This window comes from bacterium (genome assembly GCA_041649255.1).
GTDB lineage: Bacteria > Hydrothermota > UBA3073 > JACQXS01 > JAQTXJ01 > JAQTXJ01.
In genome coordinates this window covers 1-57671 of sequence record JBAZNK010000005.1, presented here as the reverse complement: position 1 = coordinate 57671, position 57671 = coordinate 1, and the positions used below count along the sequence as shown (strand labels likewise).

General features: G+C 38.5%; 53 protein-coding genes (1 of these 53 running past the window's edge). 38 read left to right on the top strand and 15 right to left on the bottom strand.

Going from position 1 to position 57671, the window contains the following annotated elements; genetic code table 11:
• Positions 1–1972: the 5' portion of a phosphoribosylformylglycinamidine synthase subunit PurL gene (gene purL / locus WC614_04980; GenBank protein ID MFA5032357.1), read on the bottom strand. It extends 1664 nt beyond the left edge of the window; the window shows 1972 of its 3636 coding nt (coding positions 1–1972); its start codon is at positions 1970–1972; its stop codon lies off the left edge, out of view.
• Between the two features lie 488 nt (positions 1973–2460).
• On the opposite strand from purL, the gene WC614_04975 reads away from it, so the two are divergent.
• On the top strand, positions 2461–3189 hold the full coding sequence (locus WC614_04975) for an RsmE family RNA methyltransferase (protein MFA5032356.1): 729 nt from the start codon (positions 2461–2463) through the stop codon (positions 3187–3189).
• Positions 3186–5144, top strand: coding sequence for a primosomal protein N' (gene priA / locus WC614_04970; protein MFA5032355.1), 1959 nt, complete (start codon positions 3186–3188; stop codon positions 5142–5144). The genes WC614_04975 and priA overlap by 4 nt, the downstream gene beginning before the upstream one ends.
• A 67-nt stretch (positions 5145–5211) precedes the next feature.
• On the opposite strand, the gene WC614_04965 is transcribed toward priA, so the two are convergent.
• Positions 5212–5445, bottom strand: coding sequence for an Lrp/AsnC ligand binding domain-containing protein (locus WC614_04965; GenBank protein ID MFA5032354.1), 234 nt, complete (start codon positions 5443–5445; stop codon positions 5212–5214).
• Between the two features lie 169 nt (positions 5446–5614).
• Between WC614_04965 and WC614_04960 the strand changes: the two genes are divergently transcribed.
• From WC614_04960 to WC614_04830, 27 genes are all read left to right on the top strand, one after another.
• Positions 5615–6754 (top strand): deoxyguanosinetriphosphate triphosphohydrolase, encoded by a 1140-nt coding sequence (locus tag WC614_04960; GenBank protein ID MFA5032353.1) that lies wholly within the window; start codon positions 5615–5617, stop codon positions 6752–6754.
• A 92-nt stretch (positions 6755–6846) separates the two neighbouring features.
• Complete coding sequence (locus WC614_04955) at positions 6847–7128, top strand: hypothetical protein (protein MFA5032352.1); 282 nt, start codon at positions 6847–6849, stop codon at positions 7126–7128.
• A 34-nt stretch (positions 7129–7162) separates the two neighbouring features.
• A complete protein-coding gene (locus WC614_04950; GenBank protein MFA5032351.1) occupies positions 7163–9121 on the top strand; it encodes a DUF3857 domain-containing protein in 1959 nt (652 codons plus the stop codon).
• Positions 9122–9124: 3 nt separating this feature from the next.
• Entirely contained in the window at positions 9125–11254 is a 2130-nt protein-coding gene (locus WC614_04945) for a DUF362 domain-containing protein (protein ID MFA5032350.1), read from the top strand.
• Positions 11255–11288: 34 nt separating this feature from the next.
• Entirely contained in the window at positions 11289–12128 is an 840-nt protein-coding gene (locus tag WC614_04940) for a DUF6263 family protein (protein ID MFA5032349.1), read from the top strand.
• Between the two features lie 171 nt (positions 12129–12299).
• A complete protein-coding gene (locus WC614_04935) occupies positions 12300–13049 on the top strand; it encodes a WbqC family protein (protein MFA5032348.1) in 750 nt (249 codons plus the stop codon).
• Positions 13046–13420: a glycerol-3-phosphate acyltransferase gene (locus WC614_04930; protein MFA5032347.1), complete on the top strand. Its 375-nt coding sequence runs from the start codon at positions 13046–13048 to the stop codon at positions 13418–13420. The genes WC614_04935 and WC614_04930 overlap by 4 nt, the downstream gene beginning before the upstream one ends.
• Positions 13408–13668: a hypothetical protein gene (locus WC614_04925; protein MFA5032346.1), complete on the top strand. Its 261-nt coding sequence runs from the start codon at positions 13408–13410 to the stop codon at positions 13666–13668. The genes WC614_04930 and WC614_04925 overlap by 13 nt, the downstream gene beginning before the upstream one ends.
• Positions 13669–13760: 92 nt before the next feature.
• Complete coding sequence (locus tag WC614_04920) at positions 13761–14387, top strand: MotA/TolQ/ExbB proton channel family protein (protein MFA5032345.1); 627 nt, start codon at positions 13761–13763, stop codon at positions 14385–14387.
• A gap of 51 nt (positions 14388–14438) precedes the next feature.
• Positions 14439–14855, top strand: a complete 417-nt coding sequence (locus WC614_04915; protein ID MFA5032344.1) for a biopolymer transporter ExbD — start codon at positions 14439–14441, stop codon at positions 14853–14855.
• Positions 14856–14865: 10 nt separating this feature from the next.
• Positions 14866–15273 carry a biopolymer transporter ExbD gene (locus WC614_04910; GenBank protein ID MFA5032343.1) on the top strand — a complete coding sequence of 136 codons (408 nt, stop codon included), beginning with the start codon at positions 14866–14868 and terminating at the stop codon, positions 15271–15273.
• Positions 15274–15338: 65 nt separating this feature from the next.
• On the top strand, positions 15339–15938 hold the full coding sequence (locus WC614_04905) for a TonB family protein (GenBank protein ID MFA5032342.1): 600 nt from the start codon (positions 15339–15341) through the stop codon (positions 15936–15938).
• Positions 15939–15995: 57 nt separating this feature from the next.
• Positions 15996–19193 (top strand): TonB-dependent receptor, encoded by a 3198-nt coding sequence (locus tag WC614_04900; GenBank protein MFA5032341.1) that lies wholly within the window; start codon positions 15996–15998, stop codon positions 19191–19193.
• Between the two features lie 89 nt (positions 19194–19282).
• Complete coding sequence (locus WC614_04895) at positions 19283–22702, top strand: hypothetical protein (protein ID MFA5032340.1); 3420 nt, start codon at positions 19283–19285, stop codon at positions 22700–22702.
• Positions 22703–22822: 120 nt separating this feature from the next.
• Positions 22823–24637, top strand: a complete 1815-nt coding sequence (locus WC614_04890) for a 6-bladed beta-propeller (protein MFA5032339.1) — start codon at positions 22823–22825, stop codon at positions 24635–24637.
• Positions 24638–24769: 132 nt separating this feature from the next.
• Positions 24770–25885 carry a PorV/PorQ family protein gene (locus WC614_04885; protein ID MFA5032338.1) on the top strand — a complete coding sequence of 372 codons (1116 nt, stop codon included), beginning with the start codon at positions 24770–24772 and terminating at the stop codon, positions 25883–25885.
• A 175-nt stretch (positions 25886–26060) separates the two neighbouring features.
• Positions 26061–28316, top strand: a complete 2256-nt coding sequence (locus WC614_04880) for a T9SS type A sorting domain-containing protein (protein MFA5032337.1) — start codon at positions 26061–26063, stop codon at positions 28314–28316.
• A gap of 60 nt (positions 28317–28376) precedes the next feature.
• The gene (locus WC614_04875) at positions 28377–28904 is read left to right on the top strand and encodes a hypothetical protein (GenBank protein MFA5032336.1); all 528 of its coding nucleotides are present in this window, start codon (positions 28377–28379) and stop codon (positions 28902–28904) included.
• Positions 28905–29034: 130 nt separating this feature from the next.
• Complete coding sequence (locus WC614_04870) at positions 29035–29376, top strand: MTH938/NDUFAF3 family protein (protein MFA5032335.1); 342 nt, start codon at positions 29035–29037, stop codon at positions 29374–29376.
• Between the two features lie 199 nt (positions 29377–29575).
• Entirely contained in the window at positions 29576–30004 is a 429-nt protein-coding gene (locus WC614_04865) for a divergent PAP2 family protein (GenBank protein ID MFA5032334.1), read from the top strand.
• A gap of 96 nt (positions 30005–30100) precedes the next feature.
• Positions 30101–31393 carry a histidine--tRNA ligase gene (gene hisS, locus WC614_04860; protein MFA5032333.1) on the top strand — a complete coding sequence of 431 codons (1293 nt, stop codon included), beginning with the start codon at positions 30101–30103 and terminating at the stop codon, positions 31391–31393.
• 44 nt (positions 31394–31437) lie between these two features.
• Positions 31438–32967 (top strand): histidine ammonia-lyase, encoded by a 1530-nt coding sequence (gene hutH, locus WC614_04855; protein ID MFA5032332.1) that lies wholly within the window; start codon positions 31438–31440, stop codon positions 32965–32967.
• A gap of 42 nt (positions 32968–33009) precedes the next feature.
• Positions 33010–33327 carry an HPF/RaiA family ribosome-associated protein gene (locus WC614_04850; protein ID MFA5032331.1) on the top strand — a complete coding sequence of 106 codons (318 nt, stop codon included), beginning with the start codon at positions 33010–33012 and terminating at the stop codon, positions 33325–33327.
• Between the two features lie 175 nt (positions 33328–33502).
• Entirely contained in the window at positions 33503–34159 is a 657-nt protein-coding gene (locus WC614_04845) for a sigma-70 family RNA polymerase sigma factor (GenBank protein MFA5032330.1), read from the top strand.
• A 20-nt stretch (positions 34160–34179) separates the two neighbouring features.
• Positions 34180–34716: an Hsp20 family protein gene (locus WC614_04840; protein MFA5032329.1), complete on the top strand. Its 537-nt coding sequence runs from the start codon at positions 34180–34182 to the stop codon at positions 34714–34716.
• Positions 34717–36567 (top strand): 1-deoxy-D-xylulose-5-phosphate synthase, encoded by a 1851-nt coding sequence (dxs, locus tag WC614_04835; GenBank protein MFA5032328.1) that lies wholly within the window; start codon positions 34717–34719, stop codon positions 36565–36567.
• A gap of 7 nt (positions 36568–36574) precedes the next feature.
• Positions 36575–36895: a hypothetical protein gene (locus WC614_04830; protein ID MFA5032327.1), complete on the top strand. Its 321-nt coding sequence runs from the start codon at positions 36575–36577 to the stop codon at positions 36893–36895.
• A gap of 32 nt (positions 36896–36927) precedes the next feature.
• Here WC614_04830 and WC614_04825 read toward each other — a convergent pair whose 3' ends face one another.
• From WC614_04825 to WC614_04780, 10 genes are all read right to left on the bottom strand, one after another.
• On the bottom strand, positions 36928–37332 hold the full coding sequence (locus tag WC614_04825; protein MFA5032326.1) for a F0F1 ATP synthase subunit epsilon: 405 nt from the start codon (positions 37330–37332) through the stop codon (positions 36928–36930).
• A gap of 9 nt (positions 37333–37341) precedes the next feature.
• Positions 37342–38751 (bottom strand): F0F1 ATP synthase subunit beta, encoded by a 1410-nt coding sequence (gene atpD / locus WC614_04820; protein MFA5032325.1) that lies wholly within the window; start codon positions 38749–38751, stop codon positions 37342–37344.
• 13 nt (positions 38752–38764) lie between these two features.
• Positions 38765–39577: a T9SS type A sorting domain-containing protein gene (locus WC614_04815; protein ID MFA5032324.1), complete on the bottom strand. Its 813-nt coding sequence runs from the start codon at positions 39575–39577 to the stop codon at positions 38765–38767.
• A gap of 1 nt (position 39578) precedes the next feature.
• On the bottom strand, positions 39579–40439 hold the full coding sequence (gene atpG / locus WC614_04810; GenBank protein ID MFA5032323.1) for an ATP synthase F1 subunit gamma: 861 nt from the start codon (positions 40437–40439) through the stop codon (positions 39579–39581).
• Between the two features lies 1 nt (position 40440).
• Entirely contained in the window at positions 40441–41949 is a 1509-nt protein-coding gene (gene atpA / locus WC614_04805; GenBank protein MFA5032322.1) for a F0F1 ATP synthase subunit alpha, read from the bottom strand.
• Positions 41939–42523 (bottom strand): ATP synthase F1 subunit delta, encoded by a 585-nt coding sequence (gene atpH / locus WC614_04800; protein MFA5032321.1) that lies wholly within the window; start codon positions 42521–42523, stop codon positions 41939–41941. Before atpH ends, atpA begins: the two co-directional genes overlap by 11 nt.
• 6 nt (positions 42524–42529) lie before the next feature.
• Positions 42530–43030: a F0F1 ATP synthase subunit B gene (gene atpF / locus WC614_04795; GenBank protein ID MFA5032320.1), complete on the bottom strand. Its 501-nt coding sequence runs from the start codon at positions 43028–43030 to the stop codon at positions 42530–42532.
• Between the two features lie 100 nt (positions 43031–43130).
• Positions 43131–43364 carry an ATP synthase F0 subunit C gene (locus WC614_04790; protein MFA5032319.1) on the bottom strand — a complete coding sequence of 78 codons (234 nt, stop codon included), beginning with the start codon at positions 43362–43364 and terminating at the stop codon, positions 43131–43133.
• Between the two features lie 74 nt (positions 43365–43438).
• Complete coding sequence (locus tag WC614_04785; GenBank protein ID MFA5032318.1) at positions 43439–44380, bottom strand: F0F1 ATP synthase subunit A; 942 nt, start codon at positions 44378–44380, stop codon at positions 43439–43441.
• Positions 44381–44456: 76 nt separating this feature from the next.
• Positions 44457–44678: an AtpZ/AtpI family protein gene (locus WC614_04780; protein MFA5032317.1), complete on the bottom strand. Its 222-nt coding sequence runs from the start codon at positions 44676–44678 to the stop codon at positions 44457–44459.
• A 597-nt stretch (positions 44679–45275) separates the two neighbouring features.
• On the opposite strand from WC614_04780, the gene rnhC reads away from it, so the two are divergent.
• The 7 genes from rnhC to WC614_04745 all read left to right on the top strand — a co-directional run bounded on the left by rnhC (position 45276) and on the right by WC614_04745 (position 53538).
• Complete coding sequence (gene rnhC, locus WC614_04775; protein MFA5032316.1) at positions 45276–46529, top strand: ribonuclease HIII; 1254 nt, start codon at positions 45276–45278, stop codon at positions 46527–46529.
• A 6-nt stretch (positions 46530–46535) separates the two neighbouring features.
• The gene (locus WC614_04770) at positions 46536–48035 is read left to right on the top strand and encodes a T9SS type A sorting domain-containing protein (protein MFA5032315.1); all 1500 of its coding nucleotides are present in this window, start codon (positions 46536–46538) and stop codon (positions 48033–48035) included.
• Positions 48036–48183: 148 nt separating this feature from the next.
• Positions 48184–48726 carry a flavin reductase gene (locus WC614_04765; protein MFA5032314.1) on the top strand — a complete coding sequence of 181 codons (543 nt, stop codon included), beginning with the start codon at positions 48184–48186 and terminating at the stop codon, positions 48724–48726.
• 347 nt (positions 48727–49073) lie between these two features.
• Entirely contained in the window at positions 49074–49487 is a 414-nt protein-coding gene (locus tag WC614_04760) for a hypothetical protein (GenBank protein MFA5032313.1), read from the top strand.
• Between the two features lie 93 nt (positions 49488–49580).
• On the top strand, positions 49581–51830 hold the full coding sequence (locus WC614_04755) for a C25 family cysteine peptidase (GenBank protein MFA5032312.1): 2250 nt from the start codon (positions 49581–49583) through the stop codon (positions 51828–51830).
• A gap of 58 nt (positions 51831–51888) precedes the next feature.
• Positions 51889–52767 (top strand): hypothetical protein, encoded by an 879-nt coding sequence (locus WC614_04750; protein MFA5032311.1) that lies wholly within the window; start codon positions 51889–51891, stop codon positions 52765–52767.
• Between the two features lie 141 nt (positions 52768–52908).
• Positions 52909–53538 carry an NYN domain-containing protein gene (locus WC614_04745; GenBank protein MFA5032310.1) on the top strand — a complete coding sequence of 210 codons (630 nt, stop codon included), beginning with the start codon at positions 52909–52911 and terminating at the stop codon, positions 53536–53538.
• A 435-nt stretch (positions 53539–53973) separates the two neighbouring features.
• Here WC614_04745 and dnaK read toward each other — a convergent pair whose 3' ends face one another.
• The gene (dnaK, locus tag WC614_04740) at positions 53974–55989 is read right to left on the bottom strand and encodes a molecular chaperone DnaK (GenBank protein ID MFA5032309.1); all 2016 of its coding nucleotides are present in this window, start codon (positions 55987–55989) and stop codon (positions 53974–53976) included.
• Positions 55990–56010: 21 nt separating this feature from the next.
• A complete protein-coding gene (locus tag WC614_04735; protein MFA5032308.1) occupies positions 56011–56646 on the bottom strand; it encodes a nucleotide exchange factor GrpE in 636 nt (211 codons plus the stop codon).
• 162 nt (positions 56647–56808) lie between these two features.
• Here WC614_04735 and WC614_04730 point away from each other — a divergent pair, with 162 nt between their 5' ends.
• Positions 56809–57291 carry a hypothetical protein gene (locus WC614_04730; protein ID MFA5032307.1) on the top strand — a complete coding sequence of 161 codons (483 nt, stop codon included), beginning with the start codon at positions 56809–56811 and terminating at the stop codon, positions 57289–57291.
• On the top strand, positions 57230–57493 hold the full coding sequence (locus WC614_04725) for a hypothetical protein (protein ID MFA5032306.1): 264 nt from the start codon (positions 57230–57232) through the stop codon (positions 57491–57493). Before WC614_04730 ends, WC614_04725 begins: the two co-directional genes overlap by 62 nt.
• Before the next feature lie 32 nt (positions 57494–57525).
• On the opposite strand, the gene WC614_04720 is transcribed toward WC614_04725, so the two are convergent.
• Positions 57526–57671 (bottom strand): mechanosensitive ion channel family protein (locus tag WC614_04720; protein MFA5032305.1); only part of this gene is annotated, 146 nt, incomplete at its 5' end.

The following is a 57671-nucleotide window of genomic DNA, read 5'->3' as shown; positions in this document are numbered from 1 at the left end:
CGGTTCCTTTTTCCGAATTTAATAAAGGTCTTATAACGGAGGCATCCGTCGGAGCTCCGTTACCCATTATTGATTTGCAAACCGTTCCCCCTTGGACTTCGTGGTCGTACTGGCGAATAATCCATTCTTTACTGCAAACATTCCACATTGAAAGCAAAGCGCACAATTGAGAAGATAAGTCTGCGCGTTCTCTTATTTTTGGCTCGTTAAAATTAACTCCTTTTGGGGCTGTCCATTTGGCAGATTTTGTATTTAACGGGACTCCTTTGTGAAGGAATTCCATATTTATGTCGGCTACAGTATTGCCTAAATATTTAAGCAACAGGGAATTATCATTCGTAACTTTGCCAATTACAGTTGCTTCTAACGATTCGGAAAAACATAGTTTTAATAAGCTGTTTATTTTTGAACGTGGAACGAAAATGACCATCCTTTCCTGTGCTTCGGATATCCATATTTCACGATAAGACAAACCCGAATACTTTAAAGGTATTTTATCCAGGTCTACTTCTGCGCCGTGTTTTTTTGCCATTTCTCCTATCGCAGAAGACAATCCTCCTCCTCCGCAATCCGTAATGTCGCGGTACAAGTCAAGATCTCTTGCTTTTAGCAGTACGTCAGTTACTTTCTTTTCGGTTATCGGGTTTCCGATTTGCACTGCGCCGGAAGAAAGTTCTTCGGACTTTTCGGTCAGTTCAACCGAAGCAAACGTCACGCCGTGTATGCCGTCCCTGCCGGTTTTTCCGCCCAGGAGTACGATTAAATCGCCGGGCACGGTAGTTTTTTTGCATTTGTCTTTTGGTATTAAACCAACCGTTCCGCAATATACCAAAGGATTTCCCAGGTAACGGTTATCAAATAAAACGGCTCCGTTTGTAGTCGGAATTCCCATTCTATTGCCGTAGTCACGGACACCGGAAATTACGCCTTTCATGGTTTTTGACGGGTGTAGAGTGCCTTGAGGTAAATGTTCCGAAGGAAAGTCGGGTTCGGCAAAGCAGAAGATATCCGTATTCATAATGGGTTTTGCGCCAAGTCCCGTGCCAAGAATATCTCTTATGACTCCGCCGGTTCCTGTTCCTGCTCCACCGTAAGGTTCAATTGCAGAAGGATGATTGTGGGTTTCTACTTTGAAACACAGGTTGTATTTATCGTTAAATTTTATTATCCCGGCGTTATCTTCAAAAACCGATACGCACCAGTCAGGAGATAGATTTTCTGTTACCTCTTTGATAAGAGTGAAAAGTGGTTTGACGGGATTATCGTTTAAGGAAATATTTGATTTAAATGTTTTGTGAATGCAGTGTTCCGACCATGTTTGTGAAATAGTTTCAAGTTCTATGTCCGTGGGGTTACGCCCAAGGGACTGGAAATGTTTTTGTATCGCATAAATTTCGGCAAGCGTAAACGTGTATTGAGCGCTGATTCTGGCGAGCCTATCAGGGGTTGCGTTTACGAGTTCTATTTCAACAAGGCTGAAATTGTAAGTAGGACTGGGGACTTCCAAATCTTTCATAGACGTTATGGTGCGTTGGATGGTGTGATTAAGAAGCAATTTGTTCGTTATAAGGGTTAATTCTTTGGGTGTAAGGTTCCCGTGGAGTATGTATTTTTTGCCTGTCTGGACGCTTGATACGCTCATAATGCCGATATCCCTGATGGCTTTTATTGTGCTTTCCGTTACGGGGTCCATAACACCGGGCTTATATGCAACTTCTATGCTGTGGCACGTTTTGTCAGGATTGGGTGGCTGTGGAGTGTCGGAAGATATTATTTCGTAATATTCAACTATATTATCCGCAAGCAGATTTTTGGCTATTTTTTCTACAGTAGGAGCTAAAATATTACCCGAAACATAATAAATATAACTAGTCTCACAGTCTTTGATTTTAATTCCATACTCAGAAATGGATTTTTTAAGCGCTTCGTTTTCTGTTGTATCTTTCTTCTTCTTAATTTCTATTTTCCACATTTGACCTCCAAAATATCAAGTAACTTATTTAGACTTATAAAATATTATTAGAAAAAGTCAATTTTTTTGTTAAAAACAACAAAGAATATGCTACAAATCCTAATGTAACCATCGAGCGCACAGAGAAAATAACAAAAAATAGAATTTTTGGACGCAGATTTTCGCGGATAAATTAGGATTAAAAACACAGATAACAGAAATTTTCACGCAAAGATGCAAAGAAGAGAGTTAATACAAACCTGCTGACAATGAAAAAAAATTGTAGGACAAAGCGGAATTTATCCCGCTATGGCTTTAATCTGTCTTTTGTTGTTAATCCTACACCTTTTCCCTCTGGGTTGATTTTTTGTATTCCGTTCTTTGCGAACTTTGCGTTCGGTCCGCCTCAGGCGGATTACCCCGCATACTTTGCGGGGCGGTGAACCATTTTTTGGTACAAAATTCTTTAAAACCTTGACGAAAAATAATAACTAAAATATATTATATTTATGCAACTTTTTTATACTCCACCTGAGCGTATCTCTGAAAACAGACTTGAAATAATCGGGGAAGAAGTAGTTCATATAACAAAATCGTTGAGACATAAAGTGGGAGATACGATAAAAGTCGTGGATGGAAAAGGAACGGAATATACCGTAATAATAAAAGAACACAGGAGAGACAATCTGGTTTGCGAGATAATTGAAAAACACAGCGGATTGATTAACAATAAACGAGAACTTACGTTGTTTCAGGCGATTCCAAAACAGGGAAAGATGGATTTTGTTATTGAAAAAGCAACGGAATTAGGAGTAAAGAGAATCGTGCCGATTATTACAAAATATTCCGTTTGTGTGCCCGGCAACGAAGAAAATAAACTAAGACACTGGAATAATATAGCCGTAAGCGCAATGAAACAATCTATGGGTGTGATTGTTCCGAAAATAGCCGGGTTAATAAACTTCAATGTTGCCGTAGAAGAGATTAAAGATTTTGAGCTGTCGATTATTGCGCATAATGACAGCAATTCCAGATACATAAAAGATATATTACCCGACTGCCGTCAGGCAAGTAAGGATGTCAGGACCAGCTCTTTATTCATTGGCCCGGAGGGTGGGTTTAGCGAAGAAGAAGTAAAACTTGCCATAGAAAAAGGCGCAATTCCTGCGTCTTTTGGAGTTAAAAGACTGCGCAGCGAAACTGCCGCAATAGCAGGGTGCGTGCTGTTACTTATATGAATCCTTACGAACCAAATTTTGTTCCGGATGTGTCCAAAACCACAAAGAAAGAGTATGTTCCACGCTCTCTTCCGGACTGTGTAGACGTGGCATTGCCGGCGGGTGTTTTTACTTATGAAGTGCCGGAACAATTGCGTTCCGTAATAAAAATAGGAATGCTTGTCGAAATCCCGTTTAATAATAAAAAGACATGCGGATGGGTAGTTGGCATAAAAGAAAAAAAAGAACTGTCCCACATTAAGAATATAAAAGAGTTGTTGAGACTATGTTCTCCCGAATCTTTGATTTCCGTTGAGTTGATGGAGCTTGCAAAATGGATGTGCACTTATTACCAGTCTAACGTAGGTGCAGTTTTGAATCTTATGGTGCCTCCGTTTACGGAATCAATGCCGATTTTTTCTTCCGAAACAAAACCGAAACTTAACCTTTCAAAGGAAAAAGCTCCCTTTATAATTAATGAGGCGTTAGAGGCAAAAAAATTTAAAGTTGTATTACTGCAGGGATTAAACAGGGAAGCTATTTATATCAAGACAATAAATGAGGCATTAAGTTATAATAGAGACGTAATATTTCTTGTCCCGGGAATAGATTTGACTGCAAAAGTAGGCGTTTCCTTAGAAGAACAATTTGGCAAAACGGTTGCTTTTTTACATTCAGGGTTAAAGAAAAAGGAGAGGTGGCTTGAGTGGTCGCGCATAAAAAAAGGAGATGCGAAAATAGTCGTAGGGACAATGAGCGCAGTTTTTGCTCCCGTCAATAAACTGGGAGTCATAATTCTGGATGAAGAAAACAATTTAAGAAGTTATAAAAGCGATAAACATCCTCATTATTCCGCTCAGACGGTATCCGTAATGAGAGCAAAAATAGAATCCTGTTTATATGTAGCAGGCAGTACAATGCCAAGCGTAGAAGCATTTTATAATACCGAGCAAAAGAAAAGCGCTCTTTTTAAGTTAACGTCTATAAACAGAACGCCAAGAGTGTCCATAGTTGATATGAGAGAAGAAGCGGACAGGCTTTTATCCCAGAAATTAAAAGCGGGATTAAAAAGATATGTAGATAATAAAGAGAGAATTCTTTTGTTTTTAAATCGCAAGGGATTTTCGTCTTTTGTAATGTGCGAAGATTGCGGGTATATTCCGGAATGTCCGAAGTGCAGTATTCCGCTTACTTATTATAAAGCGGATGCGGACAGCACAAGGTCCCATTTTCTTAAATGTCATTACTGTGGATATGCAATGGAAGCAATAGGATATTGTCCCAAATGCAAGGGAATACATTTGACTCGCAAGGGAATAGGAACGACACAGGTAGAAAGAAGATTGAAAAATCTTTTCCCGGGGGTAAATGTTTTCAGGTTAGATTCGGATAATGTTTCCGGTGGGTATATAACTCATATCTTTAAGGCTTTTGAGACGGGGAAGATTCAGGTTTTAATCGGAACGCAGCTAATCGCAAAGCCTTCGGAATTACCTGATATAGGTTTATTTGGGTTAATCTCTGCGGATACGTTTTTGAATTTCCCGGATTTTCGCGCTCCTGAAAGGGCATATCTGATGTTTGGAGAACTGATAATGAAGTCAAAAGAAGCCATTATTCAAACGTATAATCCCGGACACAGGGTGTTACAACATTTACGTTCGAGTAATTATGCTGGTTTTTATAATGAGGAGAAGAATATAAGGAAAGAACTTAATTATCCGCCATATTCACACCTTATAAAAATAACTGTCGAGGGGCAAAAGGATGATATATTGCAATCCAAAGCAGAGCTTATTGCGAACAAATTAACGGAACTGAATTTAAATTTTATAGGACCATCTTTTGCCGCTGAAACAAAAACTCGCAAGGCAAGTTTCCTTATCAAAATATCCAATCCCGCAACAATATCCTTAACGGAAAAATTACCGACAGGGGTAAAAATAGATATAGACCCAATAGAATTTACTGTTTGAGTGTAGCCGTTAAAGCTACCCAGCATAACTGGATATCAATCCCTAATCACTATCGTTCAAGGGCTTGTTATGCAACTACGATACAAGTGACAGTAGAGCTGACACCGTCTATTTCATGTATTCTTTCAGCTACCAATTCTCCAAGTACTTTCAAATCTGCAGCTTCTACGTAAAGAATTACATCATAGATTCCCGTTACCATATGGGCTCTTTGAACTTCTGTCATTGTGCGGACAGATTTTAATACTTCTTCTGCTAAGCCAGCCTTTAGCTTTATAAGAACATAAGCTCCGATTTTCACTATGCCTCCTTTACCAAAAACAATATTATTATTTTAGAAATTTAAAGACAAACTCCTTTATTGTCAAGAAAATTCATTTCAAGAGTTTTAACATATAGAAATCTTAAATTGGTTGTCGTTGTTTTTTTGATTGACATATATTTATTAATTCTTATCTTTTAATAAGTATATGAATAATCACAGGGAACATCTTGAGGAGTTGGAAACCCAAACGCTTGCTTCTTTTGCAATGCATTCGAAAGATTCCAGGGGTAGGCGATACGATGAACCGCAGGACGAATACCGCACCTGTTATCAAAGAGACCGCGACAGGATAATTCACAGTCCGGCGTTCCGCAGGCTTGAATACAAAACGCAGGTTTTTGTTAATCACGAAGGAGATTATTACAGAACAAGATTAACCCATACGATAGAAGTAAACCAACTTGCAAGAACGGTAGCAAGAACGATGAGATTGAATGAGGATTTGGTAGATGCAATATCGCTTGCGCACGATATCGGACATACTCCTTTCGGACATACAGGGGAAGAAGTTTTGAACGAATTGATGAAAAAAAATGGCGGGTTTTTTGAGCATAATCACCAGGGGTTAAAAGTTGTGGATGAATTTGGTGGGAGATACCCTGATTTCAAAGGCATTAATTTAACTTTTGAAACCCGTGAGGGAATAATAAAACATAAAAGCTTATACGACAAAGCGCCGGAAATAAAAGAATTTCACCCCGGGCTTGCGCCGACGCTTGAAACGCAAGTTGTAAACGTGGTGGATGAAATAGCGTATAACTCTCACGACCTTGATGATGGACTTAAGTCAGGGTATATTAGCATAAAACAATTAGAAAAAGTTAAACTCTGGAATAATATATATAATAGTGTGGGAATAGAAGATGAACGACTTCGTAAATATAAAACCATACGCGAATTAATAAATACTCAAATAAAAGACGTTATCGGTAATACTGAAAAACAAATAGAAAAACATAACATAAAAACAGTAGAAGATGTAAGACAACATAAAACCCCTATTATGAAATTTAGTTCGGAACATCAAATTTTACAGAAAGAATTGCAGGATTTTTTGTATGAAAATCTTTATAAACATAAGAACACCGTAAGTTTAAACGAAAAAGCCAAATTATATATTACAGAATTGTTTAATGCGTATGTTAATGGCGACAGACAATTACCTGTTTATTTTGGAGAGCTTGCCCAAAAAGATAAATATAGCGCAGTATGTGATTATATAGCAGGAATGACGGATAGATTTGCACAGCAGGAATATGAACGGTTAGGTGTAAAAAAAGGGTAGATTGGGGCAACCGCCCCAATCTGATGAGAGCAGAAGCTCTCATCTAGCCCTGGATAAAGAAAATCCAGAAAATAAAAAATCAGGAGGAGAAAATGGGGAATGATAAAAAAATAGGGAAAAAAGAAATAATAAGAGCGTATATAACAGTACTCCTTATTGCGGTGTTGTCTGTTTTTATGTTTGATAAACCGGAAACGATACGACTTATTGTGTTATGCGCGATATTTTCTTTAGGCGTGTATCCAATTTGTTGGATACTCTGGAACAAGTATTCTAACCATAAAAGAAGAAAAGAAATAAGAATATTATTAGTTGTTTTTTCCGGCATATGTATGCTTGTTCTACATTTTGCTACTAAGTTATTAATAAAGTAAGTATTAAGAATTAATTTTTAAGAGGAGGAGAAAAATGTATTTATTATTAAGCTTATTTATTGCAGGGGTTACTTCTGCTGCTACTCCCGAAGAACTAATTAAAAACAGTCCTACAAAAGCGCAATACCCTAATGCTGGAGCAGTAGTGCTTCTGGACAGGCAAGTGTTAAAAATAAACGAGGACAAAACAAGTTCTATGTCCCGCGAGTTAATAGTTAAGGTTTTCGATGACAGGGGAAAAGCGGAATACGGCGACATTAAAACTCATTATAATTCTGGAACGCAGAGTTTCGAACTTATAAAAGCCTGCACTTATACTTCGGACGGCAGGGTTGTGAAACCGGAGGTTTCTGCAATTACAGACCTTTCTGCTCCTGAAGTTCTTAATGCGGCGGCTTATACAAACGCAAAAGTAAAAATAGTTTCTTTCCCGGCGCTTGAGCCTAACGCAGTAATTGATTTTAAGTATAAACTAACAAATAAAAAAGATAAGTATTTTTTCGGGGAAGTAGTGTTTACAGGCAAGGAACCGACATTAAGAAAAGAGTTTAAGATTATAGCGCCTAAGAGCATTAAATTTAAACACATTCTTATAAACAGCGATGTTGTTCCCCTGATTGAAGAAAAAGGAAATACAACTACATATTTATGGGTTATAGGGAATATAGTCCCGATAGTTACGGAGCCAGATATGCCCGCTTTTGCAGAGATTGCACCAAGACTTGTTTATAGTTCTTTTGATTCGTGGGATGAGGTATCGAAATATTTGAGCGAGCCTTTTTACAAAAATATGGTAATAAATAAGAGAATGGGCGATGAGTTAAAAACTCTTGTAAAAGGCAAGACTCCGGAAGATATAATAAGAATTTGTTTTCTAAAAGTAATGACGGAATACAGGAACATTAGAATTCCTGTCGGCGATGCCGGATATACCCCAAACAAGGCAGACAAAGTTTATTATAATAAGTATGGCGATTCACGGGATAAGGCAGTTTTGCTTTGCGCTTTATTAAAAGGCGCGGGCATTAACGCGTCTCCTATGTTTATAAATAAAGACGGAGTATCTCTTATAAAGGACATTCCATCCCCGACTATGTTTAACTGGATGCTTGTTGTGGTTCAGCATGAGGCGGGATGGTTTTTGTTGGACCCGTTGGCAACGACTGCCGATTTAGGATATATGCCGGAAGAGGTTCAGGGAGTAGAGGGATTGATTTTGTTCAAAGATTCTTATGTTTTTAAGCCAACTATGACAATGCAGGGGGACAAAAACCTGTCTTCTTCTTCAATGCATCTTGTTCTCTCGGACAGTGGAGATTTAAAAGGAGAGATTTTTACGGAATTAAGCGGGTTGTATAGTCGCAGGGCGCGTTATGCAATGCAGGACAAAACACCTAAAGAATTGAATATGATGCTTGAAAACAGTACAAGCAGGTTCGGGACAAGCGCTAAATTTGTTTCTCATTTTGTATCCGATTTAAAGGATGTTACGGTTCCCGTGGAGATAAACGTATCTTTTGAAACGCCAAAGTTTTTCATACCTGAAGGCAAAGAAATGAAATTTTTTATCCCCATTAATCCATTTAGTTTTTCGGATATTGAAAGTTTTGTCGGGTTGAGCAAGAGAAATTATGATTTGCGATTACTAACGGCACGCGTTATAGAAGAAAATACGGATATTACCATCCCGGAAGGTTTTGTGTTGGACGGTTCGCCCAAAGTCGTAGAGATAGAAAATGAATTCGGGAGTCTTAGCATTTCCGAAGAGATGCAATCAAATAAAATAGTTTATAAATCCAAGTTAGAAATAGCGGCTCCTTATATACCGGCTACGGATTATGACAAATTTGCTTCCTTTGTTTCAGAATTTACAAAACCTCAGACTCGCTGGGTAACGTTGAAATATTCAGGTGCGAAAACAAACTCAACTCCTGCAGACAAAGCAGTCAAACATTTAGAGAAAAAAGCAAGCTCGCCCAAGACAGGGAAATAAAAAATGAATAATATCATTTCCAAAAAGAGGGTAGGTTGGAGCACGTGCTCCAACGATATTGTTGTCATTCTGAACGCAGTGAAGAATCTACAGAGTTGCTTCGGGCAGAGGATGTTATCTTACGTTAGACAAAAAGAAAAAACTTTATTCTTTATCTTTTTATCAATTTTATCAGTGCCTGCTTTGTCTGAATCAAATAGGTGTCAGACAGGGACTAACGATTGTCCATTGCCTTTTGTTGTTAAATCGTCTGTTTCCGGGGGCAAAGGGTCTATGTCTCCTTTTCTTTTTAAAAAGAAAGGGCAGGAAAACGTATCAATCGTTCAATCCACAAATCCTTCCTTGCCTTATCCTATTGCGCTTGACCAGTCTCCGTCTAAAGAGGATATTGAAAATATGGTCAGGTATGCCCTTAGTCTGCTTGGTGGAATGGATAAATTTGTCAACGGGTGCAGTCTTGTTGTTATTAAACCGAATATCGTTGAACTGGAATCAAGCGGAACAGGCGTTGTAACGGATGTCAACGTTATCAGGGCGGTTGCAAAACTTGTCTTTGAGGCTAATCCTACTGCGCATATTATAATTGGTGAAGCATCCGGCGGATGGTGCCCGAGCGATACTTTTAAATGTTTTCCCGGTACTCCGTCAGGCGATGGGTTTGCGTTAGCCGGGTATAGAGATATGATAACGGATTCCGTATTCACGGGTAAAAAAATTGATATCGTGGATTTAAATGTCGATTCTTCGGATACGGTATTTGTTGACCCGCCTTATTATGCACGCGAGTCATATTCTATTCCAAAAACCTTACTCAGAGCTTCTTGCATTATAAACATTCCGGTTATGAAAATTCATTTTACCGGGATGACTGCTTGTTTAAAAAATAACATAGGTGTTTTGCCGGGTAACGTTTACGGTTGGTATAAAGCGGTGGGGTATCCGTATCCCAGTAATTCCGGTCTTAAACATAGCCGTGACATAAAAGATGAAGAAATTGTTGATATTGCTTCGATTACGAGCAAGAAAATAAAACTTAACGTAGTAGATGCTATTATGTGCAGGGAAAAACATAAAGGAAATGCCGGGCTGCCAAAACGAAGAAACATGATTGTTGCGGGTGAAGATATGGTCGCAACGGATAATGTATGCGCCCGACTTATGGGATTAAATCCCGATGATATTGAGCATATAACTCTGGCAGGCATTAAAGGTTTTGGAATTAGTAATACTGATTCTATCAAGATTCTCGGGGATTCCATTGCCGGGGCAAAAACAGAATTCATAAAAGACCCTGACCCGGATGGTATTTTTGGGCAATCAAATCGTGTATGGATTTTTTCGTTGCCTTTTTCTAATACGGATATTGATTGTGATAATTTAGGCGGTGAAACTGCTATCCTGCCTGAACCCGGTCAAAATAACTGGACGCAACCGCTTTACTTTTTTGACGACTATATTAATCTTGCGACTTTAACTCCCGATTCCAACAATACGATTTATGCCCATACTTATTTTTATTCTCCTGTTTCGGAATCGGCAGAGTTGTGGATTGGCTCGAATGAAGACATTAAAGCATTCCTTAACGGGACTGAAGTTTATCGTTTCAAGGGGGAGCGGACACATAATTTACCCAATGATATTGTTCCAATTGTCATACAACAAGGTTTAAATCGTCTTCTGGTTAAGGCTGTTAACACGAAAGGGGCTTTTGATTTTTGTCTTAATATTTGTGGAACGGATGCAAGAGCTGATTATCATGGCAACCGGGTTTGGGGCTTGAAGTTCTATCCCGACTCTACGCTTACGGGTGTATCCGAAAAAATTAGTATTTCGCCAGTTTATGTGAATGTTATGCCCAATCCTTCTATGCGTGAAATTATTTTCAATATTTATAATAACAAGAAGGCTTCGGTTCAGTTGAAGATTTTTGATTTACAGGGAAGATGTGTTAAAGAAAAAGTATGCCTGTCCGCCTCAGACGGAGCAGTAAACGATAACAAAGCTGTAAATCAGGCTTTGCGTTGGAAATGGAACCCGGACAAGAGTATCCCGGCGGGTGTTTATTTTTATACCGTGAAAATCGCGGGTAGTGATGCAAAAGAAATAAAAGGTAAGATTGTTTTGTTGAAATAATTGTGAATAAATGAATAAATAAAGAGGGGGAAAGATGAAAAGATTCACGGCAGTTGCAGTTTTGTTGTTTTCTCTTGGGTGTGCAAATAAAGCGGCGATTGAAACGGGAAAGCCCGTGGAAAGCGTTTTGCTTAAGTCTAAGTTTGTGCCCGACGATACTACTTTTTACAAACAAAGCACTACCTCCAATATGACAATGGAAATGCGAGGTGTTTCGCAAACAATAGATATGAATATAGAAACCGAGCTTTTATATGTTGTTAAAGATACCGGGGAAGTTACAAAAATGGATATCGTTTTTAATAAAGTTGATAATTCGGTTAGAATGGGAGATAATGTAAGCAACAATAAAGAAGCGAATACTTTACAAGGAAAAACAATTACTCTTAATATGGACAGGAAAGGCAAAGTATCTAAAGTAGAAGGACTTGAGGGAATAGATTTTTTCCGTAAATCCCTTGGAAAGCCTGAAGAACAATTCGGCTCACAATTTGATTTTTTGCCGGATAAAGAAGTTAACACAAATGACAGTTGGACGGTGGAATCGGACATTCAAAAAACAACTTATATGTTTACGGGTACGGAGAATAAAGAAGGATTTGAGTGTGCTAAAATATCCATTAAAGGAGAACTTAACGTTGAAAAACCCCTGGAAATGCCGGGAGTTAAGGCAAAAATAAAACTGAAGGGAACGTTTACGGGAAACAATTGGTTTGCGGTGAAAGAAGGAAAGCTAATAGAATCAAAAATCTCCACTTCAATGGAAGGCGAACAGGAAATTCAGAAAGAATCAACTTCTATGAAAATACCGGTTTATATTGACCAGACCGTGAATGTGAAATATCAAAAATTAAATATCAAAGATCAAAATTAACAAATCTCGAAAAATACTCGGGACCATAGTAGAAAAAGAGTTGCACAAAAGAGGGCACAGAGAACAAAAAGAAGAATAAAGCAGGAAGAATTGCAAACAAATAGAATACAAACGAAAAACAAAGAAAACAGGCAGATAAAAATATTTAAATTTTTATATTTAATTTGATATATGGTAATTAGTTGTCATCAACCTAATTATATCCCGTGGGCAGGATATTTTTGTAAGATGAAGGAATCCGATATATTTGTATTGTTGGATTCCGTTCAATTTCCAAGGGGAGTATGCAAGGGAACTTCGTGGGTGAACCGTAATCGTATAAAAACTTCAAATGGCGAGTTGTGGCTTACCGTACCTGTGAAAAAGAAAGGCAAAGGCTTACAAATTATCAAAGACGTAGAGATAAACAATAATACTGACCTGCCTGATCCGCCTCAGGCGGACTGGAGAAAAAAACATTTCTTAAGCTTATGGCATTTTTATAAAAAAGCACCTTATTTTAATGAGTATATAGATTTTTTTGAGCATATTTATAATACTCACTGGGACAAACTTGTGGAGTTAAACGTTGCAATTATAAAACAGATAAGTATATGGCTGGATATAAAAGCACAAATAAATTGCAGTTCAGAACTTGGGTTGACAACAAACAAGACACAATTGCTTGTGGATATTTGTAATTATTTTAAGGCGGATACTTACATTGCCGGAGCAGGTGGGGCTAAGTATATGGATTTATCCTTATTTGAAAATTCAAAAATAAAGGTAAGGGATTATCGTTTTAGAGGCGTTCCGTATCCTCAATTTTGGGGAAATTTTGTTCCGAATTTATCCGTAGTTGACATTTTGTTTAATTGTGGTAAAAAAGGATTTGAAATGCAAATTCCGCCTTGGCGGGACAGGGAGGTAGAATCATTATGAAACTTTTAATTTTCTTTTTAATTGCTTATTTATGCGGTTCCATTCCGTTTGGATATATAGTAGGAAAAATAAGAGGCGTAGACTTAAAAAAAACGGGTTATAAACGGGTAGGGGCATCGAATGTCTATAAGTCGGTGGGGTTTATACCCGCAGTTTTTGTTTTCTTTGCCGATTTTATTAAGGGAATTATACCTATACTCATAGGCAAATGGATTGGCTTGCCCGAGGTAACAGCTTCAATGGGGGGTATTTTTGCTATTATTGGCCACAACTGGCCTGTATGGTTAAGGTTTAAAGGTGAGGGCAGGGGGGTAGCAACTTCTTGTGGGTTGGTATTTTTTTTATTCCAAGGGAAACGGTGTTCCTTATAATTATATTTGTGGTGCTTACGCTTACTCTTAAAAGTTCGCCGTTACCGTTTTTTATTTTTTTCTTGCTTATGCCTGTTATGGCTATGAAGTTTAAAGAACCGGTTTGGTTAATATGGATGGCGGTTAGTATATTTGGGCTTTTTGTATTTAAAAGGGTTATAGGGAACGTGAAGTTACTGAAAGACAGAAAGACAGCCTTAAATCTTATTTTATTTGATACGATAAAACGGGTAAATGAAAAAAGTTGACAAGTTATTTATATAAGATTATGTATGTTTATAATTGTATTAATATAACATAATAAACAAACAGGGTAAAAATATAAGATAGAGGAGGAAAAATGGGTGGAATGGTAGCGTATTGGAAAGCTGGCGGAGTTTTTATGTGGCCTTTACTTGGTTGTATAATAATGGGAGGGGCTTTCATAATAGAGAGGATAATATATTTTGCATTGGCAAAAGTAGATGCGAACAACTTTATGATAGAGCTGAAAGCTATTATTAAAAAAGATAACGTAGACAAAGGAATTGCATACTGCAAAACCAATCGTTCTCCTGCGGCACGAGTTGCAGAGACAGCGTTAATTGCATATAAAAGAGTGGGACCGAATAAAATGTTAATAGAGGACGAAATTGTAAGAACCGGGAATACGGAACTTTTGTATCTTGACCGTGGAATGCCCATAATTGCTGCGGTAATTTCAATAGCTCCTGTACTCGGGTTCCTTGGAACGGTTTCGGGTATGATTCATGCATTCCAGGCAATAGCTATAGCAGGGGAAGTTGAGCCTACGCTTGTCGCGACCGGTATTTCGGAAGCATTGATAACTACAGCGGTAGGATTATCGATAGCGTTTCCGGTGCAAAGTTTTCACGTGTTTTTTACGATGAAAAGCAATACACACATTAATGATATGAACAACACAAGTGGTGACGTCGTATCGTTTTTAATAGAAGAAAAACCATAATAAACAGAATGTGGATTGCGGATTTTAGAATGCGGAATTAAAAAATAAAGAATGAAAATAAACAAACCTAAACCGGTTAACCCGGCAATACCGACGGCATCTATGGCAGATATCTCGTTTTTGTTGATTATTTTCTTTATTCTTACAACCGGGTTTATTACGGAAAAAGGATTACAAATTGTTTTGCCGGAAAAAGGGCAGGAAGTAAAAATCAAGAAAGAAAATATAGAGAACATCTTTATAAATGCGGCCGGGCAAGTTATGATAGGAGATATGGAAGTTCCTTTGCCTGATATAAAAGGGAGAGTGGAAAACCTTCTTACCGCGAATGATTCTCTGATATTCTCTTTAACCGTAGATAGAAAATGTCAATACGACAAAGTAATAAAAGTATTTGACCAGTTAAAGCTTGCGAATGCGGAAAGAGTTGCATTTGCTCCGCCCAAAGAGATAGAGGCGACAAAATAAAAAAGAGATTATGAAACTATCAAAGCCAATAGCAATAAATTCGGAAATCCCAACTTGTTCAATGGCAGACATTTCGTTTTTGTTGATAATATTTTTTATTCTTACGACGGTATTTATAACTGAACGAGGTATTCAGGTTGCGCTTCCTCTTGCGCAGGCTGCCAAAAAATTGCCAAAGAAAAATATTGCGCATATATGGATTTCCAGAGAGGGGGCAATATCTATAGATGATAAGATAGTAAAAATAGAATATGTAAGTTCTATGATGGAAAGGAAAATAGCAACTAATCCGGACATAATCGTGTCCGTTCTCGTAGATAAAGACGCAGAGTATGGTTTTCTATCGGATGTTTTCGAGAGGCTTAAGGAAGCTAAAGCTTTGCGAATTTCCCTTGCGACATTAAAAGAAAATAGTTGAAAAACCTATTGACAAAAGATAAAGTTTGATACACTAAAATTTTATAAAGCAGCAAACAAGATATTATGGATGAACTGAAATTAAGAGTTCCGTTCAATACAAAAATATCGTTTCTCATAACTATTTTAGTTGTTATTTTGTTTTGCTTTTTTGTGCCAAACACCCCACCTAAAGTGCGGAAACTTACCGCAGATGTTGTTACTCACGCGGTTGAATTGCCACAACAGATGCAGCAATTAAAAGAACCGCCACCACCACCAAAACCTCAAATGCCGGTAGCAGCGCAAACGGATGCAGAAGTAGAAGCAAGCACAATAGATCGAACGAATTTTGATGGGTTTGAAAAAGCCCCTGTGGCGCCTCAGGCAGAAACGGCAATTCCCTTTAGTGCCGTAGAGGTAAAACCTGTAGTGAAATATAAAGTAAATCTTGAATATCCGGATCTTGCAAGGAAAGCGGAAATAGAAGGGACTGTAGTTGTGGATTTTATAATTGATACACTGGGTAATGTTGAAAATATTAAGGTGATAAAAAGTGTTCATGAATTATTAGATGCTGCCGCAGTAAAAACAGTAAGACAATGGAAATTTACCGTAGCAAGACAAAGAGATAAGGCGGTTAGAGTTGAGATGCAACAACCTGTTAGGTTTTCCCTTAATCAATAAAGAATAAATAATAATTTTAATATTTTATCAAAGTAATTTATTTATATGGGAGGTAAGATGGCGAGACGATTTATTATTTTAAGCATATTTTTAGTATTTGCTTCAGCGCTTTTTGCTCAAACAACTGGTAAAATAAAAGGTAAAGTTACGGATGCGTCTACCGGGGAAGCGATGCCTTTTGCCAATGTTTATATAGAAGGAACTACAATGGGCGCCGCAACCAATATGGATGGAGAATATGTGATTTTAAATGTTCCGGTAGGGACATATGCGTTGGTTGCCAGCGTAATAGGTTATGCTAATTCAAAAGTAAACGACGTTAAAATTTCCGTGAATATGACAACAACAATTAATTTTAAGCTTTCAACCAGTGTAATAAAAGGGGAAGAAGTGGTTGTCACGGCAAAACGTCCCGTAATTGAAAGGGATATGACTTCTTCCGGCAAACGAATGTCCGGCAAAGAAATTACCCAGACGGCTACAAAAAACTATCAGGAAGTAGTTGCATCTCAAGCAGGCGCATCTGAGACCAAAGGAAGGTCTGCAGGGTTACACATAAGAGGTGGTAGGAGTGATGAGGTTGTTTATATTGTTGACGGTATAAATACGACAGACCCTGTAAATGGGCAGGCGGGAGCAATTGTTGACAACAACGCTATTTCCGAAATGTTGTTAATTTCGGGAGGGTTTGATGCTGAGTATGGGAAAGCGATGTCAGGAGTAGTTAACATAGTTACAAACGAAGGGAGTGTAAAGCCGAGTGGAACATTGAAATATACGACGGATGGAATATTCCCAAGGAGTAAAAATCTCCTTTCTAGTCTTTTGCTTAAGGATACTATGCCGGTAAAAGATACTTTAGGAAAAACTATAACACAAGTAATAAATTCCGACGTTATATTTAATCAGGGAAATAATTTTGGTTATAATGATATAAGTTTTACTTATGGCGGGCCTGTATTTAAAATGAAGAAGTTTAATTTTTTCACTTCTCTTGGATATAACGGTTATAGTCCATCACATTTGCCGCATACCGATAATATGCAGCAAAGAGGAACATTTAAATTGTCATATAAAATAAACAACAAGATGAAAACAACGTTATCAAGTAATTATGGTTATACCGAAGGGCATGGTTATTCGCATTATTTTTCAAGAGGAGCATGGGAAGAAGATGTTGCATTTTATAACAAGGGAAATTCGCAGGTAAACATAAAGTTCAATCATAGCATAAACTCAAAGACCTTTTATAATGTAAATATAGGAAGATTTAACACGTATACAAACAGTGCTTCACAGAGAGAAGTGGCGGATAGTAGTTTTTTGGGTAAGGTATTTGGAAGACACACATGTCGTGATTATCGGGAATTTCGAGAGATAGGAACCGGGCTGCCATGGGTAAGTTTAGCTTATGATAGCGGATGGTATAACCCAAAGACAAAAGAATGGCGAACTGTGGGTGGAATAGAATGGTCAGCAGAAAAAGCATGGAGATGTTATTATGAGAACGTAGCGCATTGGGGACATACGGATGTGGAAACCGGAGAGTGGTTATGGAATGAAGGATTAAAAGCAACGGATATAAGAGATGCGTATGTATCAAGGTATTACCAAAACACTAGTTATGGAGTAGGAAAAGATTCTACGGTATTAACTGAAGATGATAATATAATATATGAAATAGATGATACCACATTTATATACAGCCATAGATTTAACTTAGGTAATTATATAGAGGATGTGCGTAAATATATAGGTGATACTACAGGGACATTTGATGCAGATTCGTTTGAACCAAGTGGAAATTTGTCAATGATGAGATATAATGATGATGAGTGGAATATATTTGGTTATTATTTTGACCCGCGATGGAATTCGAGGAATACGGTTCGATGGGCTGGTAATTTCCAGATGACATCACAGATGAATAAGTATAATGAAGTAAAAGTAGGCGGAGAGTTTGAGAAATATGAATTAAAGTATACGAGTTTGGTATTTATGAATACAAATCCTTTTATAGATTATTATAACAAGAAGCCGATAACGGCAGCGGCATATATGAGTGATAAAATAGAGTATGAAGATATGGTGTTAAAATTAGGAATAAGAGCAGATTATTTTAATCCGGTAGATAGTTTTTATATAAGAATGGATTCACTTCAAGCCGGGAAAGAAGAAGTAAGCGCGAAGTATGATTTTTCGCCAAGATTTGGGATATCTTATGCGGTTAGTGATAAGGCAGTGATGTATGCGAACTACGGACATTTTTTTCAGCCTTTAAATTTTGCGGATATATATCAGAATTTAGATGCGGATATAACAAATGGCTGGCCAACGATAGGGAATCCAAATTTACCGCCGCAAAAAGAAATAATGTATGAAACAGGATTTAAGTATGCAATGACACCGGATTTTGCGGTAGACATAAGTGGATATTTCAAGGACATAAAAACGTTATTGACAACACGATCTATGACAACGGTATTTAAGAAGAAGTTAGCAAGTTATACCGTATATGAGTTGTATGATTTTGCGGTAGTAAAAGGGTTTGAAATAGCTTTTATAAAACGGGCAAGTGAGTATCTAAGCGGTTCTTTATCGTATGGGTATCAGCAGGCAAGGGGAACGGGATCAAGTAAGGGAGAAGCATTTGAGTTATATCAATATAGTGGAAGTGGAGCTCCGCCAAATAGAGAATTCCCATTAGAGTTTGATATCCCGCATACTATAAAGAGTAATCTAAATTTTTATTTACCGGAAGGATTCGGACCAGGGATAATGGGAGTAAAATTATTAAGCGATTTGAATACGAATGTGCAGTTTGGGTATTCAACGGGAGCTCCTTATACGCCGAGCGATGCGAAAGCGGGTACCGGAGAGATAGGAAGCAGAAGGATGCCGGCAGTAGTGACAACGGATATGAGAATGGACAAGGGGTTTTTAGTAGGAGGGAAAAGGTTAAGCATATTTATGACGGTTAATAATTTATTTAATATAAAGAATGTGCTGTACGTATACACATCAAGCGGGAGAGGGGATATACCCGGATTCCCGACAGCGTACGATTCAACTTATTGGGCGGGATTATATAATAATTATTTAAATGAATCGGATGGATATAGGGAATTATTTGGATATACAAGTGCGAAAGATATGTATGATAAACGGTTAGCGGTATGGAAGAGATATTATGATAATCCTTATAATTTCAGCTCGCCAAGAATTATACAGGTAGGGTTGGAGTTTAGATTCTAAATACTGAATTATGAATTATTCGCATAGAGCGGAAAGATAATAAATATAATAGATTCCCGCCTCCGCGGGAATGACAAAGGGGAGGAAGAATGAGAAAGTATATAGGGTTAATATTAATAATAGGTGCGAGTCAGGTATTTGGGTTTCATCAGCCTACAGGCCGGTTAGCAACGGAGGGTAATCATAAAAAAAGCACGGGAACCAAAGGCAGCAAGACCGAAGTATGCACCAAACCTGCCGATTGGTGGAAAGTGTATTGGACCGGGGTAGGGAATTTAACTGATTGGACAGTATCCAATACATTGCAAGGAGGTTTATTTGCGCGATATCCCGGGGATGCAATAGGAAAATACGATGCATCGGATGCACAGCACAACAGAGCGCAAGGGTATTTTAATAATACAGCAACGAGAGGAAGAACAGGGGAATATCCCGCAGGTTCTTATCAATATTACACTTATGAATGTGGGTTATGGGTAGGCGCAAAAAGACGATTCCCCGGGGATAGCACATGGACAAGTGTTTTGGCAAGAGGCGCATATAGTTCGGATGTAGGTGCAATGTATGTCCCTGAAGTAGAAGATGCCGGTGAGGCGGGTAATATAGGCGCAAAAGGATTGGTATTTAGTGATCAGGCAATATCAAGCGGTGGCCATCCGCATGCGGGCAGTTTTGTATTCAAACAACCCGGATTGGATAAAGAAAGTTATCAGGCGTTATGGCCGTTCGCAGATACGTTAATAAATAGAAGACGAAGTGATCCGAGTTTATATTTGGATCCAGCCGCAGGCGATATCGTATCCCAGGAAGACGTTTTTTCAGTAGCCGGAGATTGGATACCGGCGGAAGATGCAAGAGTGATATGGGTATCTGATGCTGGACCTTACGATGGCGCGAAAGGTGCAGTAGGAGTAAGAATAGAACAGCGAACATATTCGTGGAATTATGCATATAATGAAGCATATATATATCTGAGTTGGAAAATAAGGAATATGACTGAAGATACCTTAAAAGATGTATATTTGGGATATTTTATGGATAACGATATCGGCCAGAGTTCAAATGATCCTGCATCAGGGTGTAAAGATGAATTAATCGGATACGATACAAGTTATGTAAGTGAATTTGGCAGAAGAATGGATTTAGGATATACTTATGATATAGACGGAAAAGAACCGGGATGGACCACGCCCGCAGGATATATAGGGTGCGTAATGTGCGAGACTCCAGGGAATAAGGGAATGACCGGATTTCAATATTGGCAAATAGTAGGAGAACCCGGCAATACAATTGACCGACCATTGCAGGACTCGGTAAAATATGAAGTTCTTTCATGTAAGTTCCCCGGAAGACCGGCATATATGGCGGCAACTATGCCTGAAGATATGAGACAATTATCTTGCAGCGGTCCGACCACGATATTGCTACCCGGGCAGGAAATAGAAATGACAGTGGCAGTTGTAAGCGCATATACATTAGGCGATTTGAAAGAAAGAGCGAAAAACGCAATAAGACAGTTTAATATGGGATATATAGGATTTGCACCGCCACCACCACCTACATTGTCAGTGATACCCGGAGACGAGAAAATATATTTATCATGGAACTCGATCCCCGAAAACTATATAGACCCGATGGCAAAAATGCCGACATTCGAGGGATATAGAGTATATAAGAGCGAAACCGGATTAAGCGATGCGTGGACATTGTTGGCAAATTATGATTTAAGAAGTAGTAGTAAAGATACCGTATTGGTGGAATATACACAGGGACATTCAAAAGCAAAAATAACATTTGAAGGATATAACAAAAACGATACATTATATTATGATACTTTAGCCACAGCTCCAAACTTAGTAGTTGATACTGTGTTGGCATTTGTCCATTTCAAAGATGCCAGGTATAAAATAACATTCCAGAATCAATACCAGTTTGCAATAATGGAGATGGATAGCGGGAGAGGATATTATTATAATGTAAATGCAGATAGTCTTGGGTCAGGTTATTATTTTGTAACAGATTCTACAAAATCTCCGATTCCCGTTGATCCCGGATATGTATCGGGCGGATATATATATATAGATGGGTTTTATGTAAAAATAAAGAATGGGACGGCGCCTGCAGAACCCGGGACGGATTTACATCCGGTAACGGGAGACGAATTTACTATATGGACATATAAAAGTAATCCGGTAGGAAGTGAAAGCGGGTTGCAACATTGTTATGTAGATAAGCCAGTAAATAATGGGAAGAAATATTATTACTCGGTAACGTCTTATAATAAACCGATGCCGGCGATGGGGCTGGATTCGTTGGAGAGCGCAAAAACAGGAAAGAAATACTGGGGAATACCAATGGAGACTCCTGCGAATTATCAAGGCGCGAAAGTAAGCGTGGTTCATACGACAGGATTTGGAGATGCGGATATAAGCGTAAGCGTAGCAAGACCGGATACGATAACCGGTGATAAATACAGGATGGTATTCTTAAAAGAAGACATGAAAGATACAATGAAAGCAAAGTACTGGAGACTTGAAGATATAACAAAGAATACAATAGTATTGGATAGCTGTAAATATTTTGAATTGGATTCGCTGCCTTTGTTGGACGGTTTGGATATAAAAATATCAAAAAAAGTATATAATGATAGTGGGGCAGTTGAAGACGTTGCAAATTCAGGCTGGAGCGACACGACAAACTCCGGAAAATACAAACAAAAAAATCTAAAGAGTAATCTTATCATTCGTCCTACTTTTGGTACGAAAAAAGGGACAATAGCAAGAGAACCATATTATGATTATAAACTTGTGATGTCAAAGCAGGGAAGTTATGATATGGGAAATAGGTATGCCCCGTTTAAGCTTACAAATTTGTGGTTTCCGGAAGATACGGTTTTCTTCCTGTACAGTGATAACGATAATAATGGAATATTTAGTTACAACGATAAAGTAGATATTTTTAAAAATAGAGCAGATTATACAGGGACAGCATATAATGTTTCTCTAAAAGTTGACACAACCGTGGGTGCTCTGAAAATGATTTATCCCGATACGGGAGATGTGTATAAATTATTTGTTTTCAACAGAGTGACACTAAGAGATACTTTTGAGATAAATACAACTGCATTTAACGCAGATAAAGATTGTGAATTGGATAGTATCCGGGTAATGCCAAATCCATATTTTATGAGAGCAACGTGGGATAAAAATAAATATCAACATAAAATATGGTTCCAGGGGATACCGTCAAAATGCACAATACGAATATTTACAGTAGCAGGATTATTGGTAAAAACGATTGACCACGACGAAGCGACTTTTAGTACAATGAATACGAGAACAGAAGTTAGCGGTCCCGGAGCGCATGCGTGGGATTTCACATCAAAAGCAGTAAAAGAAGGGGAAGTAGGTCCAATAGTAGCAAGTGGATTATATATTTATCAGGTAACAGCAAAATCTAAAACCAATAAAGACATACAAAAGATAGGAAAGTTTGTAATAATAAAATAATAATCTGTTTCTGCCTAAAGCAGAACTGATTTTATTGTAAAGGTGGGGTAGAAAGAATAGACTAATGGGGTAGGATTTGTTGTTCTGCCTGCCCGAGGGAAATAGATAATAGGAGGAAAAATGAGTTATAAAATAAGAGCGTTTGTTTATGTAGTAATAGCAACAAGTATAATAGGAACAAGTGGATGTAGAAAGAATAGTGCGCCGGATGCGCCTTCAATGCCGGCGACAAACACATATAGCAGTATAGATACAAGTTGGGTTGATTCAACAACTTGTTTCTATACATCCGCAACAGATCCGGAAAAAGAAGACGTTTCTTATCAATTTTACTGGGATGATGGAACGACTTCGGCTTGGAGCGAGTATTTTAAATCAGGAGATATCATAAAAATGAACTATACGTATACAATATCGGATACTTATGCCGTAAAAGTAAAATCGAGAGACATTCATAAAAATGAATCTGAATGGTCGCAGGCTCTTGTATTGAAAGTGCTTACTAAATCAGCTGCTCCGGAAAGCGTAACTATTGTGCCGGTTATAGATACCGGCGTGATTGAAGTATCCGTACAATTTGTGGTTCGCGCTGTTGACCCTGAAAATGATAGGGTGACTTTTATGTGTAAATGGAGTCTGGCAGATTCGGGCTGGGATACAACTACTGTAGCAAGTGGTGCAATGGATACGTTAACGCACATATATAAAGAAACAGGTCTTTTTGTAATTAAAGCAAAAGCAAAGGATAGACAGGGAAGCGTTTCGGTTTGGTCTTTGCCTTGCTCAGTAACTATAGTTCCCCCTAAAAAGCCACCTAAACCGGATGTTCCGATAGCGCTAGAAGGTCCTTATATTGAAAGATTTATGCATACCCCTTATTGGTTTTATAATCAGGTGATCAAGTCAACTCCACCTACTACAATTCAATTTAACTGGGGAAATGACTCCTCTTTGAGTGTTGTGGGAAGTGTATGGGATTCCATTACAGTGATAACGCAACTTCAAAATGCTTATACAACTACAGGTACTTTTAATGTAACAACTAATGCATTTGATAATTGGGGACAATGCTCCGATACAAGTGCTTCCCTTGCGATTACAATATCCGATAATTTTGTTAGTTGCTGGGATACGGATACCTGTTTGGGGATGGCAATATATAAAGATACATTGTGGGTAGTGGATTGGACAAACCACCAAGTAAAGATGTTTAACACTGCAGGTGTCTTGTTAGGGACAATAGGTGCAAATACTCTGAAAGCGCCTAAGTATGTGGCGGTAGATTCAAGCTGCGTATATGTAACAGATGCATCAACGGCATTTGATGAAATTCATAAAATATATGTATTTAATAAAAACGGGACAATAAAAGATACAATTGGAGGCAAAGGCTCGGGCGAAAACAGTGAAGGGAAATTTTATTATCCAACGGGCATAGCTGTGGATACAGGATTTATATATGTTGTGGATTCGTTTAATAAGAGAATACAGAAATTTACAAAAACCGGGACTTATGTTAGCAAATGGGGAATATCTGCAGAAGCGATGGGAATGAAAATATACGACAATGAATTATACGTTGCTTTTCATAAAGGCGATGCGGTTCAGGTATTTAGCACCGAAGGTATTTATATAAGAAATATCGGCACAAATGCTATAACTGCAGGGAAAGAACTTGATGCTGATGGTTGTTTGTCCGTTCCTTGCGATGTTGCAGTGACGGCAGACGCAGTTTACGTAGTGGAAGCAAGTCATAAATCCAATAATAACCGTGTGCAAAAATTTAGTAAAACCGGCGCTTTTGTAAACAGATGGGGTGAAAAAGGCATTGCTAATGGGCAGTTTAAGTCTCCACAGGGAATAGTAGTAGATGATGCCGGGAATATTTATATTGTAGATACAGGCAATTGTAGAATACAAGTATTCAGACCTTAAAAAATAAAAAAGTCCCGCTGAGCGGGATAACTTAGAGTAATTCCGCCAAAGCGGGAAACTCTAAATATAAAAGAGAATAAAAATATATATTTGTGTGAATATCCGATGATGCGGATAATAGAAGGGGGCAAAATGAAAAAGTTTATTTTTCCTGTAATAGTACTGTTGTCTATTCCTATTGCAAGTTTTGGGTTTAGGCTTGGCGGATGCAGCGCGCCTTTTTTAACGATTGGTGGAGGAACAAGAGCTCTTGCGCTCGGAGGAGCTTATTCTGCATTTGCAGAAGGAGTCGAGGCTATTTACTGGAATCCGGCAGGCATTGCTAAACTTCGTGGTATTGGAGCAGATTTTGTTTATGCAAATCTGTTTCCCGGTTCAGGTATAAGCGTTAATAATCTGGCTATTACTATACCTGCAGGAGACGGGACAATTGGAGTAAGCACAACGTCTTTGTTGTCGGGCGAGATGCTATACCAGCCTGACATCGTGGAAACATCTCTCCCGGTGTATTTTTCGGCAAATAGTTTTGCAGTCGGTATTTCATATGCAAGAAGAATGACGGATAAATTTAACGCGGGCATGACTTTTAAAGTTATAAATCAATATGCGTATAATACATCCGTTTCCGCACCCGGATGGGCTTGCGATGTCGGAGGAACCTATAATACTAAAGTCAACACCCTTAAACTTGGTTTCGAGGGTGCAAGTATAAACTTCAGCGATTTACGCTTTGGGTTTATGATTCAGAATTTTGGACCTGATATTGCATTCAGCGGAGAAAGGCTAAGGTTTTATTATACGTATGATGATGCTTCGCAATCTTCCGATCTTGCTGCTATGTGGTTGCCTACAAAAGACCCGTTGCCTTTGAGTTTTCAATTCGGAATTGCCGTTAATACTTTGAATACGAAAGACTATAGAGTTACCTTAATGAGCGACCTTGTCAATGTTCTTGACCAACCAACTACTTTTGGGTTCGGGATAGAAGCAGGTATGAGCGATAAGTATTTTATTCGCGTTGGATATACCGGAAAAAATAACATATGGGATGGAAATAGTCAAACAGGTGATGCCACAATAGGTAATCTTATGGGACGGGCGATAGAAAGATTTAATGAAGGATATACTGCAGGTTTTGGAATAGTTAATAAGTTTGCGGGAACAAAAGATATAACAGTTGATTATACCTATCAGTCGCATAAATATTTGCACGGAATTCATAGAATAGGACTTGGTTTTAGCCTATAGATGTCCCGCCGAGGCTGGGATTGTATAAAATTATGAAAGGAGGTGAAGAGTTAACAATAAAACGTTTGGGTATCAAAGTGAAGAAAAATACTCGTCCGCCACTCTATCTTTGGCGGAAGGCGAATTTGCGTGACAGACGTGGTGTCTGTCGTAATAGATTTAAGGGAGGTGCAAGATGTATAATTTAGTAAAAGTCGTATTGTTGTTTTTAGTTTTAACTCCTTTGAGTGGTATGGCTAGGAGTTGGTCTGGATGGGCACCGGTTGATACAAATACGGGGATAAGTTATAATGCCTTTGGTTCAAAAATCCCGGGATCTAAAAATATCTGTATGGTATGGAGTAAAGCGATTTTGGATGAGGGACTCTGGAATGGACACGTGATATATAAAGCTTCTCAAAATGGCGGAAGAACATGGGGAAACAATATTGATATTATGAATTTAATCCCGCGCCCAGCAGATCATCCTGCTCATTACAATGATATTACAAATCTAAAAAGCACTGTCGGCAATACCTATGGTATATATGATTCTCAGGAAAAAATCCACATCGTAACGGATGTAAGCTTAGGAACTTCTACGGATGGTTCTTATTACCCTGCAATGTGCTGTGCTTTGTTGCATTATTCTTCGGAATACGATTCGGTTTATATAATTTCGTATCATTCATATCCTTACCCGGACCCAAATTTTTTCAAGTGGATGCCTGCCAGTGGTGGTTCATGGAGTGACGTTTTATACCCGTATTATGGTGGACTTCAGGCAAAACCGGTCATTTCGGAAGACCCGATTACAAAAAATCTTTATGTTTTATGGGTTGAATTTCCGGTTGATACTTATGGCATAGCAGGTTATGAAGCAGGCGAAATATATGCCTCTTATTCTCTCGATAAAGGTAGAACATGGGCTCCAAAGATGAACTTAACTATGACACCCGGTGATTGCGAAGTCTTTTTGTCAATGGCTCCTATAGTTAATGATACTTTGCATTTTATGTATGAATTGGATATTAGTGGGTATGATGATATTATTAAGCAAGCTTTAGACCCTAATAAAAATCCTTTCATAAGAGTTAACCAACCTATTAAAAGAGGTGACATATCCGTTCTTTCAATAAATGGTCCGACTCGTGAACCTGACTCTTTAACAGCAGGAGATATCGTTATTCCGAATGCTACTTATAAAAATAATGGTACGGAATCTGTTGAATTTCAGGCACGATTTGAAATGAATAGAGTACTTCTTTTTGATATGGGAGATTCCGTTACTCCAGAATCACTTGTTACTCCTGCAATAATATACTATGACGTTAAAAATGTAACTATTCCTGCAGGCGATACGATACAGGTAGCGTTCAAGCCATACACAGTAATGGGTGACAGCGGAGCACAAATTAACGGTTACTATGAAGTATATGCCACGATGTTAATAGATACTATACTGGATAATAATTATATGGATACTACTTTTGTTGTGAAACCGGTTGGCAAAAAGTCCTTTGTTTCACCAATGAGAACGAATCCTTATCCTGCGCTAAGTATGCCAAAAGCCAGGGATAGAGACATTAACTCAGATGTATTTGGTGGAACGTATAATAAGTTTATGTCTGTTAATGGTGATACTGTTGGATGCACTCAGTATGATAGGCAATGGAATAAGGCACCAATGAGACTTATTATATGGGATCCCAGAAATAATTATACCCATACTACATGGATGAAACAACTTACCACCGGAGGAGTTGAACGCCACATGTTCTATAATTATTATGATGGTTCTGCATGGGGATGGCCCGGGCTTGATGGTGGGACACCCGTTCAGACGGCGTCTAGAGATGGATATGGAAGTATTGATTTGGATACTGCAGGGAATGCAGTTATTGCTATGCATAGAGTTACAGGTGGAATTAATAAATGTTGTATATATCAGGACATTCTTCCCGGAATGGGTTCTTTTAATCCGATAAAAGAGTTTCCTCCTGCACCCGGAGATTCTACGACTCTATGGCCTGTTGTTGCAGTTGATGGAGCAGGTGATATGCTTATAATGGCATCTGCAGACAGCACACTTGGACAACCTGCCAATATGGACAAACTATGGTATGCTTGTTATGCAGATACTTTAGGGATAGAAGATGCCGGTTCTGCACCGAAGTTGTTTACCGTATTTTCTGCGTATCCTAACCCGGCAAATGGTATTGCCAGTATAAAATACTCTTTACCAAATGAATCAAATGTTGCCGTTAAGGTATATGATGTTACAGGGAAGCTTGTAAATACTCTTGTTAATGAAAATCGCAAGGCGGGAACTTATACTACAACTTGGAACGGTAAAAATACAAAGGGAAACAAAATGTCTACCGGACTTTATTTCTATAGAGTAGAAGCCGGTTCTAAGGTTGCAACGAGAAAGATAGTATTTGTTAAATAATCGAATTGTTATAATAATAAAGGGGCAGGGATTCTCCCTGCCCCTTTATTTATTCATGTTATGCACATATTAGTTTTTATAATAATATCTCAAAGTCTCGGGCGTAGTGTGGGACAAATAGAGTTGTTTGCTGGCGGAACAAATATAGTTTCTGCATCAACAGACAAGAATTCATCCCTACAAAGTTCAGAGCGTAGCGTTGGACAAATTCCTATTTCCGGCAATATCTCGGGAAGGTCGTATCCACAACAGATAGGCAAAAAAAATCCCAACACTGCTCTTTTATTATCTATCCTTCCGGGAGGTGGACAGTTCTATACCCATAATTATCTAAAAGGAACCGCATTTGCATTATTGCAAGGAGCAGCAGCCGGAGCTACAATTTATTTTTGGGCTAAGGAAAACAAGGCAAAAGAAGAAAATAACAGCCCTGATGCAGAGTATTATTATAGTAAGATGTATAATTATTTGTGGATAGATGGATTTGTATGGGGACTCTCTATGATGGATGCGTATGTCTCGGCACACTTCTATAAGTTTAGAGATCAATCGGCCGCAAGTGGATTAGAAATAGGTTTTAGATTTTAGGTTAGAATTCATCATAAAGAAGCGCCTTTTGGGCTCGCAAACTATTCAACAATAAAACAATTATAAATAATAAACTTTTTTAAAGAAAAAACTTGCAATTTAAAAAGAAGTGGTATATAGACTGTAAATAATGGATATTAAAAAATATAAGTTTGGTCAGGTTACGATTGGGGATGTTATATACACAAGAGATTTGGTTATATATCCTGATAAAGTAGAAACAAGCTGGTGGCGCGATGCAAATCATTTAGTTCAACTTAAAGATTTGCAAAAGATTTTAAATTCTCCGCTACAGGTTTTAATAATTGGAACGGGTCCTTTTAATGAGATGAAAATAGAAGATAGCGTTAAAGAAGCCTGTGATTCAAAAGGGATAAAACTAATAATAGAAAACACCGAGAAAGCTTGTGAAACCTACAATGAACTAAAAGCACAAAATATCAAGGTTATAACCGCACTACATCTTACCTGATAGTCTTTTTTGTTCAACCTTGTGGGGCATTAGTCCAGCCTTGAAAAGTGTTTTAGATAGTAAAACATCGAGTTAAAAGCTTCCCCAAGAAAAAACTTGCAATTTTCCAAAAACGGATTATAGTAAAATAGTGGGCATTGAACGCAACGAATCAAGATAGGATTCACAATAAGAAAAAACATTTAAGTTTTATTTGCGTATGATAGGATTTAAGGTAATAAAAATATATTTATTAGCCGTGGTTTTAGCCCAATTTTTAAAAATAGTCTTTGGGTATATGCGCGAACACAAAATAAATGTTCGCTATTTTATTGAAACCGGAGGAATGCCAAGCTCTCATTCTGCAGGCGTTGCGTCACTTTCGACTTCCGTCGCTATTATACAGGGCTTGAGATCCATTGATTTCGCAATAGCTTTATTGTTTAGTCTTATTGTAATGTATGAAGCAACCGGGTTGCGGAGAGAAGCAGGAAGGCAAGCGAAAGCCATTAATAAATTAATAGACACTTTAATTCATGATAAAAAACAATTCGAACACAAAAGATTGCAGGAATTATTGGGGCATACGCCTCTTGAAGTTTTAAGCGGAACTGCATTGGGTATTGTTTTTGCGCTAGCATTTTTTTAAGTTGTTAAAAAACAGATGAGGTCTAAACTTGTGATTAAACCTTGTCCCGACAATCGGGATGAGTCAATAAATTTGCCTAATAGAGAGGGGGAAAATATGAACAGCAAGCTTCAAACCTTGCAAGGTATGCACGATAGATTACCGGACAATATGAAGAAGAGACAATGGGTTATTCAGCGCATTACTAGTGTGTTTGAAAAATACGGTTTTGAACCTATGGAAACTCCTGCCATAGAATACTGGGAAATTCTATCAGGTAAAGACGTATATGGTGACGAAGAAAAATTAATATATAAATTTCAGGACAGAGGAAGAAGAGATGTGGGGATGAGATTTGATTTTACCGTTCCTTTAGCCAGGGTAGTGTCCTCATATCCTGATATTACTATGCCATTCAAACGTTATCAAATTCAAACAGTATGGAGATGTGATAAACCTCAATACGGCAGGTTCAGAGAATTCTATCAATGCGATGTCGATATTGTTGGAACGGAAAGTGTAATTGCAGAAGCCGAACTTATAATGGTAGCAAGTGAAATATTTGAAGCCATCGGTTTCAAAAAATTTATGACTAAAATAAATAGTCGTAGATTGTTACAAACTATTTGCGAGTACAGTGGAGTGGATAAAAGCAAAGAATTTGAGCTTTTCAGAGCTATGGATAAACGAGATAGAATAGGAATTGACGGAGTTAAAGAAAATTTTGAAGTTCTTGGATTATCAAAAGAGACTAAAGAAAAGATAATCAGTTCTTTGGGACAGCCGATTGCTCAATTAGAAAAATTGCTTCCCAACAAAGAAGGAATAGCGCAGGTAAGAACTTTGTTCTCGCATCTTGAAAATCTTGGATGCAATATGAAACATATAATGTTTGATCCCTGGTTATCAAGGGGATTTGATTATTATACCGGTCCAATTTTTGAAACTATTATAGAAGGCACAAAGGTTGGCAGTGTTGCAGGTGGCGGCAGATATGACAATTTAATAGGAAAGTTTAATGATAAGGATATTCCTGCCGTAGGTATATCAATAGGACTTGAGAGAGTTTTAATGGTTATGGATAAACTCGATATGAATCCTAAATTTGCTTCTCCGGTTAAGTTTCTTGTTACGCTCTTTGATGCCCCAACCACAAAATATGCTCTTCAGGTCGCCAAAGATATAAGAAATTCAGGCGTAGGGGTGGAAGTATATCCCGAAGCAATAAAAATCGGCAAACAATTTAAATATGCAAGCCGAAAGAAAATACCTTTTGTTGTTATAGCAGGACCCGATGAACTTAAAACCCACTCTGTTGCCATAAAAGATATGAAAAGTGGAACTCAGGAAGTAATTAAATTAGCTAAATTGAATATATGGCTTCAGAAAAAACTTGAGATTCGAAAATAGAGACAGATGATAATCTGTCTCTACAAGATGTTTGGAGGCATATTATGAGTAATAGTGTAAAAATAGGCAAGAAGTTGATTGTTGAAGATGTCGTAAATGTAGTTCGTTTTAATGAAAAAATTGAGTTACCAAAGGAAGCAATAGAAAAAATTCAAAAATGTAGAAATATTGTAGATAAAAAAATCCGTAATAAAGAAGTAATGTATGGAGTTACTACCGGTATAGGCGAACTCTCTGAAGTTGTTCTTTCTACAGAACAAGTAAAAGATTTTCAAAAATATATAATCTATAGCCACGCAGCCGGTTACGGTAATCCGATGCCTATTGAAGTTGTTCGTGCCGCTATGCTTAGTCGTATAGGAGCATTATCTGCAGGACACTCGGGTGTCAGACCCATTATAGTAGAAACGCTGGTAAAAATGCTGAACAGTGGCGTTACGCCTGTTATGTGTGAAAAGGGCTCGGTTGGAGCCTGCGGAGACCTTTCACCTATGGCTCAGATGGCTCTTGTGCTTATGGGAGAAGGAGAGGCTTTTTATAAAGGTGAGAGATTAAACGGAAAAGAAGCAATGGAAAAAGCCGGAATCCCAATAATTGAATTTGAAGCTCGTGATGGACTGGCTACTATAAACGGAAGCAATGTTATAACAGGAATAGGCTTATTGGCCATTCATGATACAAGTAGATGGTTGAAAACTTCCGAAATAGCTGCTGCGATGACGCTTGAAGTTTTGAATGCCAATATGAATGCGTATGATGAGAGACTTCATAAAGCACGTGGACATATCGGTTCCGTTGAATGCGCAGCAAATATAAGAAAAATAACTGAAAAAAGTAAATTATTAGAGCGAAAAGGTAAAAAAGTACAGGATGCATATAGCCTTAGAAGTACTCCACAAGTGGTGGGTTCGGGAAAAGATACCATAAAATATGTCAGAACGATATTTGAAACCGAGATAAACGGGGTTGCGGATAATCCTCTGTTTTTTGAAGACGACGGCGGCACTTGTATAAGTGGCGCAAATTTCCAGGGAACGCCGATGGCTTTTGGACTTGATTTTATTGCCATAGCGGTTACAACTATATGTGCTTTATCCGAACGCAGGACAAACAGACTTATGAATTCCCATTTGAATGCCGGACTTCCCCCGTTCTTAACTAAAGGAGCAGGGATGTTTTCCGGGTTGATGTTAACTCAATATACTGCCGGCGCTTTAGTTTGTGAAAACAGAATTTTAAGTCATCCGGCTTCAACAGGTTCTATTCCGGCTGCTGCTGACCAGGAAGACTTTGTAAGCATGGGAATGACTTCTGCTTTAAAAGCAAGACAAATAATTGATAATGCAAATGCAATAATTGCAATTGAGTTAATGGCTTCTGCTCAGGCTGCAGATTTCCTTAATCCTGCATTGCTTGGAACCGGGACGAAAAAAGCTTATGATATTGTTCGTAAGTATGTAAAATATCTTGATGCTGATCGTCCTTTATGCGGAGATATTAATAAACTTGCCGAAGTAGTAAAATCAGGCGAAATAGTTGAAGAAGTGGAAAAAGCAATAGGAACTCTGGAATAGCACCGACAAAAAATAGGATAATTTACTTATATAGGGGGAAAGATGCAGAGTAATATCTCGTGGCGTCATATGGAAGGTTCACCGGCAATAACAGCAATAATAAACGAAAAATTACTCAAGTTGGAAAAATGCTCAGAAAGATTATCTTCTATAGATATCATTATCGCAATGGAAGGCAATGCTCAACGAAATTCACACAGGGAATCAATAGAACTCCAGATAAAAATGCGTAAAATGTCAATGTTTATAATTAAAGAAGAAGGCTATGATTTGCAGGCTATGGTAGACGAATGTTTCGACATAGCAAAAAGAAAAATTAAAGAATTAGAGTCTAAAGTTCGTGACACAAGAAGAAAATAAGAGTAAAGACAGATTACAATCTGTCCATACTTCCCTACTCTGTCTTGGCGGAGTGTACTTGTAAGAGTTTCTGGTCCAGTCTGTCGGAAGCGGTTATTAACCAAGCAGGGATTTGATAAGTTGGTCTCCCGTAAAGCGGGATAGCAATCTCTAATCCAGCGGAACTGGAAAGAGCTTGACTATAATCCCGCCAAGGCGGGAAACTCCAACTAAAAATAAAGTGATTGCCGAAGAGCAAAAAGTAGATTTAAAAACACTGTCAGATAATGAGCTTGTTAAAAAAGCGCTTGAACACGATTACGAAGCTTTTGACGAACTAGTAAATAGATATGAAGACAAGCTTTATACGCTTACTTATAAAATAACCGGCAACCAGGATGATGCAAAAGATGCATTACAGGATGCTTTTATTTCTATATTTAAGGCACTGGACAGCTTTCATGGCAAGTCAAACTTCTCTACATGGGCTTATAGAATAACGACAAATTCCGCACTTATGAGACTGAGAGCAAGAAAAAAAGAACAAAACAAATTTTCTGATACGCTTCAATTAGAAGATGATGTAAATTGGGCACAGGTGCCCTCTACTGCTATGAACATAACGGACAGTATGGCAAGAGATGAGTTGAAGAAAGTTATAGACAACTCAATAAAGTCTTTGCCGGCTGAATACAAGACAGTGTTTATTTTGAGGGATGTGGAAAAACTTTCTAATTTGGAAGTAGCTAAGGTTTTGGGAATTTCACTCACGGCAGTAAAATCAAGGATACTGAGAGCAAGATTATTTATGAGAAACCAATTAGTAAATTATTTTAATGGCAGGGCTGTCTGACGACAGTTAGGTGACAAAATATGAAATGTAACGAGACGTTAAAATATATATCTGATTATATAGATGGTGGTTTATCTCCAAAATTGAAAAAACAGATAGAAGCCCATCTTAACGAATGCTTTTCTTGTAGGGCAGTTGCAGATACTTTAAAATTTGCATTAGGATTATGTCAGGAGTTGGAAGTTATTCGAACGCCTGTTTCTGTTCATGAAAGCTTGCATAAAATGTTAAAACAGGAATGGGATTTGTTGAGAGTTCCGATAAGTCTTGAACAGCCACGAATTATGGCAACAGAAATTGTCGGCAAGAGCAATAAAATGGTTATTAAGGTTGAAGTGCCGGGAATAAAAAAATCTGATATTAACATTACCGGTAGTGCGGACGCAATTGAAATAGTTGCATTCAGGGAAAGACCCAAAGGGACTTATTATATAAACGAGCTTCTTTACGGGAAACTGGAAAAACGATTTGATTTGCCGCTTACAATAGATGTTTCAAAAATTAAAATAAAAGTAGCTGATGGAATTCTTGAAATAACAACAATAGTAAAAAAATAAATGATATATAAATACTTAAACAATATCAACTCTCCCGAAGACGTAAAAAAGTTAAATACAGACGAATTAAAAGAACTTGCAGGAGAAATAAGGGCAGAGATAATAAATGTAATATCTAAAAATGGTGGTCACCTTGCCCCTTCCCTTGGCGTGGTCGAATTGACCCTTGCTCTTCATAAAATATTTGATGCTCCTATGGATAAAATAATATGGGATGTCGGGCATCAGGCATATCCACATAAACTAATTACAGGCAGACGAGAAAAGTTTAATACTATTCGGCAATATGATGGTCTTTCAGGGTTCCCAAAACGAAGCGAAAGCGAGTATGACGAGTTTGGAGTAGGACACGCATCTACTTCAATAGCTGCAGCAATGGGCATTGCCACTGCAAGAGACTTAGACAAGGAGAAATATAAAGTTGTAGCGATTATTGGGGACGGAGCGTTGACAGGTGGGCTCGCTTACGAGGGATTAAATCAGGCAGGATTCTTACGTAAAGATATAATAATAGTCCTTAACGATAACAAAATGTCCATATCGGAAAATGTTGGAGGCGTAGCGCATTACTTAAATAAAATAGTTACTACTCCACTTTATACTCAATTTAAAACGGATACCTGGGAGCTTTTAGATAAACTGCCCTCCTGGATAGGTAACGCGGCGAAAGATTCTGTGCGGAGATTAAAAGAAGGATTAAAAAATTTAGCCGTGCCTACTATGCTTTTTGAAGAACTTGGGTTAAGATATATTGGACCTCTGGACGGGCATAACATAGAATTATTGACGGAAAATTTTAAGTATATAAAAACCCTGAAAGAACCAGTGCTTGTTCATATTCTTACCGATAAAGGCAGAGGCTATAACTTTGCGCAGGCAGAACCCTCAAAATTCCACGGTATCGGAGCATTTAGTATAGATACGGGCGAATCCGTATCAAAAAGCAATACTTACAGCGATGTATTTGGAGAGATTATTACCGAACTTGCAAAAACGGATTCCCGCATAGTTGCAATTACTGCCGCAATGCCGGAAGGAACCGGACTGGATAAATTCAGAAAAGAATTCCCCGAAAGATTTTTTGATGTAGGTATAGCAGAAGAATATGCTTTAACGTTTGCTGCGGGCATTGCTACAAAAGGATATAAACCTATTTGTGCAATATATTCTACTTTCCTGCAACGTGGTCTTGACCAGTTGATACATGATATATGTCTCCAGAATTTGCCGGTTATTTTTGCTGTAGACCGCGCAGGAATTGTTGGGGAAGATGGCCCAACGCACCAGGGAATTTTTGATTTGTCTTATCTGCATTGTATTCCAAACCTTGTAATATGTTCTCCTAAAGATGAAAACGAATTACGCTCTATGCTTTATACGGCAGTAAATAATAATTCCCCAATTGTAATAAGGTATCCGCGAAGCAAAATAACGGGAGTTGAAAAAACAGAACTTCAGAACATACCTTGCGGTAAGGCAGAAGTATTAAAATCCGGGAAGAAGGGAACAATTTTTGCAATTGGTTCAATGGTGTATACGGCAATGGAAGCCGTAAAAGATTTGCCGGTAGGAGTAGTAAATGCAAGATTTGCCAAACCTCTTGATAAAGAATTATTTATGCAATTCAAAGACACTAAAATTATAACTATTGAAGAGAACGTTCTTAATAGTGGGTTTGGAAGCGCAGTAATGGAAATGTTTAATGAAGCAGGTTGTAGCGTAAACTTGTTAAGGCTTGGTTTGCCGGATATGTTTATTGAACAGGGTAATAGGAATTTCATACTTGAAAAATATGGTTTATCGATAAAAGGCATACGGGAAAAAATAGAGAAGTTTATCTTAGACGGGTAAAACAAAGATGAAAAAGTTTTTATTTTTACTTGTTTTAACTTGCTTGATTGGTTGTGGTAAACAAGTTGATGATATTGAGGGAGTAGTTGAAAGTTGCAGGTTTTTCAGGGCGGGCGTATTTGAAAAAGACATATTTCAAATCAAACTACGTACAGAAACCAAGGATGCATATTTGACAATATCTCCTAAGGATGCGAAAGAAGCCAGAAAAAGGATACATATAGGAGATTCTTTAAGGGTACACGTTGAATACGAGAAATCTAAAGGAGTAGGGAGCGAAGAAATTGCCTTGCAAGATATTTTAATTCTAAAAGAAGCCCCAAAGTAAATTAATTAGAATACCACAGATACAAACAGATTCTACCTATGTTTTTCCGCGATTTTCAAGCGAATAAGAGAACGTCTAAGAGCAGTTTCTGCGCGCGTAACATCAATACCGGAGGATTTTTGCTTTAATCTTTCTTCCGCCCTGCGCTTAGCCTCCTCTGCCCTTGAGATATCTATTTCAGTTGCCAATTCACAGGCATCGGCAAGAACGATTACTTTATCCGGTCGGACTTCAAGAAATCCACCCGTAATCGCCCAGTATGTTTCTTCCGAGCCTTTTTTTATTATAAGTTCTCCGGGTTCAAGTATAGTCATTAATGGGGCGTGATTTGGCAAAATCCCGAGCTGCCCGTTAACTCCCGGCGCAACAAGAACATTGACGTTGTCGGAAAAAGATAATCTTTCAACCGTAACTATTTCTAATTTAAAAGTAGCCATTGTTTTTACCTATGCTTCTGCGCCTGATAATGTTTTAGCTTTCTCTTCGGCTTCTTCAATTTTACCAATCATATAAAAAGCAGATTCCGGAAGATGGTCGTATTTACCCTCCAGAAGCTCTTTAAATCCTTTAACCGTTTCTTTAACGGGAACATATCTGCCCGGTAAGTTGGCGAATTTTTCTGCCACAAACATCGGCTGGGAAAGGAACTTTTGAATACGACGGGCGCGGGCAACGAGAATTCTGTCTTCTTCGCTCAACTCTTCTATCCCGAGAATGGCAATAATATCCTGCAAATCTTTATATCTTTGTAAAACTTTTTGTACGCCGCGCGCTACCTGATAATGCTCTTCCCCTACAATTAACGGGTCAAGAATACGGGAATTGGAAGTTAACGGGTCAACGGCAGGATAAATACCCAACTCTACGATAGAACGTTCAAGCGCGATTACTGCGTCCAAATGCCCGAAAGTAGCCACAATGCCCGGGTCGGTATAATCGTCAGCGGGAACGTAAATTGCCTGGAACGAGGTAATGGAACCGTGTTTTGTTGAGGTAATTCTTTCTTCCAGCGCTCCGATATCGGTGGCAAGAGTTGGCTGGTAACCGACGGCTGACGGCATTCTTCCCAATAACGCCGAGACTTCCATATTTGCAAGCACGTACCTATAAATATTATCAATAAAAAGCAAAACATCCTGTCCTTCTTTATCTCTGAAATATTCTGCCATAGTAACACCGGTCAAAGCAACGCGGGCTCTTACGCCGGGCGGTTCGTTCATCTGTCCGAAAACAAGAACCGTTTTGTCAATAACGCCGGAGTTCTTCATATCCAGCCACAAGTCGTTTCCTTCTCGAGACCTCTCGCCTACGCCGGCAAACACCGAAAAACCTCCGTGTTCCGTAGCGATATTACGAATAAGTTCCATAATGACAACCGTTTTTCCGACACCTGCGCCTCCGTAAGCGCCGACTTTTCCGCCTTTCGTAAACGGGGTAATAAGGTCAAGGACTTTGATTCCGGTTTCAAGTATTTGTGGAGTAGTTTCCTGTTGTTCCAGTGTAGGTGGTTCCCTGTGAATAGACCAGCGTTCTTCGGATTTTACTTCCCCTATGCTGTCCAGAGGATTTCCGAAAACATTAAATAACCTGCCGAGTGTGTTTTTACCGACAGGGACTTTTATTGGCGCGCCGGTGTCTACGGCTTCAAGTCCTCTTTCCAGACCTTCCGTTGGACACAACGACAAACATCGAACCCAGTTATTGCCTGTATGTTGTTGGACTTCAAGTATAATTTTATCGCCGCCTTTCTTAAGCGGATTGATTTCAATTGCATTATAAATTCCGGGTAATTCATCCGGCGGAAATTCAATGTCAACAACCGTCCCGATTACCTGAACTACCTTACCTTTTGCCATTTAACCCCCTAATTTATTTCATTTTAATTATTTTTATTAGTTTGCTATTATTTGCTTTTATAAAATAAATTCCTGATTTTAAGTTTTTGCCTATAACATTATTATTCGTTTCTTCTACTAATTTTCCCGTAATGTTGTAAATCTTTATTCTATAGGCTTTTGGGGGTGCTGACGATTGATAATTAACAGACGTTGAACCAGCAAATGGATTTGGAGACGCTTCTAATCTGTCATTCTGAGTGTTAGCGAAGAATCCTTTTTCTTCCACCCCTACCTGTTTCCCGGAAATATTTATATTATCTATCCAAACAAATGCGTTTCCCACACAACCTGCTATCCATCCGCCATCGGCATTCACACCAATTTTAATTCCGCTTATCGTATCGCTATCTGCATAGCTTTGTTCCCATTTCCCCCATATTGTATCAATGTTATCTTTCGTTTTCCATACTAATACCGGTTCATTATTTATGAAAAGATAAATTTGTAAATATTGTATGCCATAATAACCCTCATCCATTAAATTACCACTTTTAAAATAAACTTTACAGGTACAGGAGGTTGTCTTATGTACAATTTGGGATATAGACGTATACCCTGGTCTTGGCCCGCCTCCTGGTTGGTAATAACCGTATGAATATAAATAACAACTCTGTGGAGATGAATAATATTTTGTTGTATCCGCCTTAGCATAATCATTAGCATTCGTTTTTTCACTCACCCATCCCGTATCCCAAGGAGTCATATCAAAGCCACTATTAAAGATTAGGTTATCTGCTTTGCCACATAGAGGTATTAAAAACATCATTATAGCAATTTTTTTCATCTTATTTCACCTGCGCTTCTGCGCCTGCCGTAATATCAAGAAGCTCCGTAGTTATCATTTCCTGTCGCGCTTTATTCAAAGTAACGGTTAAGTTTTTAACGAAGTCATTAGCGTTATCAGTTGCGTTACGCATTGCTATCATCCTTGCGGACTGCTCGCTCGCGATAGATTCCAATATGGCGTGGTATACTTCCATTTGCACAAATCTTGGCAGCAACTGCCCGAGAACATAATACGCGTCAGGTTCGTAAATATATTCCAGAGTTTGAGATGGCGGGAATATCGTTGGTTTTACCGGAATCAAAGGTTGTATTGTTGGACGCTGTATCATAGTGGAAACAAATCTAGGATAGGCAATATAAACAACATCGTAAACTCCTGCCGTATAATCATCTATAATTACCTGAGATATCGGTAACGTATCAAACAAAACCGGTTTGTCACTGATTCCCGTGAATTCTGCTCTTACATTGCATTCGCATCTTGTCATAAAATCCCTGCCGTTGCGACCGACCGTAATAAGCGTAACAGGAATGCCCTGCTTTAATATAAAAGTAGAAGTCATTCGGTTCATATTTGCGTTAAGACCCCCGCAAAGTCCCCTATCAGTTGTAATGTGGATGACGGCAACTTTCTTGATTGCCCTTTTTTCCAATAACGGATGAATGATTCCATTGACGGAAGACGCCGCAGATAAATCGGAAATCACCTGGTTGATTTTTTCGGAGTAAGGTCTGCCGGCAAGAGCCTGTTCCTGCGTCCTGCGCATTTTGGCAGTAGCTATCATCTCCATAGCCTTGGTGATTTTAGCCGTGCTCTGGATACTTTTTATACGACGTCTTAAGACTCTTGGACTAATCATTTTAAGATATTGTTTTCTTAAACTCTACGATTGCTTTCTTTAACGCTTCTTCCAAATCCGGTTTTAATTCTCTTTCTTTGTTTATTCTGTTACCTACTTCAGGATAATTCGTTTCTATGAATTTATGAAATTTTTGTTCGAAAGAAGGTACTTGTTCTACGGGAACATCATCGAGATATCCGTTAATAACCGCATATAAAATAACGACTTCTTTGTCCAGAGACATAGGTATGTATTGAGGTTGTTTCAAAACCTCGGTAATACGTTTGCCTCGCTCTAATTGATTTTTTGTAGTCTTGTCTAAATCTGCCGTTCCGAATTGAGCAAAAGCTGCAAGTTCACGGAATTGAGCTAATTCCAATCTCAATTTTCCTGCAACCTGTCTCATAGCTTTGGATTGTGCTGCGCCGCCGACTCTGGATACCGATAAGCCCACATTCATCGCAGGACGAATCCCTGAATTAAATAAATCCGCTTCAAGATAAATTTGTCCGTCCGTGATGGAAATTACGTTTGTCGGTATGTAAGCGGATACATCTCCTGCCTGTGTTTCAACTATAGGTAGCGCCGTCAAAGACCCGCCTCCAAGTTCGGCAGAAAGTTTTGCAGCTCTTTCCAGCAACCTGCTGTGTAAATAGAATATGTCTCCCGGGTATGCTTCTCTTCCGGGCGGTCTTCTTAATAACAAAGAAATTTGTCTATAAGCCCATGAATGTTTATAAAGGTCATCATAAATAATGAGAGCATCTTTGCCCTGTTCCATAAATTCTTCACCTATGGCGCAACCTGCAAAAGGCGCTATATATTGAAGAGGCGCAGGGTCAGAAGCATTTGCGGCAACAATTATAGTATGTTCCATCGCTCCGTATTTTTCCAATGTAGCTACTGTTTGGGCGACTTTAGCTGTTTTCTGCCCGATAGCGACATAAATACATATAAGATTTTCTCCTTTTTGCCTGATAATAGTGTCAATGGCGATTGCCGATTTACCGGTAGATTTGTCACCGATGATTAATTCTCGCTGTCCCCTGCCTATGGGAACAATAGCATCCACGGCTTTCATTCCTGTGTATATCGGAGTGTTTACCGGACTTCTTAAAGTAAGGTCAGGAGCAACTTTTTCTATAGGTCTTGTCTTAGAGGATTTGATAGGGCTTTTCCCGTCCAGGGGTTCGCCAAGAGGATTTACAACTCGACCGATAAGCCCGTCTCCTACAGGTATTTCAATAACTCTTCCCGTGCATTTTACTTCATCCCCTTCTTTAATTTTAGTGTAATCACCAAATATAACGGCAGAAATATTGTCCTCTTCCAGATTCAAAACAAGCCCCATTGCTCCGGTGTGGAATTGTATTAGCTCGTTGTATTTCGCTCCACCGAGGCCGTGAATTCTGGCAATGCCGTCTCCCGCTTCGATAACGGTTCCGACATCTGATACCGTTACGTTAGAGCCGAACTCGTTAATGTGCTCTTTGATTACAGAGATAATTTCGTTTCCTTTATTTGCCATAGGTTTTCCCCTCTTTTGCCGGACCGTCGCCGGGCAAGTTTTGTTGTTTTAGTAAAGCTTCTTTTAAGAGATTTAATTTATTTTTAGTGCTGCCATCAACAAGTTTATTTCCAATTTTTATAATAATTCCACCTATAATGTCCGAAGCGACTTTAAAATCGGATACTATTTTATACCCGGTTGATTTCTCAAGATTGAGCGTCAGGTCTTTCTTTTCTTTGTCGTCAAAAGGAATGGCAGTAGTGATTGTAGCGGTTTCAATGCCTTCATAGGCATTACGAAGTTGCCCGTACTCGTTGGTAATATAAGGAATAAGTTTTAATTTATCTTTCGTTGTTAAAAGATATAATAAGTTTAAAGACTTGGGAATCAGGTCCTTCAAACGAGAATCTATAAACTCTTTTTTCTTGTCAAAATGTAATTTTGGGTTTTCTAAGATATGCGTAAAATCCATATCTTTCAAGGCTTCTGCCATTTTTATCAAAGCGGTTTGCCACTCCGCTATTTGATTGTCTTCTTTGGCTATTTGCAGTATAGCCTGCGCATACCTTTTACCCGATATAGTAATAGACATAATTTATTAGCTCTTCTTCAAAACGGAATTTTCTTTTAATACTTCTTCGATAATGTGACGGTGTTTTTCTTTGTCCAGGCTTTGTTCAATTACTTTCTCTGCTGCGGAGACTGCAACGTTAATGAACTCTTTTCTTAGTTGTTCTATGGTTTCATCGCGCTCGCGGGAAATCTCTATTTTAGCTTTAGCGACAAGGTTTTCCGCTTCCTGTCTTGCTTCTTTTTTTGCTTCCTCTTTTAATTTTTCTCCCATTAAACTCGACTGTTCTACCAGTTTTAAGCCTTCTTTACGGGCAGCATCAAGCTGGGTTTTAATTTCTTTTTCCGTATTAACGGTTTGTTGTTTTATTGCTTCCGCCTGGTCCATACTTTCTTTTATTTTTGTAGAGCGCTGGTCAAGCATTTTAAGAATAGGCTTGTATGCAGCGAAATAAAGAATAAGCAATAAAATAGTAAAATTAACAAGCTGTGCTACTAGTGTAGGCCAATTAATCCCTAACCCTTCCACTTTCACCCCCCTATTGCTACTTTTTCAATTCCGAAATCCGCAATTCTTCTCTTTTTTATTTTTTCAATCCGCACTCCAAAATCCCCAATCCAAAATCTGATTATTTTGCTACCATAGCCAATATAATAGCTACGATTAAAGCATAAATACCCAATGCTTCGGCAAAAGCGATAGCCAAAATCATATTGGTCATTATCGGACCTTTTGCTTCCGGATTACGTCCGAGCGCTTGCATTGCGCCATAACCGAGTAATCCGATTCCTATTCCCGGTCCAAGAAGTCCTAATCCTATTGCCAAACCTGCGCCTAACATCTTCATTGCTGCTGCATCCATTTCTTACCTCCCTTTATTTTATATTTTTTTCTGTTCCCTATCTACTACCTACTACCTACTTCCTACTATTTTCTTTAATGTTCTTCCTCATGTCCTGTCGTTGCGATCGTTGCGAACACAAGTGTCAGTCCGCTGAAAATAAACGCCTGTATAAATCCGACCAAACATTCCAACCCGTAAAACGGCACCGGCATTATCCACGGCACAAGAAAAGTAACGACCAACAACAATATTTCGCCTGCCGTCATATTTCCAAAAAGCCTGAAAGTAAAGCTTAACAGTCGCACAAACTCGCTTATCGTTTCAAGCAAACTGACAAAAATATCTATTATCCCGGAAAATATGTCTCCGAAAGCCGTTTTAAATTTGCCTGTAAGAAGCTGTCCTATACCACGAAAAAATCTTTTGAAATTCGTAAATTTGCTTATGTATTTGGGAAATCCGACTTCGGTTATTCCCCAGAATTCTATTGAAACAAAAGCTATAATCGCAAGCGCTAATGGCAGGTTTATATCCGTATTCGCGCCTCTTAACAAATGAGCTTCGCCTTCGTGCGTTCCGATAAGAATGCTTCCAAAACCCGGCAGCAAACTTAACCAAGAGTTTGTAATCACAAACAGGAAAATGGTTGCCACTACAGGGAAAAACCTGCGCGCATTTTTCTTACCTGCTACGCCTTCCATAAAATCAAGCAGCGCTTCAATAACTGCTTCAAATACATTTTGTGCGCCTTTCGGGACAAGCTTCATTTTTCGTGTTGCGCAAAGAGATAGACATAATAAAACTAACATTGTAATCCACGAAGTTAAAATTGTGTTGGTTACGGGAAAATATCCTATATAGAAAATTATTTGTGCCGGAAGTTCCGGGGAGGGTTTTGGGATACTAAGAAAACCCATAGTCGAACCTCTGTTTAATAAGGCCGTCCCGAGTGTCCCGCCAACAAAGCTAATCGCAAAAAGAACTAACGTAATGGAAGCAAAAATAATAAACTTTTTTAGTTTCTTCCCTTTCATATCTTTTATTTCTTTTTTTCTCTGTCTTTATCTGTTCCCATTTATTACTATTTATCTCTACCTGTTACATTTATTACTATTTCTTTTTATTCTCCGCCTTCATAATTTCTTTCAGCATTTTATATACTCCGAAAACCATAATTACCGTGCCAATACCAACGCCCGCAAAGGTAAGTTTTGGAAAAGAATGGAATTTAGTTTTATCAAGCCATAACCCCATACCAAAAGGAATGAGAAGGCTCAAAGCTATATACCAGCCAACGGCTATTAGTTGCAATGCCGCATGCCAGTCTTTCATTATTGTTATAATGTTTTTTGAGAGTAACGAAAAAAAGCTAATTTATAATAGTCTGTTTGTCAAGAAGGTATTTTACAGAAAAATAGTAATTTATTGTAATTAAGGGGAAATTAGTAGTAATTGGATAAAATGGACTCCCGTGGAAGTCGACAATCCCGCTCGGGCGTTAACCGTCTTGGCTTTGAGTTGATTAACGCTTTCCGTAGGGACATAGGGCGCTATGTCCCTCTTTCTGTCTTAAAATAGTTTGGGTAGATGAGAGCCCTCGCTCTCATCTATATATTCTATAGGGAACAGATGTCCATTTCATGTTGGGTAGGGCAAGTCCGCCTGAGGCGGATTTGCCTTGCGCCTAGGGTCTTTCTAAAGTCTGTAGTTGCAAGTTTACTTTGCTTGCCTCTGCTTTTAAAATTACCCCGCCCTTTAGGGCGGGGGGAAAGACTAAACCCCAAACAACCTCTGGGCTTTAGCCCAAAATAGGGTTTGTTGTTGCAGTCTCGCTTTAGCGGGATTATTTTATCATTCACATAACAATTAATTGACAACAAGAATAAAAGGAAGTATTAATATATATGAAAATAATAAAAGGGGGAAACTATGAATTGCTGGATAGGAACGGATGAAGCCGGCAAAGGCGATTATTTTGGCGGAATTGTTATTGCGGGAGTTCTTGTAGACGAAAAATCACTTCCTGCGCTTCGTGAACTTGGAGTTAGGGATTCCAAAAAATTGAGCGACAATCAAATTAAAAGAATAAGCAAAGGTATTTATGATGCTTGTCTCTGCTCTGTAGTTGAAATCGGAATAGAAAAATATAATGACTTATATTCTAAAATGAAAAACCTTAATCATCTTCTTGCCTGGGGACATGCAAGAGCGATTGAAAATCTTTTATCCCAGCAGGAATGTCCTCTTGCAATTGCAGATAAGTTCGGAGACGTGTCTTATATTGAAAACGCCCTGATGAAAAAAGGCAAAAAAATAAAACTTATCCAGAAAGTAAGAGGAGAAGAGGATATTGCAGTTGCCGCCGCTTCAATACTTGCTAAAAACAAATTCATTGAAAACATAGAAAAACTATCTGCCAAATATAATATGGAATTGCCAAGAGGCGCAAGTCTGGTTGATGAGGCTGCTCGCGCTTTTATACAAAAATATGGATTCCAGGGGTTAGGAATGGCAGCAAAATTACATTTCAAAACTACAAATGCCTTGCCAAAAGAACCCTTAACTACACCCGATACCCCTGTCCCTCAATCAGCTGCCCAACCTTCGGATAAACCACAAGACAAAACCCAAGTTCCGCAATCCCTGCCTACCGGACAGGCAGGCGCAATCCCCAAATCCGTATTTCCACCGAGTAAAGTCACTTCTGGGCCTCAGCCGATTCAACAGGGTTTGGAAAAGTTATGGGCGCCATGGCGTTCGGAATACATAAAAACAACTGCGCATAAATCCAATAGTTGTATATTTTGTGATAATAAATTGTATATAATTATACAGGGTGATAAAGCTTTTGCGGTATTAAATACTTTCCCTTACAATGCGGGACACATTATGGTTACGCCTGTCAGGCACGTTGCGAACATTGAAGAGTTGTCCCCCGCAGAACTATCCGAAGTGTTTACGATGGTTCAAAAATGCGTATCAAAAATCAAAGACAAACTAAAACCGGATGGGTTTAACATCGGGATAAATGTAGGGAAAGTTGGCGGCGCAGGAGTGGAAGGACATTTGCATATTCACATAGTCCCGCGCTGGAACGGCGATACAAACTTTATGCCGATAGTCGCCAATACAAAAGTCGTATCCCAATCACTGGAAGAAACTTATAATTTGTTGAAAGAATAAAATAAAATGTTGAGCGAAGCGAAATCCGCCTCAGGCGGAAAGAAATATTTGGAACATCTGGAACATCCCGCTCAGGCGGTGGTGCTTTTATTTATTATCCTTACGGGAACAAACTTATTTGCCTCCGCACCCGATACCCTCTGGACAAGAACTTTCGGTGGAGCTGCCGGGGATGGGGGATATTCAGTTCAGCAAACTCAGGACAGCGGGTTTATCATTGTGGGACAGACATGGTCTTTTGGAATAGATTCTGGGGATGTTTATCTTATCAGGACAAATTCCTCAGGTGATACTCTTTGGACTAAGACTTTTGGTGGGGCGGGCAATGACTTTGGATGGTCGGTTAAACAAACTCAAGACAACGGTTTTATTATTGCAGGATATACAAAATCTTTCGGGGCGGGCGGATACGATGTCTATCTGATTAAGACAAATTCTTCAGGCGACACTATCTGGACTAAGACTTTCGGTGGAACTGGCAGTGATTATGGCTATTTTGTTCAACAGACTCAAGACGGTGGTTTTATTATTGCAGGAACTACATTCTCTTTCGGGACAAATGGCGATGTTTATCTGATTAAAACAAATTCTTCAGGAGACACTCTCTGGACAAGAACTTTTGGTGGAACTAACTATGATGGTGGTTTTTCGGTTCAACAGACACAAGACGGTGGATTTATTATTGCAGGAACATACTCTTCTGGGGCACCTATTGATGTCTATCTCATTAGAACAAATTCGTCAGGTAACACACTTTGGACAAAAACTTTTGGTGGAGCTGGGGTTGATGAGGGGTATTCGGTTCAACAGACTCAAGATGGTGGGTTTATTATTGCAGGAAATACACTCTCTTTCGGGGCGGGCAATTGGGATGTTTATTTAATCAGGACAAATTCTTCCGGCGATACTCTTTGGACAAAAACTTTTGGTGGAACGGATGTTGATGAGAGTTATTCAGTTCAACAGACTAAAGACGGCGGATTTATCATTGCAGGTCTTACACAATCTTTTGGGGCAGGCAATTTGGATGTCTATCTCATCAGGACAGATTCTTCGGGCGATACTTTGTGGACAAAAACTTTTGGCGGAACTGCTGTTGATGCAGGGTATTCAGTTCAACAAACTGAAGACGGCGGATATATAATCGCTGGTATTACAGGCTCTTTCGGGGCAGGTTATGGGGATGTCTATTTGATTAGGTTGGGGAAAGAAACAGGGGTAGAAGAAAAATTAAACATTAAAAATCAAATATCAAAATTAGAGATAGGAGAAAACCCAATAACCAATTTCGCAAATATTTCTTATACTGTCCCCTCTCAAAGTGGTCTAGAATTAAAACTCTACGACCTGTCAGGTCGTTGCGTCAAAACATTAGTCAACGGACAAAAACCGGCAGGCACTTATACCACAACCCTAAACTCAAAAGACCTAAAAGCAGGAATATATTTTGTAAGACTTGTAGTTGGTGGATACAAGGAAACGAAAAAATTAATTTTGATGAGATAGAAAAAAATATATTGATAAAAAAACAAAGTCTTAGGACGCAGATGAACGCAGGTAAACAGGGGAAGCAAAAATTATTTATTTTTCTTCTCTGCGAACGGAGTTTACCCCGAAGAAGGCGGGGCGACTCTGCGGTGAAAATCTTAATAAAATGATAGAAAAAATAAAGCCGGTATTAAGAAAAAAGCATTTCGAGGAAGTCAACCCCTTAACCATTAAAGACAATGTGTTCAAGTTAATAGGCAAAGACTGGATGCTGATTACCGCAGGCGATATTAAAAAGTTCAACACAATGACGGCATCGTGGGGCGGGTTAGGAGTGCTCTGGAAAGTTAATGTATCTTATATCGTAATAAGACCATCAAGATACACGTTTGAATTTATGGAAAAAACTGACTCGTTTACGCTTTCGTTTTTTGAAAAAAGGCACAGGGAAGCCTTAAAGTTTTGCGGAAGAAGGTCGGGCAGAGACGTTGATAAGATTAAAAAGACCGGGCTTACTCCGAAAGAAGGCGCTTTGGGCGTTTACTTTGAGGAAGCAAGACTCGTAATGGAATGTAAAAAAATGTATTACCAGGACCTCATTCCAAAACAATTTCTTGATGAAAGAATAGAAAAAAATTATGGGAAAACCGATTATCACAGAATGTATATCGGCGAAGTTGTAAAAACATATTTAGGCGTTAAGACTTAATACCAATAAAATACAAAGAGAAAAGAACAGAAATTTTGGACGCAGATGAGCGCAGATAAAAAGGATAATGCAAGACAGTTAACGGTAATTAGTAAACAGAAAACAAATAAAGTCAACAGTGATCGAAGAGAAATTTAAGAGAAATAAGAAATGGGGAAAAATCTCTTGCAATCTCTTAAAGTCACTGTTAATAATAAACTAAGTCAAAAGGAAAGCATTTGATAATCGCAGAAAGCCTGCCTGCGGTAGGCAGGAAGGATTTTGAAAATCATGGTAATCTGCGTTTATCTGCGTCCTAAAAAGGTTTTAAAAAGAGGTAAACATTTAATGGGATTGGTATAAAGAATATGAACTGGCAATCGTTTCCGTTTAAAGACCATCCACGCAAAACAATCTTTCTTATGGTGTTTTTGGTCTTGTTTGCAATCGGAATATATTTTTCTTTTGGGCTGTACTGGATGATAGTATCAATGATTTTTTTCTGTACAAGTATAAGCGCTTATTTTCTGCCGACAAAATATACAATGGATGATAACGGGGTAACGATAAAAGGTATTGTAGCCGTAAGGGCAAAAAAATGGAGCGAGTTCGGAAGTTGTTATAAAGATAAAAACGGTATACTCTTATCTCCTTTTGATAAACCGACAAGGCTTGACAGTTATAGAGGTACGTATATAAGATTTAATAAAAATGCAGAAGAAGTAACGAAATTCGTTAAAAGCAAAATAGAAAGTAATAGTAGGTCAGACATTCCTGTCTGACAATAAATAAAATATGCAGAATATTTGGCGTATTTATATTATGTCAAAAGACGTTAGACACTTGTCGGTTTTGTAAACGTTAGGGGGTAAAAAATGAATTATTTATTATTTTTAATTTTTGCTTCGCTTGTCCAGTCCGACGGGAAAACAACTTGCTATACTTCCTATGATAAAATATCTCTTACCCTGAAAATAGAGCAACCAACAATTACAAAGACTACAGAGTATAAATCCAATAGGACTTTTGTCAGATTGTCAATCCCGACGGATAAACAGGTAGGCTTGAGTAATAGCGTTGGGCTTCCTGAACTTCCCGTTATAAGAAAAATTATTGCCATTCCCGTATGCGAAAAAGTAACATTGGAAAGCAGTTTTTCTCATACTGCCACAATGCCGTTAAATAACCCGATATACCCACGCCAACATTCTGTATCAAAGAACGTAAACTACAAAAAAGAGTTTGTTATGGATCAGAACTATTATACTAAAAACGAAACCTTACCCACGAATAGAGTCCGCATAATTAATATAGGAAATATAAGGGGCTACAGAATCGCGGTCGTCGAAATTTATCCCGCAGTTTACAATCCTTATAAAAACAATATAGAATTTTCCGATGAGATTCAGGTTACTTTGAATTTTGTAAATCCTGATTGGACAACTACAAAGAGGGATTTCCGGAGGTTAAATAATCCTAATGATAATTATCTTAAAGATATTATTGTAAATTATACATATTTTCAGACATCTTTCAAGGGACCGCAATTACCCATTGGATATCTTATAATAGTTCCGGATGAATATTATTCAAAGATATTGCCCCTGAAAGAATGGAAAACTCAAAAAGGATATTACACAACCGTAACAAAGCTTTCGGAGATAGGAAGCGCTACTCCCGAGGGAATAAGAGATTACATCAAATCTGCTTATGATACGTGGCAGGTTCCTCCGACATTTGTTTTGTTGGCAGCAGATGTGGATAAAATCGGGTATTTTTCGTATTATACTTCCGACAGTATAAGAACGGACTTAAATTACAGTTTGATGGATACTACGGATTACCTTCCCGATTTATATGTTTCTCGCTTCTCCGTTGGGGATACAACCCGGATGGATAGCCTTGTTAAAAAGACAATAAAATACGAAAAGAATAACTGGTCTAATGGTACGGGATGGTGTAAAAAAGCTTATTTTATTGCGACTACGGACGGAGGTAATCATTTTATAGCCGAGAGTACAAACATATATTGTATGGAAAAATGTCGCGCCAATGATATGATTTGCGATTCGTTGTGGGGATTCGCATCGTCGGGAACGCCTATTGCGCAAGCCGTAGATACGGGAGCTTCTTTTGTAATTTATTCGGGACATGGCGGAACAAGTTTATGGCAGGGGCCTGTTTTTTCAACTACCGAAGTTCATAATTTAACTAATGTAGATAAAGTTCCTTTTGTTGGCAGTTTTGCGTGTTACACGGGAACGTTTTCGGCAGACGAATGTTTTACCGAATCCTGGCTTCGTTCCGGATATCGTGGAGCGATTGCAACCCTTGGTTCTTCAGTTTCTTCTTACTGGGAAGAAGATGACCTCCTGCAAAAATATTTGTTTGATGAGATGTTTGATTCGGGGACTACCTGGACAATGGGCGCAATTAATACTGCTAAACTTTTGTTATACCAACACTATGGAGATACTTTAAATACGCAGGAATATTTCAGAATGTATAACTTAATAGGCGATGGCAGTATAGATATTTATTCGGATGTTCCGCATCCTATTGCAGTAAATTATCCGGGAGTGTTTCCTATTGGCGTATGTACTTTATACGTATCTCTTACCGATAAGGGAGCTCCGGTTAAAAATGCTCTTGTGTGCCTGAAAACAGATACTATTTATTCTTCATATACGGATGGGACGGGTTATGCAATAATTCCATTAAACACTTCAAGCCCATTTTTGGGAACGATTACGGTAACGGGACATAATCTGGCAACTTTTGAAGACAGCATAACAATTACGGGCGAACAGGAAAATTTCCCCGGTATTCAAACTTCTAAATTATCCGTATACCCAAACCCGGCTACAAAAAATGTAAACTTTATGCTTGAGTTAGGCAAAGATATTAAATTGGCTAACGTAAACTTGACTCTTAACATTTACGATTTAACCGGCAGTTTAGTAAAATCTTTTCCAATGACCCAATTACCCAATGACCCAATTACCTTTTTCAAATGGGATTGCAGGGACAGCTACAACAAAAAGGTCCATTCCGGAATTTACTTTTATAACCTTAAAACGACTACAGGCAAACTCTTAAAAACAAATAAGTTGATTTTATTGTAGGAATACATTACGAGTGGGTAGCCGCAGGCTTTAGCCTGCGTTAAGCTATGTAGGGATTATGACAGAAATTATAAACATAGAAACTAAAAACAACAAAGCCCAGGTTTGTTCCGGGGAATTAGTTGGTTTTGAGCAGGGCGGAATACAGTATATTCACGGCGGCGGTAAACCCTCAGACTTAAAACAAACAGAAGATTATTCCGGATGGCAGAAGTCTGAAATTATAATGTTTCCTATTGTCGGAGCGGTTGTAGGGTATAAAGTTAGGCTTGAAGACAGATTTGTTAATCATGATATCCACGGCATTTCCAATGCGATTGAATTTGTTACGGAAAGTCAGGAAAGCAATTCCGTTCAATTGGTTCAGCGATACGACGGGAAAGCCCCGATTAAAAACCCAAACTATAAACCCCGCAGCGCTTGCCCGGAATATCTTGAGTGGCCGTTTAAGTATGAACTTAGAAAATCAATAGAACTTACGGAAACGGGAATAAAAATCGGGATATCGTTAACTAATAAATCAAGCATAGATATGCCTTATATGTTGGGATTTCATCCTGCTTTCAGAACGCTGGGAAAAGTTCATCCTGCTGTTTTTGTTGAACTCAGCGGAGAGAGTTATACCTTGGAAGAAGTAATTAAGGAGTCAATCGAAGGCAACGGAGCACTTTTCCTTAAAGGGGTTGAGCGGTTATCTTATGAAAATACAGGCACAAAGAAAGGTTTTGAGTTTATATCCGGAAACTTTAACAACATAATGATGTGGTCTCCGGGCAAAGACTCAGGAATGTTTTGCATTGAACCCATAACAAATTTACCTGAGGAATCCCCCGCCGCACGGAAATATTTTGTCAATAAAACTCAACACAAAATAATTAAACCGGAAGAAACAAAAGACTATTGGGTTGAAATAAAACCAAAATTACTTTCTAAATAGTAAAAGAAATTTTCCACACAAATAATTTGTAATACAAAAAACTTGACAATTCTCTAATCATTTGTAAAGTGCTCGCATCATCCCTTGTGGGTGAGTAACTTACAAGGTCCCTCTGGGGTACGCTCTAGAGGGTTTTTTTTTATGAATAGAATTATATTCTTAATAGATGGATTTAATGTTTATCACTCTATATTAGCACTTGAGGAAGATACTGGTTGCTGTACAAAATGGTTAGATTATAAATCTTTATGTGAGTCTTACATTCCTTTAGGTGGAAAAGATGCTAATTTAGAAGCTGTTTATTATTTCTCCGCTATCCCATACTATTTAAATAAACCTGATAAAATCCAACGTCATAAGGATTATATTAAATGTCTAGAATCTACGGGAATTAAAAAAGAATTAGGTCGTTTCAAAGAAAAAAGTGTTTATTGTCAGCAATGTAGAAAGATGATTTTAAAACATGAAGAAAAGGAAACAGATGTTGCTATAGCAATAAAACTATTTAAAATTTTTCATAAAAAAGAATGTGATACTGCTATTATTATGACTGGCGATACCGATTTATCCCCAGCCGTTAGAGAATGCAATGCCTTATTCCCGAATAAAAAAATTATGTTTGCTTTTCCTTTCTTTAGATATAATGCAGAACTTAAACTTTTAGCTCCGGATTCATTTAAAATAGGTAAGGAACAATACATAAAACATCAGTTACCCAACCCTGTAATTCTCCCGGACGGACAAGTAATACACAAACCCCAAACATGGTAAACAATACAAATCAAATACCTTACCCAAATAAAGAGGAAACAATTTTAGAACGGTAAATATTTTTACCTCCTGCGAAAATGCCGGTATTTCAGTTGCAGACCATTTTGCCGATGCCGGGAAAATGGTCGAACTTGGCAGTGGTTCCCAAAGAAAAATAGATGATATTGCTTTAACCCGTTACGCCTGCTACCCAATTACTCAAAGCAATTAAGAAGAAAAAGGATTAAACAAAGTAAAATATAGATTCCCCTATTTTACCTTCAACACCTAAGATAAAATACAAATTCTAGAGCAAAGTGCGGGATTATCATTTTGTCCTTAATAGAAGACTTAGTACTCCGATAACACGAGCAATAAATAGAAGTTTGATACAAAAACAAGGGCAGGTTTTGTTCTACCTGCCCTTGTTTTATATGCTGTTCGTTTCTTAATTTTCTATTTCTTTCCCTTTTTCTTGTCTTCATCCACGACTTCGTATTCCGCATCTACGGGACCTTCACCCTGTGGTCCTGCGGATTGCTGAGCTTCCGGTCCTTGTGGGCCTTGAGTTTCCTGTTGAGGTTGCTCCGGTCCTACCCCTGCGCCCTGTCCCGGTCCTTGTTGGGCTCCCGTTTTCTTGTAAATTTCTTCGGCGATTTTGTAACTTGCATTCTGTAAAGTCTCCATCTTTTGTGTAATTAGCTTAGCATCGTCTCCCTTGAGAGCGTCTTTTAATTCCGTAATCGCTTTTTCTACCGTTTCTTTTTCGGATGGATTTACTTTGTCTCCAAGGTCTTTCAAATTCTTTTCCGTAGAGTATACAAGTCCGTCTGCTTTGTTTCGCACTTCTATTAATTCCTGTTTCTGTCTGTCGTCGGCTTCGTGTTCTTTTGCTTCTTTTTCCATTTTATCTATTTCATCTTTGCTGAGTCCCGATGAGCCGGTTATTCTTATAGATTGTTCTTTGCTTGTTGCCTTATCTTTTGCCGAGACGTTTAATATCCCGTTAGCGTCTATGTCAAAACTTACCTCTATTTGTGGAATGCCGCGTGGGGCAGATGGTATGCCGACCAGGTCAAATCTTCCGAGACTTCTATTGTCTTGCGCCATAGGCCTTTCCCCCTGTAGAACGTGTATGGTAACCGCGTTTTGTCCGTCTTCCGCAGTAGTAAATATCTGGGATTTGTGAGTCGGTATGGTTGTATTTCTTGAAATCATTGCCGTTCTCACTCCGCCAAGAGTCTCTATTCCAAGAGACAATGGAGTAACGTCTAGCAGTAAAACTTCTTTGCCTTTCTCGTCTCCGCCTGCGAGTGAGGATGCCTGGAGAGCAGCGCCAATGGCAACTACTTCATCCGGGTTAACGCTCCTATTAGGTTCTTTGCCGAAGAACTCTCTTACGAATTTCTGAATTCTGGGCATACGAGTCATTCCGCCTACAAGTACTACTTCGTCAATATCGGATATGCTTTTTAGTTGGGAACCTGTTCGATTCATTGCATCTTCAAGCGCTTTTTCGCAAGGTTTGCGTGAGCGTTCAATCAAATCGCCTACCAGCGCTTCTAATTTTGCTCTTGTTAATTTCTGGTCAAGATGTTTTGGACCCGATGCATCTGCCGTTACGAATGGCAAATTAATGGTCGTTTCCATAGATGTGGAAAGTTCACACTTTGCTTTTTCTGCAGCATCTCTTAATCTCTGTAATGCGCTTTTATCTTTACCCAAATCTATTCCATTAGTCTTTTTGAATTCGTCTATCAACCATTCTACCAACCTCTGGTCAATATTATCTCCACCAAGGTGGGTATCTCCGTTTGTGGACAAAACTTCAATAACTGCCGGTTTAGCCGACATATCTATTTCCAGTATTGATATATCAAAAGTTCCGCCGCCGAAATCATAAACCGCGACCTTTTCTTTTTTCTTTGTACCCACTCCATAAGCAAGCGAAGCTGCGGTAGGTTCGTTTATTATCCTGAGAACGTCAAGTCCTGCAATCTTACCCGCATCTTTTGTTGCCTGACGCTGCGCATCATTAAAATAAGCAGGAACGGTAATAACCGCTTTGCTTACTTTTTCTCCCAGATATGCTTCTGCAGATTTCTTTAAATACTGTAAAATCATAGCAGAAATTTCAGGAGGAGAGTATTCTTTCCCTCCCATTACAACTCGTGCGTCCTGATGCGGCCCTTCAGTTACTTTGTAAGGAACAAGTCTCATTTCATCGGACACCTCATCCTTTCTTCTGCCCATAAATCTCTTAATAGAATACACCGTATTTTCAGGATTTGTTACGGATTGTCTTTTGGCAAGAACGCCTACCAATTGTTCACCGGAAGGTGTCATTGTTGCTACCGATGGGGTAGTTCTTCCACCATCAGGGTTGGGAATTACCGTCCATTCCTTGCCGTCGGCAACCGCAACACAGGAGTTGGTCGTTCCTAAATCTATACCTATTGTTTTTTCTGACATTTTAGTCACCTCTCTCTATTTTTAAGAAGCCTTTTCCGTCTCCGGCGGGATTATCTCCACCTTGGCGGGGGCATCTTTTTGGTTGTTTTTATCTTTAATCTCTATTTCTACTTTTTGAGCAGAATCACATACTTTTGACACAATAACCTTTGCCGGTCTTAGAATTTTATCGTTCAAGGCGTATCCTCTACAAAGTTCCTTAACTATTATGCCATCTTCCGTATCTTTACTTTCTTCTACTCCTACAACTTCGTGTAACCTCGGGTCGAATTTTGTCCCTTTCCCGCTGAAAGGTTTTACCCCTTTAGAGTCAAGAAACGCCAAAAAGTTATTGTAAATAAGCTCTACTCCTTTATAAAAGTCATCAATTTTTGGAATTTCTACCGACTTACCCTTTTTTTCGGTCGAGTCGGATTTTGTTTCCCTGTCTTGTGGATTTAGGGCGTTGACCAATTTTAGTGCACTAAGAGCGTGTTCAAAATCGTCTACGACTCTTATAAAGTCTACAAGCATGTTCTCCCTTGTATATTGTAGTATTTCGGCCCGTTCTTTAACTGCCTGTTTTTTGTAGTTTTCAAGTTCGGCAAGGGAACGCAAGTATTTGTCCTTGTATTCCTCTGCTTCTTCTCTAAGCGTTTTGCATTTTTTGTTCATCATTGTTTTTGTCCTTTCAAAATGTTAGATGCGTATCTTAATAAAAGGATTCAATTATTAGAAATTTTTTTGATAGGACTTTTGTTTTTATGGTTGACAGTATAGGAAAATTGTTACAACATAACGAAGAAGATTGTAATTTTTGTGTATTACAAAAATGTAAAAATGAAGGGCATAATTATATTGTTTCTTATAATTGTTTCGGATGGGACAAAAGGAGAAGAATTATTCAAAGATAAGGAAATATTTAAGCCGGGAAGAAAATGGACTTATTCGGCTTTTTTTATTAACACAAAGAAAGATACTGTTGACTCTCAAAAAGTTGAATTGGAAGTTTTTAATGAATTGTGTGGCTCGCAAAGAAAAATAAAGTGGTTATACGGGAAACCTCAATCTTACGATTCGGATACTGGTTTGTTGAGGGAACTTAATGTACCTATTTCTTATATAAATGAAGAAGCGACCGGAGTTGTAGAAAACAATGAGGAGGTTTTTCTTCATCCTCCCAGGGTAGGCGCATTTGAATTTACCGAGCTTGCTCCTTTTCCTGATTTCTTTAGAAAGAAAAAAACAATGGGAAAATACATTGACTATATCTCTTTGGCGACACGAAGAATGGTTTGGGCTCAGAGTAAATACAAATGCTAAGGTTATCAAGAAAGTTGAAATCCCGACATTGTACAAGAAAATTCCGGAATGCTGGCAAATTGACGCAAGGGGAGAAAGTAAATTAGGAATATATAAAGCAACCTTTTATTTTCATCCTCAATACGGATTTGTCCGTTGGGAATATACAAAACCCGATAGTACACAAGTCATTCTTGACCTTGAAAAAGTTTCGGGGTTCTAAGAAGTAATAATAATCAAGATGGCTTTACCGGATTAATTCGCTTCCTTATTCACGTATACCGTCTGCGTTGGGTAAGCGAACTCGATTCTGCGCTTTTCGAATTCTTCTTTCAGCGTAAGGTTAATTGTCTGCTGGATATCCATATATTTATTATAGTCATTGTTTTTAACGTAATAAA

Bases quoted from the DNA above. Each gene is read 5' to 3' on its own strand.
- WC614_04825 (MFA5032326.1), bottom strand. From the start codon at position 37,332: ATGGCTACTTTTAAATTAGAAATAGTTACGGTTGAAAGATTATCTTTT.
- WC614_04840 (MFA5032329.1), top strand. From the start codon at position 34,180: ATGAAATGTAACGAGACGTTAAAATATATATCTGATTATATAGATGGT.
- WC614_04750 (MFA5032311.1), top strand. From the start codon at position 51,889: ATGACAGAAATTATAAACATAGAAACTAAAAACAACAAAGCCCAGGTT.
- WC614_04850 (MFA5032331.1), top strand. From the start codon at position 33,010: ATGCAGAGTAATATCTCGTGGCGTCATATGGAAGGTTCACCGGCAATA.
- WC614_04790 (MFA5032319.1), bottom strand. From the start codon at position 43,364: ATGGATGCAGCAGCAATGAAGATGTTAGGCGCAGGTTTGGCAATAGGA.
- atpA (MFA5032322.1), bottom strand. From the start codon at position 41,949: ATGGCAAATAAAGGAAACGAAATTATCTCTGTAATCAAAGAGCACATT.
- WC614_04960 (MFA5032353.1), top strand. From the start codon at position 5,615: ATGAATAATCACAGGGAACATCTTGAGGAGTTGGAAACCCAAACGCTT.
- WC614_04885 (MFA5032338.1), top strand. From the start codon at position 24,770: ATGAAAAAGTTTATTTTTCCTGTAATAGTACTGTTGTCTATTCCTATT.
- WC614_04780 (MFA5032317.1), bottom strand. From the start codon at position 44,678: ATGAAAGACTGGCATGCGGCATTGCAACTAATAGCCGTTGGCTGGTAT.
- WC614_04760 (MFA5032313.1), top strand. From the start codon at position 49,074: ATGAACTGGCAATCGTTTCCGTTTAAAGACCATCCACGCAAAACAATC.
- WC614_04875 (MFA5032336.1), top strand. From the start codon at position 28,377: ATGCACATATTAGTTTTTATAATAATATCTCAAAGTCTCGGGCGTAGT.
- WC614_04930 (MFA5032347.1), top strand. From the start codon at position 13,046: ATGAAACTTTTAATTTTCTTTTTAATTGCTTATTTATGCGGTTCCATT.
- WC614_04940 (MFA5032349.1), top strand. From the start codon at position 11,289: ATGAAAAGATTCACGGCAGTTGCAGTTTTGTTGTTTTCTCTTGGGTGT.
- WC614_04920 (MFA5032345.1), top strand. From the start codon at position 13,761: ATGGGTGGAATGGTAGCGTATTGGAAAGCTGGCGGAGTTTTTATGTGG.
- hutH (MFA5032332.1), top strand. From the start codon at position 31,438: ATGAGTAATAGTGTAAAAATAGGCAAGAAGTTGATTGTTGAAGATGTC.
- WC614_04900 (MFA5032341.1), top strand. From the start codon at position 15,996: ATGGCGAGACGATTTATTATTTTAAGCATATTTTTAGTATTTGCTTCA.
- WC614_04890 (MFA5032339.1), top strand. From the start codon at position 22,823: ATGAGTTATAAAATAAGAGCGTTTGTTTATGTAGTAATAGCAACAAGT.
- hisS (MFA5032333.1), top strand. From the start codon at position 30,101: ATGAACAGCAAGCTTCAAACCTTGCAAGGTATGCACGATAGATTACCG.
- WC614_04830 (MFA5032327.1), top strand. From the start codon at position 36,575: ATGAAAAAGTTTTTATTTTTACTTGTTTTAACTTGCTTGATTGGTTGT.
- atpD (MFA5032325.1), bottom strand. From the start codon at position 38,751: ATGGCAAAAGGTAAGGTAGTTCAGGTAATCGGGACGGTTGTTGACATT.
- WC614_04745 (MFA5032310.1), top strand. From the start codon at position 52,909: ATGAATAGAATTATATTCTTAATAGATGGATTTAATGTTTATCACTCT.
- atpG (MFA5032323.1), bottom strand. From the start codon at position 40,439: ATGATTAGTCCAAGAGTCTTAAGACGTCGTATAAAAAGTATCCAGAGC.
- WC614_04915 (MFA5032344.1), top strand. From the start codon at position 14,439: ATGAAAATAAACAAACCTAAACCGGTTAACCCGGCAATACCGACGGCA.
- WC614_04975 (MFA5032356.1), top strand. From the start codon at position 2,461: ATGCAACTTTTTTATACTCCACCTGAGCGTATCTCTGAAAACAGACTT.
- WC614_04865 (MFA5032334.1), top strand. From the start codon at position 29,576: ATGATAGGATTTAAGGTAATAAAAATATATTTATTAGCCGTGGTTTTA.
- WC614_04735 (MFA5032308.1), bottom strand. From the start codon at position 56,646: ATGATGAACAAAAAATGCAAAACGCTTAGAGAAGAAGCAGAGGAATAC.
- WC614_04935 (MFA5032348.1), top strand. From the start codon at position 12,300: ATGGTAATTAGTTGTCATCAACCTAATTATATCCCGTGGGCAGGATAT.
- WC614_04950 (MFA5032351.1), top strand. From the start codon at position 7,163: ATGTATTTATTATTAAGCTTATTTATTGCAGGGGTTACTTCTGCTGCT.
- priA (MFA5032355.1), top strand. From the start codon at position 3,186: ATGAATCCTTACGAACCAAATTTTGTTCCGGATGTGTCCAAAACCACA.
- WC614_04870 (MFA5032335.1), top strand. From the start codon at position 29,035: ATGGATATTAAAAAATATAAGTTTGGTCAGGTTACGATTGGGGATGTT.
- dnaK (MFA5032309.1), bottom strand. From the start codon at position 55,989: ATGTCAGAAAAAACAATAGGTATAGATTTAGGAACGACCAACTCCTGT.
- WC614_04945 (MFA5032350.1), top strand. From the start codon at position 9,125: ATGAATAATATCATTTCCAAAAAGAGGGTAGGTTGGAGCACGTGCTCC.
- WC614_04765 (MFA5032314.1), top strand. From the start codon at position 48,184: ATGATAGAAAAAATAAAGCCGGTATTAAGAAAAAAGCATTTCGAGGAA.
- WC614_04880 (MFA5032337.1), top strand. From the start codon at position 26,061: ATGTATAATTTAGTAAAAGTCGTATTGTTGTTTTTAGTTTTAACTCCT.
- WC614_04815 (MFA5032324.1), bottom strand. From the start codon at position 39,577: ATGAAAAAAATTGCTATAATGATGTTTTTAATACCTCTATGTGGCAAA.
- WC614_04755 (MFA5032312.1), top strand. From the start codon at position 49,581: ATGAATTATTTATTATTTTTAATTTTTGCTTCGCTTGTCCAGTCCGAC.
- rnhC (MFA5032316.1), top strand. From the start codon at position 45,276: ATGAATTGCTGGATAGGAACGGATGAAGCCGGCAAAGGCGATTATTTT.
- WC614_04895 (MFA5032340.1), top strand. From the start codon at position 19,283: ATGAGAAAGTATATAGGGTTAATATTAATAATAGGTGCGAGTCAGGTA.
- dxs (MFA5032328.1), top strand. From the start codon at position 34,717: ATGATATATAAATACTTAAACAATATCAACTCTCCCGAAGACGTAAAA.
- atpH (MFA5032321.1), bottom strand. From the start codon at position 42,523: ATGTCTATTACTATATCGGGTAAAAGGTATGCGCAGGCTATACTGCAA.
- WC614_04955 (MFA5032352.1), top strand. From the start codon at position 6,847: ATGGGGAATGATAAAAAAATAGGGAAAAAAGAAATAATAAGAGCGTAT.
- WC614_04785 (MFA5032318.1), bottom strand. From the start codon at position 44,380: ATGAAAGGGAAGAAACTAAAAAAGTTTATTATTTTTGCTTCCATTACG.
- WC614_04730 (MFA5032307.1), top strand. From the start codon at position 56,809: ATGAAGGGCATAATTATATTGTTTCTTATAATTGTTTCGGATGGGACA.
- WC614_04770 (MFA5032315.1), top strand. From the start codon at position 46,536: ATGTTGAGCGAAGCGAAATCCGCCTCAGGCGGAAAGAAATATTTGGAA.
- WC614_04910 (MFA5032343.1), top strand. From the start codon at position 14,866: ATGAAACTATCAAAGCCAATAGCAATAAATTCGGAAATCCCAACTTGT.
- WC614_04905 (MFA5032342.1), top strand. From the start codon at position 15,339: ATGGATGAACTGAAATTAAGAGTTCCGTTCAATACAAAAATATCGTTT.